This window comes from Mesorhizobium sp. M1403, assembly GCF_040317695.1.
Lineage (GTDB): Bacteria > Pseudomonadota > Alphaproteobacteria > Rhizobiales > Rhizobiaceae > Mesorhizobium.
This window is the reverse complement of the sequence record NZ_JAMYKY010000021.1, coordinates 54,474-99,104: the sequence shown is the minus strand read 5'-3', so window position 1 is coordinate 99,104 and position 44,631 is coordinate 54,474. Positions and strand designations below refer to the sequence as shown.

The following is a 44,631-nucleotide window of genomic DNA, read 5'->3' as shown; positions in this document are numbered from 1 at the left end:
AACGAACGCCCCAGAAAGACCTTGCTCTATCAGACCCCAGCGGAGAAGTTCGCTGAGTGTGTTGCAGCGATCGGTTGAACCCGCCACCCAAACCGGTCCTTCCTGGGACTGATGCATTGCCTGAAAGCGGACGGTGGGTGGAATCGGTGCGCCTGCCCTATAGGCGACGTTAGGGACGTCCGTTCTCCATAGTTGTTACACCGGGTGGACGGGGATGTACGTGCACGTTGGGGTCTGAGCGCGTTATCAACGCACTTGTCCGCAGCAAGCGCTTCATAATCATGCAATCGCCTCTGTTGTCCGCGACAGCAGGTCTTCCGCCAGCCGTGACGCGGCCTCCCGTGCATCCTGGCGAGCCGCATGGTCAATATCGGGTCCAAAGAGGGTCTTCTGAATGATTAGACTGCGGACATCTTCGATACCGATGAAGCGCAACCACGCTTCTATATAGGGTTTTTGAAAGTCGAAGCGCTGCGCCGGAGTGATGGATTGCGCCGCATAGTCGAGACCTCGCGCATGGACGACCACCGCGATCTTATCCCGGAGCAGTCCTCCGAACCCGTGTTCAGGATCGAACGAGAAAAGGATGTCCTTCTGCGATACCAGGTCGATGAAGTGCTTGAGCTTGTAGGGAATGCTGAAATTCCACAGGGGCGTCGACAGTAGGAGAATATCCGCCCGGTGCAGTTGTTGCGCCAATTCTTGCAATGTGGCCCATGCCTGCTGTTGAGAAGGGGTAAGCGGCGTGCCGCTGAGCCCCGCATATTTGGCCAACATCGCGTCCTCACCGAATTCGGGGAGGTCGACATCCCATAGGTCGAGCGTTGAAATCTCCATGTCGGGTCGCCGAGCACGATAGCTTTGAACAAAGGCCTCGGCGACCTCACGCGAGGCGGAACGCTCTTTGCGGGGCGAGGAAACGATATGCAGTAGCTTGGTCATGGATCATCCTTGCTCATTGTGACGAACCGCATTGCGTCATATTTTAATTTGATATAGAAATTGAGATTATCGACAGAATTCATCATGGATCAGAATATATGTTGGACCTGGTCCTGCTCAGGACGTTTGTCGCCGTGTTCGACGAAGGCGGCTTCAGTCGGGCAGCAGCGCGACTGAACCTTACGCAGTCGGCCGTCAGTGGGCACCTGCGCCGTCTCGAGGAGAAGGCCGGAAAGCCGTTACTCAACAGGACGACGCGCTCGCTGGAGATGACACCCGATGGCGAGCGCTTGCTCGCCTATGCCCGGGCGATGCTCGCCCTTAACCGGGATGCTTTGGCCGATCTGGCGCAGGCACCCTTTCACGGCAGGGTTCGCGTCGGCCTCTCGGAAGACTTCGCACAGGTCCCCATCCTTCGCGCCTTGCAGGCATTCGGCGCTGATCGCCCTGGATTGCAGGTCGAGGTGCAAGTCGGGATTCCGGGTGCGCTCCTCTCGAAGATGAACGAGGGCAACATCGAACTGGTGCTCGGATCACAGTGTGAGGGTGAGGAGATGGGGTGCCTCCTGTGGCGCGAGCCTCTTGTCTGGGCATGGGCGGATCATACCGGCGTGGATCTTCCGGACCCGCTGCCGTTGGCCGTGTTACCGGAACCTTGCCCTTACAGGGGAGTTGCTCTTGAACGGCTTGCCAAGGCCGGGATCAGCCAGCGCACGGTGATGATCTGCGCCAGCAACGCCAGCCTGAGGGCGGCTGCCATCTCAGGCTTTGCTGTAGCGCCGATGATCGCCAGTCAACTGAGAAACGGCCTGGTCAGGGTACCCAAAAGCTACGGTCTGCCAGAGTTACCAGAAGCGGAGTTCAGGCTATTTGCCGCATCGAACGGCGATACCTCCGTCCTCGAAGAACTGGCGGAGGCCATCATGAACGCCGTTCCTCGAAGGCACGCTGGCGAGGAGTGATCCTGAACTCGCACCAACGTCTGCTTTATGGCTAGTTCCGAATGTCCAGAAATGGCGCTTGGCGGGCGTTTCGTGGGCCGATCTGAACGCGCCGTTTAATTATCCACAATGTTCGGAGATGACGGCCACCGGGCGAACCGGCGGCCATCTGTTTCAATGACCAAACGCCAGAGGCGGCGCTATACGATCGCGCCGCAGCCAGCGCACCAGCAGGAGTGCAGCAACCACCGCCAGTCCCGACGATAGGCCGATCCAGATGCCGACGCCGTTGAAACCGAAATGGAAGGCGAGCAGCACGCCGAGCGGCAGGCCGATGCCCCAATAGCCGATCGCGGCATAGATCATCGGTACCTTGGTGTCGTGCAGACCGCGCAGCATGCCGCTGGCGACCGCCTGCGCACCGTCAAAAACCTGGAACAGCGCGGCAAAGGCGAGGAACGACACGGCAAACGCCACCACCTCGGCATTAGCCGGATTGCCCAGATCGATGAAGGCGCCGATCAAGAGATGCGGCCACAGGATCATCACTAGCCCCATTAGCGCCATGAAGGAGACACCGACGACATACGCGGTCCAGCCGGCCCGGCTGACACCTTCCGGATTGCCGGCGCCGTGGGCAAGTCCGACGCGCACCGTCACCGCCTGGTTGAGGCCGAGCGGCACCATGAAGGTGATCGAGGCGATCTGGATGGCGATCGCATGGGCGGCAAGCGAAGCCGCATCGATCAGGCCCATGAGAAAGGCTGCCGCGTTGAAAATCGTCACCTCAAACGCCAGCAGGCCGGCGATCGGCAGGCCGAGCCGCAGCAGGCCCTTGAAGCGCGGCCAATCGGCCCGCCAGAAGCGTCCGAACAGACGATAGCGCCGGAATTTCTTCTCAAGCATCACCACCGCCGCCATGCCGGCGAACATTAACGTGCTGGACAGCGTGGTGGCGAGGCCGGAGCCGGCGATGCCCATCGATTGGATGCCGAGATTGCCGAACATGAACAGCCAGTTGAAAAAGGCGTTGCAGGCGACGGCAACGAAAACGATGATCAGTGCCCAGCCCGGCCGCTCCAGCGCCGAAATAAACGAGCGCAGGACGATGTAGCCGAAAAAGGGCAGCACCGCCCATTCGAGCCAGCGCAGATAGATGCCGGCCTGATGCGCCAGTGCCGGTTCCTGACCCATGGCCAGCAACACGGCCTCGCCGTGCCAGAGAAAGACCCAGATCGGAATGCAAATGAGGATCGCCAGCCACAGACCCTGGCGCACGGTGCGGCGCAGGTCGCGCACCGAGTGGCGGCGACGGCCGAGCTCGGTCGCCATCATCGGCGAGGTCGCCAGCATCAGGCCAAGTCCAAAGATCAGCGGCATGAAGTAAAGGTTGGCACCAAGCGCACCGCTGGCCAGCGTGTCCGGCCCCAGCCGCCCCATCATCATGACGTCGGTAGCGGTCATCGCGGTCTGACCGAGATTGGTCAGCACCATCGGCCAGGCGAGCGCCAGCATCGCCCTGATTTCTCGACGCCAAAGGTTTTCCGGCGCGCGAGCGTCGGCTTCGATCGCAAACATTTTTTCCGCCTATCCGATTGCGGCACGTCGGCAAGAGCCGGAAGCCGCGTCTCAGCGCGGAAAATGGCCAAGATCGGCCGGATTCCGCATTACGACGGGTTTGTCTATGAAGTGGGCACCGGTGGCAAGAGGCTGACTTGCGGAAGGGTTAAGCCAGTCGGCTCAATGCAGGCTATTGGAGAGGCCATGGAAGCCGCTATGGTCACGGTGGATTCCTTTGAAAGGCAGCCTGATGAGCGCGTTTCCCGAAATCTATCTGGTTCGGCATGGCGAGACGGAATGGAGTGCGTCCGGAAAACATACCGGCCGGACCGACATACCGCTGACGCCGGCCGGCGAGGACGCGGCAAGGCGGGTCACTGAGCGGCTAAAGGGTCTATCCTTCTCGGCGGTGTGGTCGAGCCCGTCGCAGCGCGCCTTCAACACCTGTGCGCTGGCCGGCTTCGGCTCGTCAGGCGTGAAGAAGGACGATCTGGCGGAGTGGGATTATGGTGCCTATGAGGGATTGACCACCAAGCAAATCCTCGCCGAGCGTCCCGGTTGGCGGCTCTTTCGCGACGGCTGCCCGCGCGGCGAGTCCGCCACGGATGTAGGCTCGAGGGCGGACCGGATCGTCAGCCAGTTGCTCGAGGCCAGCGGCAATGTCCTGGTCTTCTCAAGTTCGCATTTCCTGAGGGTGCTAGCCGCACGCTGGCTCGGCCTGCCACCGCAAGACGGCGCGCTTTTCGTGCTGGATACCGCCAGTGTAAGCGTGATCGGTTATGAGCACGGCCTTGACGAACCGGTCGTCCGGCGCTGGAACCAGAGATAGCCGCCTATCCCGATCTATCGGATCGCGTCCAGCGCCTGCCTTTGCCGATGCATCTCGAGAAACACGCGGTAGTCGCGATCGAACCGGCCGGCGGCAGCCGGATTGGGCTCGCGCGTCCTGCCGCCTTGCTGCATAGCGACGCAAGCGGCGTTCAAATCGGGAAAAAGCCTGGCAGCGGTGGCGGCAATCATGCCGGTGCCGAGCAGCACCGCCTCGTCCGCCAGCGGCTCGACCACCGTGCATCCGGTGGCGTCGGCATAGAGCTCCATCAGCAAGGGGTTCTTGGTGTGGCCGCCGGTGACATGCAGCGTGTCGATCAGATAGCCGTTCTCGTTCAGCGCCTCCAGCACATGGCGGACGCCAAGCGCGATGCTGACGGCGGTGCGCCAATAGAGCTTGCACAGACTGTCGAAGGACGAATCCAGCGTCAGCCCGCTGATGACGCCTACGGCATGCGGGTCGGCGAGCGGCGAGCGGTTACCGTGAAAATCGGGCAGCACATGCAGCCTGGCGGCGAGGTTGTCTCCTTCAGCGGCGCGCAGCTCGGCGACGCGGCGGGCGATCCTGGCATGCATGGCGGCATCCGGCTCGCCGCCGGCGCCATGCCAGCGGATGATGTGATCGAGCAGCGCGCCGGTGGCTGACTGGCCACCTTCCGACAGCCACAGGCCGGGAAGGGCGGCGCCATAGTAAGGACCCCAAACACCGGCGAAAGGCTGCGGATCGGGCGACATCGCCATGACGCAACTCGACGTGCCGGCGATCAGAGCCAGATGGCGGCCGATGTTGGTCGCGTCACCGGCGAAGCCGCCGAGCACGCCAAGCGCGCCGGCATAGGCATCGATGACGCCGGCGCCAACCCGGCATTTTTCGGTGAGGCCAAGCTCCGCCGCGGCTTGCGTGTTGAGCGCACCGATATCTGCGCCGACCGGGCTTGCCTTTCCCGGCAGATTGCCGTGCTCGAAAACGTCGCCGAGCCCGACCGCTTCGAAGAAGTCGCGCCGCCAGCCGGTCTCTTCATGGGCCAGATAGGTCCATTTGGCGGTCAGCGTGCATTGCGAACGGGCGAGCGAGCCGGTCGCCTTCCAGGTGAGGAAGTCGGTGAGGTCGAATAGGTAGCCGGCTTCGTTCCATGCTCCGGGTAGGTTGCGCTTCAGCCACATCAGCTTGGGCGTCTCCATTTCCGGCGACATGACGCCGCCGATATAGTCGAGCACGGCATGGCCGCTTTCGGTGCATTCGTCGGCCTCGGCAATGGCGCGATGGTCGAGCCAGACGATGGTGTCCCAGCGTCTTTCGCCAGTGACGGACACGCTGAGCTGGCCGCCATGCCGGTCCCGCACCACCAGCGAGCAGGTGGCGTCAAAGGAGATGCCGACGATATCCTCAGCCTTCACGCGCGCCTTTTCGCGGGCAGCGCGGACGGCCATGCACACCGCCGACCATATATCCTGCGAATCGTGCTCGGCGTGGTCGGCCTTCGGCTGTTGCATGGCGATCGGGTGCTCGGCGCGGCCGAGCAAGGCGCCACCGGTGTCGAGAATGCCGGCACGGGCGCTTCCGGTGCCGACATCGACCGCGCAAACGAAACTGTTGGTCAAGGTGTTCTTGCTCTCGCTCCCAGGCCTGCAATCAGATCGGGCAATTGCAGCATGTCAGCGAATATAAAGTCCGGCTCACTCGACGCAAGCCGCGCTTTCAGTGCCGGGTTGCCGGTGTGCGAGCCGCCGGTGAAGGCGAGAACGCGCATGCCGGCCGCCCGCGCCGCCTCGATGCCGGCCGGGCTGTCCTCGACGACGAGGCAGTTTCGCGGGGCCGCTCCCATTTTATCTGCTGCATGGAGAAAGAGATCGGGCGCCGGTTTGCCCCGCGCCACCATGGCGGCGCTGAACAGATGCGGCTCCAGCAGCCCAAGCAACCCCGTAACCTGGAGCGCATAGCGGATGCGCTCCAGCGTGCCGGAGGAGGCGACGCAGCACGGCACGTCGAGTTTCGGCAGGACCTGTGCGATGCCTGGCATCGGTTTCAGCTCCTGGCGGAACTTGCGCATCAGTTCGGAACGCATCTCGATCAGATGCTGGTCGGTGAGATCGAGCCCGAAGTCGCTTGCGAGGATTTCGCGGACGCTCTTCATGCTCTTGCCGAGGAAGTGCTCGTAGGCAATGTCCTCGCTGACGTTGCCGCCGGCAAGCGCGATCATCTCCAGCAATGCCGAGACGGACAGCATCTCGCTATCCACCAGCACGCCGTCACAGTCGAAAATGACCAGTTCAGGCGTCATCGCGCCGGGTCGGCTTCAGAGTTCGCCGGCGAGATAGCGCGTCAGCGTCGCGCGCGCGCCGTCCGCCCACAGCGATTTGAGCGCATGGGCGAACGCTTCGGCGAACAGCGGCGAGCGGCCGACATCACCATAGATGTCGTCCATGGCAAGCCAGGCGGCAGGCATGCCCCTGGCCGCCTTGGCCGTCGCCTGCAACCGGTCCCAGTTCGGGTCGTTGGGCTCGGTGACGGCACCGGAATCCGTCGTGCCGAAGCAATAGCGGCACCAGAGTGCCGATTCCAGCGCCAGACCGGTGACGCCCTTGCCGGCCTTCAGCCGGTCGGCGATGGTCGGAATGATGAATTTCGGCTGGCGGTTGGAGCCGTCGAGGCAAAGCCGGCGTATGGTGTCGCCGATCTTCGGGTTGGAGAATCGGTGCTCGATGAGCTGGTAGTAGTCCTCCAGCACAGTGTCCGGCACCGGCGGCACCGTCGGGATGATCTCGTCATGCTCTAGCTTGTCGAGGAAGCCGCGTACCAGCGGCTCCTGCATCGCCTCATGGACGAAATGGATGTCCATCAGCCCGGCCGGATAAGCGATGGTCGCATGGCCGCCATTGAGGATGCGGATCTTCATCAGCTCATATGGCGCGACATCGCTGACGAACTGCACGCCGACCTGTTCCAGCGGCGGGCGGCCGTCGATGAAACGATCCTCCAGCACCCACTGCTTGAACGGCTCGCAAAACACCGGCCAATTGTCGTCGAGGCCGAACTCGCTGGAGAGAATGCCGCGCTCGCGGTCGGTGGTGGCCGGCGTGATGCGGTCGACCATGCCGTTGGGAAAGGCGACGTTTTCGCTCACCCAGTTTGCCAAACCTTCGTCGATCAGCCGCGCCAGGCCGACGACGCCATCCGAGGTGACGTGGCCGTTATGGGGGATGTTGTCGCAGGACATGACGGTGAAGGGCACGATGCCGTCGGCGCGGCGGCGCAGCAGCCCGGCGAGGATGAGGCCGAAGACGGTCTTCGGCGTCGCCCCCGGGTCAGCGTCGGCAACGATGTCGGGATGTGTCGGATTGAAGACGCCGGAAGCCGGATCGATGAAATAGCCACCCTCGGTAATGGTCAGGGAAACGATCTTGATCGCCGGATCGGCAAGCCGCTCGACGATTGCGGGCGCGTCGCCCGGCATCAGGAAATCGATCATAACGCCGGTGACGCGCGCGCTCATATGGCCGCTGTCCTGCTCGACCACCGTGGTCAGCCAGTCCTGCTCCTGCAACTTGTCGCGGCCGACCTTCTCGCCCTCGAACACCCCGGCGCCAACAATTGCCCAGTCATGGCCGACACCCGAATTGAACAGGTCGTCGAGATAGACGGCCTGGTGCGACCGATGGAAATTGCCGACGCCGAAATGCACGATGCCGGCCTTGAGCGAGGCGCGATCGTAGTTCGGGCCGGCGACTTTGGGAGGCAGGTTTGCGAGGATTGAGGACGAGAGTTTCACGGTCATCTGTTTTTATCCTTTGGCGGGACGGCTCTTCTCCCCGCGGAGGAGACGGGGAGAAGAGCGCCTTCGCCCCCCTCAACTCATCCACTGGCCGCCATCGACATTGTAGGTCTGGGCGACGATGTATTCGGCATCCTCGCTGGCCAGGAACACCGCCATGCCGGTGAGGTCTTGCGCCGTGCCCATGCGGCCGTAAGGCACCGCTTCCCCGACCAGCCTCTTTTTTTCGCCCTTCGGCCGGTTCTCGTATTTGGCGAACAGGGCATCGACATGATCCCAATGCTCGCCGTCGACGACCCCCGGTGCGATCGCGTTGACATTGATGCTGTGCTTGATCAGGTCGAGCCCTGCCGACTGGGTGAGCGAGATGACCGCCGCCTTGGTGGCGCAATAGACGGCAACCAGCGCCTCGCCGCGGCGCCCGGCCTGGCTCGCCATATTGATGATCTTGCCGCCTTTGCCGCGGGCGATCATCGAACGGGCGGCTGCCTGCAGCATAAACAGCGTGCCGGCGACGTTGACCGAAAACAATTTGTCGTAGCTTGCCTTGGTGATCTCGACGATCGGCGCCAGGTCGAACAGCGCAGCGTTGTTGATCAATATATCGAGGCCGCCGGTCCTAGCTTCGACCGCCTTGACCGCCGCATCGATCGACGCGAGGTCGGTGACATCCAGCTTCACCGCGTAAGCGTTGCGGCCGATTTCCGAAGCCGTCTTCTCGGCAGCCTCGAGATTGATGTCGCCGATCGCGACCGTCGCCCCCTCGCGCACATAGGCTTCGGCGAACGCCCTGCCGATGCCGCGCGCCGATCCGGTGATCAGCGCCGATTTACTCTTCAGCCTCATTGCACCATCGCCTTTCCGTCGGCGCCGAAGCGATGCAGCTTGGCCTGATCCGGCGTCAGATAGATCGTGTCGCCGTGATGGACGGCCAGTTCGCCGTCGGCGCGCACCGTCAGCGGACCGACGCCGTCGGCTTGCACATGCAAAAATGTGTCGGAGCCAAGATGCTCGGCGACGCCGACCGTCGCCTTCCAGTCGCCTGATGTCTTTGAGATATTCATGTGCTCGGGACGGATGCCGACGGTTTTGGCGCCATATTTGGCTGCCGGCGCGCCTTCGAGCAGATTCATCTTCGGCGAGCCGATGAAACCGGCGACGAACAGGTTCTTCGGCGTCTTGTAGAGCTCCATCGGCGAGCCGACCTGCTCGATATTGCCGGCGTTGAGCACGACGATCTTGTCGGCCATGGTCATCGCCTCGATCTGGTCGTGGGTGACGTAGACCATGGTCGTCTTGAGCTGGTGATGCAGCTCGCTGATCTCCAGCCGCATGGTGCCGCGCAGCGCCGCGTCGAGATTGGACAACGGTTCGTCGAACAGGAAGGCCGATGGCTGGCGCACGATGGCGCGGCCGATGGCGACGCGCTGTCGCTGGCCGCCGGAAAGCTGGCCGGGGCGGCGATCGAGATAGTTGGTGAGGTTCAAGATCCGCGCGGCGTCCTTCACCTTCTTGTCGATGGTCGCCTTGTCCTCGCCCGCCATCTTCAGCGGGAAAGCGATGTTCTTGGCCACCGTCATGTGCGGGTAGAGCGCATAGGACTGGAACACCATGGCCAGCTTGCGCTTGGCCGGCGCCTCACCGGTGACGTCGCGGCCATCGATGTTGATGGTGCCGCCGCTAGTGTCCTCGAGGCCGGCAATCAGACGCAACAGCGTGGACTTGCCGCAGCCCGACGGGCCGACAAAGACGACGAACTCGCCATTCTCGATGACCAAATCGAGGCCGGGGATGATGGACGTTGCCCCGAAGGATTTGGAGACGTTCTTGAGCGTAATGTTTCCCATGGTTTCCTCCCCTGAAGGGCTATTTCGTCGTTTGCGTCATGTCCGTTATTTCGCGGCACCGCCCATTATTTTACGGCACCAAATGTCAAGCCGCGCACCAGCTGCTTCTGGCTGAACCAGCCCATGATCAGGATCGGCGCGATCGCCAGGGTCGAGGCGGCCGAAAGCTTGGCCCAGAACAGCCCCTGCGGGCTGGAGAAGGAGCTGATGAAAGCGGTGAGTGGGGCGGCCTCGGTGGTGGTCAGCCGGATCGTCCAGAACGCCTCGTTCCAGGCAAGAATGATGTTGAGCAGCATGGTCGAGGCGATGCCCGGCACAGCCATCGGCGTCAGCACATAGATGATCTCGTTCCAGAGCGATGCGCCATCCATGCGGGCGGCTTCCAGGATCTCGCCCGGGATCTCGCGGAAGTAGGTGTAGAGCATCCACACCACGATCGGCAGGTTGATCAGCATCAGCATGACCATCAGGCCGATGCGGCTGTCGAGCAGTCCGGTGTCGCGGAAGATCAGGTAGATCGGGAACAGCACGGCAACCGCCGGCATCATCTTGGTCGAGAGCATCCACATCAGGATGTCCTTGGTCCACTTGCCCGGCGAGAAAGCCATCGACCATGCGGCCGGAACCGCGACGATCAGGGCCAGAATGGTCGAGCCGACCGACAGGACCACCGAGTTGAGGAAGAACTTGAAGTAGCCGCTCTGCGCCTCGACCTCGGTATAGCTCTCGAACGTCCCCGACGGGATCAGGGCGAAGCCCTGGATGGCCTCCTGCTCCGACTTGAACGAGGTGATGATCGTATAGAGGATCGGGAAGAAGATCAGCAGCGCAACGATCCAGGCGGCCGCGGTCGCAATCGTCTTGTGCTGGGTGGTGATTGCACGTGCCATCGTTTCCTCCCTTATTTGTCCAGGTTCTTGCCGACCGCGCGCATGGCGAAGAAGGCGACGATGTTGGCGAGAATGACGGCAATGACACCGCCGGCGGACGCTTGGCCGATTTTGAACTCCAGCAACGCCTTCTGGTAGACGAGGAAGGGCAGGTTGGTGGAGGCATAACCCGGACCGCCATTGGTGGTGACCAGGATTTCGGCATAGACCGACAACAGGAAGATCGTCTGGATCAGGATGACCACGGTTATAGCGCGCGACATGTGCGGCAGCGTCAAATAGATGAAGCGGCTGACGAAGCCGGCACCGTCCATCTCGGCGGCTTCCTTCTGCTCGCCGTCAAGCGATTGCAGGGAGGTAAGCAGGATCAGCGTTGCAAACGGCAGCCATTGCCAGGCGACGATGATAATGATCGCCAGCATCGGATGCTGCCCGAACCAATCGATCGGCTGCATGCCGAAGAAGCGCGCAATATCGGCGAAGACGCCGTATTGCGGATGCATGATCATGTTCTTCCAGACCAGTGCCGCCACCGGCGGCATGACGAAGAACGGCGAGATGACGAGGATGCGGACGATGCCTTGTCCCCACATCGGCTGATCGATCAGCAGCGCCAGCATGGTGCCGCCGATCACCGTGATCAACAGAACGCTGCCTACGAGGACAAGTGTGTTGAGGATCGACTGCAGGAAGGCCGGGTTGGAATAGAAAAGCGCGTAGTTCGAGAAGCCGACGAACCCATCGCGGATGGGGTTGAGTGGGTTGTACTGCTGGAAGGAGAACCAAATGGTGATGACCAGCGGCACAATCATCCAGACGAACAGCAGCACCACGGATGGCGCCATCATGAAGCGGGCAAGCGAACGGGTCTGCTGAGTAGCCATGACGGTCACCCTTCGAGGTCAGCCAAGTTTTCAGCGGTGTGAAGCTGGCCGCCCGAACTGGGATTCGGGCGGCCGTTGCCGGTCGCTATGGGCAACCGGCGCCGGGAGGAGCCTTACTTGATATAACCGCCCTCGGTCATCGTCGCAGTGGCGGCATCCTGGGCCTGCTTCAGGGCATCATCGACGCTCGACTGGCCGGCAAGGGCGGCCGAGAAGAGCTGGCCGACGGTGGTGCCGAGACCCTGGAACTCAGGAATGGCGACGAACTGGACGCCGACATAGGGCACCGGCTTGACGGTCGGGTGCGTCGGATCGGCGGAGTTGATCGAGTCCAGCGTCATCTTGGCGAACGGAGCCGCCTTCTGGTACTCGGTATTGGCGTAGAGCGAGGTGCGCGTGCCCGGAGGAGCGCTGGCCCAGCCTAGCTTGGAGGCGACGAGTTCGGAGTAGTGCTTGCTGGTTGCCCAGGCGACGAACTTCTCGGCCGCGTCGGTCTTCTGCGTACCGGCCGGAATGGCCAGCGACCAGGCCCACAGCCAGTTGCCGCGCTTGCCGAGACCGTTGTCAGGCGCCAGCGCATAGCCAACCTTGTCGGCGACCTTCGAGCTCTTCGGGTCGGAGACCATGGATGCGGCGACCGTGGCATCGATCCACATGCCGCACTTGCCCTGCTGGAACAGCGCCAGGTTTTCGTTGAAGCCGTTGGACGAGGCGCCCTCGGGGCCGTCGGCCTTCATCAGGTCGACATAGAACTGCAGCGTGTTCTTCCATTCGGGCTGATCGAATTGCGGCTTCCAGTTCTCATCGAACCAGCGCGCGCCGAACGAATTCGACATGGCGGTCAGGAAGGCCATGTTCTCGCCCCAGCCGGCCTTGCCGCGCAGGCAGACGCCGTTCACGCCGTTGGCGCGGTCGGTCATCTTGTCGGCGGCCTGCTTGATGAAGTCCCAGGTCGGTGCGTTGGGCATGGTGAGCCCTGCCTTCTCCATCAGATCCTTGCGGTACATGACGAAGGAGCTCTCGCCGTAGAAGGGCGCGGCATAGAGCTTGCCGTCGACCGAAAGACCGCCAGCGATGGCCGGCAGGATGTCCTTGGCGTCGTAGTCGTCGCCGAGCTTGTCGAGCGGCAGCAGCCAGCTCTGCTTGGCCCAGATCGGAACTTCATAGGTGCCGATGGTCATCACGTCATACTGGCCGCCCTTGGTGGCGATGTCGGTGGTGACGCGCTCGCGCAGCACGTTCTCTTCGAGCGTGACCCAGTTGAGGGTGATGTCGGGGTTCGCCTTGGTGAAGTCGTCGGTCAGCGTCTGCATGCGGACCATATCGGCATTGTTGACGGTGGCGATGGTGATGGATTCGGCATGAGCGGCGAACGCAAGGGCGCTGGCCGACAACAGGCCGAGGGTGAGCGTGCGAAGTTTCATCAAATTCCTCCCATAAACCAAGATGAGCATTTGCCTTGGCTGCGGGCAATTACTCACTTGCTTTGAGTTATGTCAAGCCGGATTCGTTGCTGCAGCGCAGCACGCCGGCCTCATGCAGCGGCAGCCGGGGACGCTCGCACAGTATCTGGGAGAAGGGTTCGGTTGGCCTCATCGGCCCGCCAAAAGCCAGAGCTTCGCTGCCCGGCTGGCGTGGATTCAGCCTACTGGCAAGCGATCTCGCTCAGGATCCAATCGCGGAAGGCGCGTATCTTAGGCACGTTGCGCCGCGCCGTCGGATAGACCAGCCAATAGGCATGGCCGTCGTCACCAACCAGATCGAAGGGCTGGATCAGGCGGCCGTCGGCAAGTTCGGTCTTGAACAGCGCCTTGGTGACGATCGCCACGCCATGGCCAGCAATCGCGGCATTGGCCTCGTAGGCTTGCGCGCCCATGCTGGTGCCGGTGCGTTTGGCCAATTCCGCGACCGGCAGGCCGGCGGCGGCAAACCAGTCCCGCCACCAGATGTCGCCCGGGTCGAGGATCGGCAGCCGCAGCAGGTCGGCCGGTTCGTTGACGCCGCCGATGCTGGCCGCGAGTTTTGGGCTGAGAACCGGCGTGAAATCGGCCCTGAAAAGCATATGGGTCTCGACGCCCGGCCAGTTGCCGCCGCCGGAGCGGATGGCGATGTCGATATCCTCTCTGGCAAAGTCGACAACCCTGTTCGAAGTATCGACGCGCACCGCCAGCGACGGATGCGCGACCTGGAACGAGCCGAGATGCTGCGCCAGCCAATTGGAGGCAAAGGTCAGCAGCGTCGAAACGCAAAGCACGCCGTCGGCGCCGGTGCGCGCGGCGGCATAGGCGCCGCTCAACAGCGCGAACGCTTCGCTGACTGCGGGCGCCAGGCGTTGGCCAGGTTCGGTCAGCACGATCTGTTTTGGCTGGCGCAGGAACAAGGGCGCGCCGATGCGCTCCTCCAGAAGCTTGATCTGATAGCTTGCCGCCGCCTGCGTCATGCCAAGCTCCTGGGCAGCCTTGGTGAACGAGAGATGCCGCGCCACCGCCTCGAACACCCGGATCGCCTGAAGCGGAGGAAGCTGCGAAACCAGCTGTCGTGAATTGAGCTCCGGCATAAGCCCTCCTTATGGGCAGTGATCGACGTTTGATTGGCGGCACCGGCAGGTCCTACCGATATTCCGTGGTGAAGATCAATTACGCCTAGAGATAGCGAAGGCTGACGATCATGACCACGATACAGGAAAAGCTGCTTCTTGCTCCAGCCCACGGCTGGTTTTCACGGCTGGCGCGGGGATTGGCAAGGCACGCGGCGCGGAAACGGGCCTATCTCGACGTCCGGGAACTGCCGCCGCATCTGCAGCGCGACATGGGCTTCCTCGACGGCAACGATCCTTGCGGCCGGCACCAGTAATGTCGCTCGTTTTATCGGGGGTTCAGATGCGTTTCGATTTCACATGATCGTTTCCGACCGCCAGCGGCCTGGAGATCATGCGCCCGCCAGCAAGGCGGCGGCGGTCCGCTCATCGGTGATCAGGCCGTTGACCAGCCGCCGGTTGACGGCGGCGAAGATGCCCGGCAGCTTGCGGTCGCCCATGGCAAGCGCGATCACCAGCGACTTTTCGCGCGACGGCAGCGGCGCCGACGAGACCCGATCATTGGTGATGCCCTCGATCATGCGGCCGTCGCGATCGAACACCCAGCCGACGATCTCGGCGACGCCGCCGGCCTTCTGCAGCGCCTTCAATTCACCCTCCGAAATGAAGCCATCCTCGTAAAGCGGCGCCTTCGGGCCGAGATCGCCGATGCCGACAAAGGTAACGTCGGCCTCGGCCGCAAGCGCCAGCGTCGGCTGGATCATCGGCTGGCTGAGCAGCATCTCGCGCTCCTCGGGCGAGGAGGCGATGACCGGCAAAGGCATCGGAAACGAGCGCGCCTTGACCCTGTCGGCCATGGTGAAGATCACGTTGTAGAAGGCGGCCGAGCCGTCCGGCGAGATGTTGCCGGTCAGCGACACCACCTTGTGCTGCGGGCATTCCATCGGCGGCAGCTGCTCGATCGCCGCCTTCAGCGTGCGGCCGGTGCCGATCGCCATGACGATCGGCGTCGGCGACCGCAGCCGCCGCTCGATCTCGGCCGCCGCCGCCTCGGCGACGCCGATGACGGTGGAGGACGAAGACGGGTCGCTCGGCACCACCTCGACCAGATCAAGCGCAAAGCGCGATTTCAGCCGTGCCGCAAGGTCGAGGCAATTGGCGATCGGATGGTCGACGCGCACCTTGATCAACCCTTCGGAGACCGCAAGCGACACCAGCCGCTGCGCCGTCTGCCGGGAGATGCCAAGCGTGGCGGCGATCTGGTCCTGGGTGTTGCCGGCAACGTAATAGAGCCAGCCGGCGCGCGCCGCGTCGTCCAGCCTGTTGCCGCCGCTATCCTGCCGCGAATTCAAGGTCCTGCCTCCCAGCCCGCCGAGCATAAGAGGCGGAGCACCATAGTTTCGCAGGGAATGAGGTTGTGCGCAATTGCCTATTGTAAGAGCAATTGCTTAAGGTCCGGACTTGGTGGTTCGAACGAAGTGACGGGGTCGACCTAGTCTCGTCGCAACAGCAAGGCTGTCGAGGTCGCACCAATCTCGGTTCCAAAGCGCGACGTGTTCGATCGGCCTCATGCGACGCGCTTCTTTTTTATGTATGTCGATATCGCAAAACCGCTGCACACTTTTGCGCGACATGCATTAGCGGGGACGCGGCGGTTTATCTCCGGAGCTAAACGCTTTAAGGGATTTTGGAGAATGGAGCCTTGCATGACGCCGAAAGCGGTTTTCTGGGATATGGACGGCACGCTGGTCGACAGCGAACCGCTGCACGAGGCGGCGCTGATTGCGGCGCTGCACAGCGTTGGCATCGCCCCGCCAACCGACCTGCATGAGCGCGTGCTCGGCATCGCCGCATGGCCGGTCTACGAGATGCTGCGCGACGAATTCGGCCTCGATCTGCCTTTCGACGACTGGATCGTGCGCAAATACGATCACTATCTGCCGATGGCGCAAACGCTGAGGCCACGCAGCGGCGCGATCGAGATTTTCAACGAGCTGCGCAAGCTTGGCGTGGAGCAGGCGGTGGTGTCCAATTCCGACCGGCTGATCGTCGACGCCAATCTGCGCGCGGTCGGCCTTTTCTACCCCGGCATGAAGACCATCAGCCGCAACGACGTGCGCGAAGGCAAGCCGCATCCCGAGCCATTCCTGCGCGCCGCCTGGCTGGCTGGCGTCGATCCCGCCGAGGCCGTAGCGGTCGACGACAGCATGACCGGCGCCACGGCGGGGCTGGCGGCGGGAATGAAGACGGTCTTCTGGCCGGAGGCGCCGATGGAAGAGCCGCCGGGCGCGATTGTCATCAACAGCGCCGAGGAATTGCGAGCCCATCTGGGACTTTAAAGCTTTAACGGGCGCTCAGTTCCGGTAGGCAGGCTCCTGCTCGTCGAGGATCGCCTTCAGTTCGGAGAGGTGGCGTTCGGCCTGGCCCGGATAATCTTCCTGTTCCCTTGCCGCTTTCTCGGCGATCTCGTCCGACAATACCCGCAGCGGCCGGCCGGTCCACAGCGCCTTGATGTAGGTTTCGGCGGCGCGCTCGAAATAGAACATGCGGTTGAAGGTGTCGGCAACGCTGTCGCCGATGACCAGCACGCCATGGTTGCCCATCACCATGACCTTGACCTTCGGGTCGACAAGAAGCTGCGAGCAGCGCTCGCCTTCTTCCTCGAAGGCCAGCCCGCCGTAATGCCCGTCGACGACATGGCGGTTGAAGAAGATCGCTGAGTTCTGGTCAACCGGCGGCAACGTCGAGTCGGCGAGCGAGGCAAGCACGGTGGCGTGGATCGAGTGGACATGCATGACGCAGCGTGCATGACGCACATTGCGATGGATGGCGCCATGCAGGCCCCATGCCGTCGGGTCAGGTGCATTCGGGCCGGAGAGCGTGTCGGGATCGTTGGCGTCGATCAGCAGCAGGTCGCTCGCTTTGATGCGCGAGAAATGCACCTGATTGGGATTCATCAGGAATTGCGAGCCATCGTCGTTGACCGCCAGCGAGAAATGATTGGCCACCGCCTCGTGCATGTTGAGCCGCGCCGTCCAGCGGAAGGCGCAAGCGAGATCGACACGTTCTTCATAGAACGGCAGGTTGGTCAGCACTTCCTTCTGCAGGCGCGTGATGCTCATCGTAGACCTCCGTGAAAGAGGCGAGGATGCCGCGCGGCGGGAAGACGCGCAACCGGTTTCGTTTGGTGCAGGCGAACGCGATTGCTATGCTGCCGTACTGGCGGCGGCGCCGACCCTTAGGCCGCCATGCTCGACGATAAAATCGATGACCTCCTGCAGCCCCTTGCCGCGCGACAGATCGGTGAAACCGAACGGCCGCTTGCCGCGCATGCGGGCAGCGTCGCGTTCCATGACATCGAGATTGACGTTCACATAGGGCGCAAGGTCGCTCTTGTTGATGACCAGGAAATCGGACCGGGTGATCGCCGGTCCGCCCTTGCGCGGAATCTCCTCGCCCTGGCAAACCGAGATGACATAGAGCGTCAGGTCGGCAAGGTCCGGCGAGAAGGTGGCGGCGAGGTTGTCGCCGCCCGATTCGATGAAGATGATGTCGAGATCCGGGAATTTTTTGGTCATTTCGGCAATCGCCTGCAGATTGATCGAGGCGTCCTCGCGGATGGCGGTGTGCGGGCAGCCGCCGGTCTCGACGCCGATGATGCGATCTTCGGGCAGCGCCTGGAGGCGCGCCAGCATCATGGCGTCCTCCTTGGTGTAGATGTCGTTGGTGACGACGGCGATCGAGAACTCGTCGCGCAGCGCCTTGCAGAGCTTTTCGGTGAGCGTCGTCTTGCCGGAGCCGACCGGACCGCCGATGCCGATGCGAAGAGGGCCGTTCGGGGATATCATGCGGGGAACTCCGTGAAGGCAAGGATGGCGAAGCCGAGGCCGATCAGCAGGCACAGCGGCGAATAATAACGCAGATCGAGCCGCGCGAAAGGTTGCTCGGGCGTCAGCCGGCGCCACCACGGCGTGAAGCCGGCAATGCCGCGCGCCAGGAAAACCAGCGCGATGAGCAGCGACGTGGCGGCAAGCCCGGCCTTGGGAAAGGGCGTGGCAAAGATGCCCTCGAGCGCCATCGGCCACAGTGTCGCCAGGCCGAGGCAGGCGGCAACGGCGAAGCTGGCGAAGGGTGCCGGCATTTCGTCGACGCCATGAAAGCCGATGACGGCGCGGGCGCAGGAGGCAGCATCCATGCCCGGCCAGATGCCGCCAATAGCCCAATAGACATGCAGCGCGGTGATCAGCAGCAGGACCAGCGAGAGGGCGAAAGCGAGGACGATCATGAGCGGAACAGCCGCGAGTACTGGGTCTCGTGCTTCATCGCCGTGATGTCTGAGATAAAAGCGCAGCCGCCGAGATCGTCGAGGGTCGAGTCGGCAGCGCGGGCTGCAGTCGCCAAGGCCAGCGGCTCGAAGCCGGCGAGCAACGCGGTCGCTCCGGTCTGGCCAACGACACCAAGCCGGATCGCGGCCTGGACGAGGTTGGAAAAGAAGGCCTGCAGGAAGCCGGCCAGCGCATCCCGCAGCATAAATCCGTGGCCGCCGGCGACGGCACCGACGGCGACGCAATAGGCACATTCGGCCGGCAGGCGGTCCAGCACCTGGCACGGCCAGGCCGAGGCCGCCTTCAGGAAGGCGGCGCCCTGCAGCATGGTTTCGGCATGACGCTCGCGCGAGCCGGCTAAGGCCTCGGCGAGCGCAGCGACCTCGACCAGATCGCCGGCTTCGCGCGCCCGGCGCCAGCTTTCGGCAAACAGCACCGCATCGTTCCAGCCGGAACCCATCTCGACCAGCGTTTCCAGCCACGCGGCGAGGTCTTTGCTGTCGGCAACCAGCCCGGCATGCACGGCTTGTTCCAGGCCATGGCTGTAGGAAAAGCCGCCGACCGGGAAGGAAGGCGACAGCCACGCCATCAGCCGCAACAATGCAATGTTGGAAGGCTGGTCAGTCATGGTCATGGTCGTGCGAATGGCTGTGGGAATGCGATTCGCTATGGCTATGAGAATGCGCTTCGGCGTGGCTGTGCGTATGCGCCTCGGCATGAGCATGGCCGTGCCCGCCATGGCCGGAATAAGCGCCGCGCACCGGCTTGAACGGCTCGGAGACGTCGCTCACAATGGCGCCCAATCCCTCCAGCATCGCCTTGATGACATGGTCGCGCAGGATGAGGATGCGCCCAGCTTCGATTGCGGCGGCGAGATGGCGGTTGCCGATGTGCCAGGCAAGCTCGGCCAGATGGACAGGATCGCTGGCCCTGATGTCGTAGAGCGGCTCCTCGGCCGCGATGATCTCGATTTGGCGGCCATCCTCCAGCACCAGCCGGTCACCATGGTTCAACGTCACCGGTTCGGGCAGGTCGACCAGCACCTTGTCGCTACGGGCCGTTTCGATGGCGCGACGGCGCAGATGCCGCTCGTCATGAGCAAGCACTGCGCTGTCATATGGCGTAGTGGTTCCGGCTTCGCCTGCGGCCAGGACGGAGACGGCGCGCGGGAATTTGGTGAAGTCGGTGCGAATATCGAGCTTCATGTAAGACTGCCTTTCGCAAAAAGCCTAGACTATCCGGTCCGCCGCCCCAATGGGGCTCAGACGATCGTGTCGAAGAGCCGCAGGATGAACGATATCTGATAGACGAGCGCGCCGGCGACAAAGGCGATGTGAAAGCGGCGGTCGCGCAGCAGGATCGCAATGACGCAAAGCGCGACGAAAACCGGCGTGCGGATCAGATATTCGATGCCGAAATGGGCGAAATGCTCCGGCCCTTTCAGCAGCGTGTCGATCACGTCGAGCAGATAGGTCGCCGCCAGCAGGCCGAAGAACCAGGCCCGGCGCGAATAGAAGAAATCCTCATAGCTGGTGTAGTCCAGCATCGAATCCGGGAACAGCAGCGCGCAGAGCAGGAACAGCGTGACGGCGTAGAAGATGATGAACAGGTATTTGCCGAAGGTCCAATTCTCGATCTGGAACAGGCCGAACTCCCACCACCAGAAATGCACCAGCATCAGAAGCACCGACGCAACCCAGGCGAGGTGCACGGGATAGAGCCGGTACTGGCCGGGATGCTGGACGATGCGGGCGAGCCCCGACAGCAGCCGTGTGACGCCAAGGCCGATCACCATGCCCAGGACAATGCGGATATGCGGGAAAATGTCGTGGGCGTAAGGGAGTTGCTGGTCCATAGGCCTGGCGCGGCATGTTCTACATCGGTCGTTCTAACGCCTATGGTTCAGAACAGGAAGTAGCGTTGCGCCATCGGCAGCACGGTGGCCGGCTCGCAGGTGAGCAACTCGCCGTCGGCGCGGACCTCGTAGGTTTCGGGGTCGACCTCGACATGCGGCGTGGCGTCGTTGAGCACCATCGAATGCTTGCCGATGCCGCCGCGGGTATTCTCGACCGCCACCATCTGCTTGTCGACGCCGAGCCTGCCGCGCAGGCCGGCGTCGAGCGCGGCTTTCGAAACGAATGTCACCGACGAATTGGTCATCGCCTTGCCATAGGCGCCGAACATCGGCCGATAGTGCATCGGCTGCGGCGTCGGGATCGAGGCGTTGGGATCGCCCATCGGGGCGGCGGCGATCATGCCGCCGATCAGCACCATGTCCGGCTTGACGCCGAAGAACGCCGGATTCCACAGCACGAGATCGGCGCGTTTTCCCACCGCCACCGAGCCAATGTCCTTCGACAGGCCATGCGCGATGGCCGGATTGATGGTGTATTTGGCGATGTAGCGGCGGACGCGGAAATTGTCGTTGTCGCCGGTCTCCTGCGGCAGCGAACCGCGCTGGCGCTTCATCTTGTCGGCGGTCTGCCAGGTGCGGATCGCGACTTCGCCGACGCGGCCCATGGCCTGGCTGTCCGACGAGATGATCGAGAAGGCGCCGATGTCGTGCAGAATGTCTTCGGCGGCGATGGTTTCCTTGCGGATGCGGCTTTCGGCAAAGGCGATATCTTCGGGGATCGACGGCGACAGATGGTGACAGACCATCAGCATGTCGAGGTGTTCGGCCAGCGTGTTGACCGTGTAGGGGCGGGTCGGATTGGTCGAGGACGGAATGACGTTGGGCAGGCCGCAGACCTTGATGATATCAGGTGCGTGGCCGCCGCCGGCGCCTTCGGTGTGGAAGGCATGGATGGTGCGGCCCTTGATCGCCGCCACCGTGTTTTCGACGAAGCCGGACTCGTTCAGCGTGTCGGTGTGGATCATCACCTGCACGTCGTAATCGTCGGCGACCGACAGGCAGCAGTCGATTGCAGCCGGTGTCGTGCCCCAGTCCTCATGCAGCTTCAGCGAGCAGGCGCCGGCGAGCACCATCTCCTCGAGCGCGGCAGGCAGCGACGCGTTGCCCTTGCCCGACAGGCCGATATTCATCGGGAAGGCATCGAAAGACTGGATCATGCGTGCCAGATGCCACGGCCCAGGCGTGCAGGTGGTGGCCAGCGTACCGTGCGCCGGGCCGGTGCCGCCGCCGAGCATGGTGGTGATGCCCGACATCAGCGCTTCCTCGATCTGCTGCGGGCAGATGAAGTGGACATGCGCGTCGAAGCCGCCGGCGGTCAGGATCTTGCCCTCGCCGGCGATGATCTCGGTGCCCGGGCCGATGATGATGGTGACGCCGCCTTGAGTATCCGGATTGCCGGCCTTGCCGATCGCGGCGATACGGCCGTCCCTGAGGCCGATATCTGCCTTGACGATACCGGCGGTGGCATCGACGACCAGCGCATTGGTGATGACGGTGTCGACCGCGCCTTGCTCGCGCGAAACCTGGCTCTGGCCCATGCCATCGCGGATGACCTTGCCGCCGCCGAATTTCACCTCCTCACCGTAAAGGGTGAGATCCTTTTCGACCTCGATGAACAGTTCGGTGTCGGCGAGCCGGACCTTGTCGCCAACGGTCGGGCCGTACATCTGCGCATAGGCGGCGCGGGTGATTTTAGCCATCAGCAATTGCTCCCGAAATACAGCCCGAAAATACCGCTTGTCGAAGCCGGGACCCACATTGCCGCCATCCTATGGTCACGCAATGACCCGCTGAGCGACACTTTCCGATCCCATTTGGCGGTTGAGGTGGGCGGGCCACCCCAAAACGACCATTTGCCAATCGATGGAAAGGAACATCCATGCGCAAAACGACCCTTCTGGCAGCCGCCGCCACGCTGGTGCTCGCAACCGCCGCCAGCGCCCAGCAACAGCCTGCGCAGCAGCCCAGTCCGGCGCCGGCCGCTCCTGCTCCTGCCGCGCCCGGGGCGCAGCCGCAGGCGCCCACCATTCAGGCGATCAATGTCGTCGATATCAAGGATCTGCCGGCGGACACTCAAGCCAAGGTCAACGAGGTGATCGCTAAGCGCAGCGATGCCGATTTGCAGAAGCTGCGCGGCTCGATCGACGCGACACCGGAGGTCAAGTCCGCGCTCGAAGCGAAAGGACTCACCTCGGCGCAGGTGATCGCCGCCAGCATGAGCACCAATGGCGCGCTGACGCTGATCACCAAGAAAGCCAGCTGACGAGGCGAGGCGGCGGGCCGGCGCCCGGTCAGCCCGCCGCATCGCAAAGGGAACCTTCACAGGGGAAGTTACGTTTCGGTCCTGTCGCCCTGACACAAGCCTCGAAAAGGAGCCTGAGAACGAGCGATGGCGATCACCACCTTCTCCGACACCAGATGGCTGCATGGGATTGCTGCGACCGCGTTTCTGGCAGCCAGCATTCCGCACGCCGCGCTGAACGCGCAGAGCCTCGATAGCGCCGAGACCGTCAACCGGATCGTCGGCTCGGAGGTCGGCCAGGAAGAGACCAAGACAAATGCGGAAGCCGGCAAGGTCAGCTCGGCGATCGACCGCACGCGTGAAAACATCGCTGTCGTGCGCAAGACGTCCAAGCTCGACAAGGTCGATATCGTGTTTCTTACCGACGCCGCGCGCACCGAAGGCGGCCCGCCGCCGGCGATCGAAAACAAGGTCAGGCAACATCGGGACGACATTGCCGAGCTGCGCAAGGAGATCGAGGCGAACGCATTGCTGTTCAACGCCATCGACTCGCGGAGAGTGCAAACCGAGGACGTTCTGGCGGTGGAATTCGACGATCCGGGAAAGGTCGTCATCTATGCGGCGGCCAAGCCGCCCGGCTGAGCCGAAACTGCTCGACGCCTTCGATCTCACAGCTTGCCCATGATCTTCTGCTGAAATCCGTAGACCTCGCGCTTGCCGCCGAACGGCACCAGGGTAACGTCACGCTCCTGCCCCGGCTCGAAGCGCATGGCGGTGCCGGCAGCGATGTCGAGGCGCATGCCGCGGGCCTGGTCGCGATCGAATCTCAGCCCTTCATTGGTCTCGAAGAAATGATAATGGCTGCCGACCTGGATCGGCCGATCGCCGCTGTTGGCTACCTTCAAGGTGACGGTCGCCAGACCCTTGTTCAGCTCTATCTCGCCGCTTGCCGTGATGATTTCACCTGGGATCATTGCGGCCCTCACAGGACGCCGAAAGCAAGGCCGGCGCCAATCGTGGCACAGGCGGCCCCGGCGACGCGGGCAAGTCCGCGGAAGCGCCAGCCGAGGTTGAAACCGGCAGTGATGCCGACGGCGTGGAGCAGCGCGGTGGCGGCGGCAAAGCCCGCCATGTAGCCGAGCCCACCCGCATTTTCGGGCACCTCGGTGCCGTGGGCATAGCCGTGGAACAACGCGAACAGGCCGATGACGGCGACGCCGGCCGAGACCGGAAGGTCGACGGCGAGCGCAACCAGCAGCCCGAGCACCACGACGGACGCCAATATGGCCGGCTCGACGAAAGCCATCGGCACATGCAGGATGCCGAGCGCGCCGCCGGCCAGCATGATGCCGACGAAAGCCAGCGGCCATGCCCAGATCGCTTTGCCGCCCTTGAGCGCTGCCCACAGGCCGACGGCAATCATCACCGTCATGTGATCGAGGCCGGAGAGCGGGTGGGTGAAGCCGGCGGTGAAGGACGAAACCGTGCCGTCGCCGACATGGGCATAGGCTGGCCCAGCTGCCGCCAGCAGCAGGACCGCCGAAAGCGTTGTGCGTTTCATCGTAGCGGGGATCATCGGCGTACCTTCCATCTTCGAGATCATCATGCCTCTCACGCGGCCTTGCGGGCCGGGCCGCAGCCCTCTGCCTTGAGAATGCGCTGGGTCGAGGCCGGATATTTCTTCAGCATCGCTGCCGGACGGATCGGGCGGGCCGAGAAGTTGCCGCCACAATTCGGACAGGCGCCGCCGAGCACGTTTTGGGCGCAGTCCGCGCAGAAGGTGCATTCGAAGGTGCAGATCACCGCATCTGTCGCATCGGGCGGCAGATCCTTGTCGCAGCATTCGCAGTTGGGACGCAGCTCAAGCATTTTCCTCTCCTCGCCTTTGGTGATTATCTGATCGGTTCGTGCACGGTCACCAGCTTGGTGCCGTCGGGAAACGTCGCCTCGACCTGCACATCGTGGATCATTTCGGCAATGCCTTCCATCACCTGCGCCCGGGTCACGACATGGGCGCCGGCCTCCATCAGCTCGGCGACCGCGCGCCCGTCGCGGGCACCCTCGACGACGAAATCGGTGATCAGCGCGATCGCTTCCGGGTGGTTGAGCTTGACGCCGCGTTCGAGCCGCTTGCGGGCCACGATCGCCGCCATGGCGATCAGCAGCTTGTCTTTCTCCCTCGGCGTCAGATTCATGCTTTTTCCTGCAGTGGCATAATCGAAATCAGAGTGACCATAATTTGGGCAGGCCCGCCCGCCCGTTGAGCAATTCGACAAGCGGCACCAGCCGCTTGCGGAGCTGGTAGCCGTCCTCGGCGAACAGCCTCGCAAGAAGCTTGCCAGATTTCCGCACACTCCAGAAACTGACGCCGCCCTGGCCGCCGACCATGCCCCGGGCCGGCTCGAGCAAAGCCTCTGCCCGCGGCGACACCATCAGCAGCGTCGCCACGGCGATGCCGCCACCGGCCACAGCCGTACGGTTCAAGGTGGCCGCAATGTCGGGCCCGATGCGGAACTCCTCGGCATGGACCAGCGCTCCGTCCTGGCGGACGCGCCAGCGGTCGTGGAAATAGCCTTGCGCTGCCCGTTCGCCCATGGCCAGGCGGCCGAAGACAGTAGCCTCCAGGATCAGCGCCTCGGCTCCGGCGGCAAGCTCCACGTCAAGCGTGCGGGCAAAGACCGAGCGGTCGAAGACGATGGTTTCCTGCGGCAGCCAGGCAATGTGGCCGCCTTCGCCGACGGTCAGTTGCACCCGCACTTCGGCGCGATCGGATGCGGCGCGGTAGATTTTCTCGCAGGCCTGCGTTGTTATGGTTGCGGAGGCGCCGGCACCGACATCGACCTGCCAGGCGAGACGGTCGCCACCGGTCAGCCCACCGGCAGTGTTGATCAGGACAGCTTCGAGCGGATCGGCCGAGACTGCCGGCATGCGGATCTTGGCCGAGCCGTCCTGGTACAAGCGCCGAAGACGCGTGCGGCCTCCGTTCCAGTCGCAGCCAAGCCGCGCGACGCCGGCAACGCGCTGGGCCGGCGGCACTGAGCTCAAGCTATATGCGATCGTGTCCACGACACCAACGTTAAGCACTGCGGCGGCTTTGTCGATATATAGCTTGTTGCTTGACAGCGTTTCGGTTTCTATAGAGGGAGCCACCTTGGTACGGTCATCGGCGCCTGGCGGGGGTAAAAGGCGACGATGACGACGTAATCGAGGACAAAAGGGGCGCTGATCAGTTGGCGTCGGGAAACGACAGAGTTGGGGAAGAAACCGAATGGCTGACCAGCTGGCAAACGATATCATCGCCAAGATCAAGGCTCATGCCGAGCCGGGCGGCGAGGAAATCACCACCAGTACCGAACTGACCGCCCTTGGCATCCATTCGCTGGAACTGACGGAAATCATCTTCGATCTCGAGGAAGAGTATGGCATCGAAATCGAGATGAACACGGTCGATGCCTGGAGCAATCTGAAGAATGTCGGCGACATGGTCGAGGCGGTTCGCGCGCTGATCGCGAAAAAAGCCTGACTGAATGCACAAGCGCATCGTCATCACGGGCATCGGCGGGTTATGCGGGCTCGGCACCAATGCACCAGCAATATGGAATGAGATGCGCACCGGCCGTTCGGCAATCGGTGCGATCGTCAATTCCGAGCTGTATGACCTCAAGGTCAGGGTCGGTTGCGAAATCAAAACGCTTCCCGAGCACGGCATCGACCGCAAGCAGGTCGTGTCGATGGACCGCTTCAGCCTTCTGGCGACGATCGCCGCGCGGGAGGCGGCACAGCAGGCGGGATTGAACCCGCACGCGGCCAACACCTATCGGATGGGCACCATCGTCGGCGTCGGCGTCTGCGGCTGGGAGGCAATCGAAGAGAGCTATCGCGCCATCCTGCTCGAAGGCAAGAACCGCGCCGGCATCTTCACCGTGCCGAAAGTAATGCCGGGCGCTGCCGCCGGCCACGTCAGCATGAATCTTGGTCTGCGCGGGCCGGTCTTCGGCATCACCTCTGCCTGCTCGTCATCCAACCACGCCATTGCCTCGGCGGTCGACCAGATCAGGCTCGGCCGTGCCGACGTCATGGTCGCCGGCGGCACCGATGCGCCGCTGGTCTGGGGCATCCTCAAGGGCTGGGAGGCCCTGCGGGTATTGTCGCCGGACACCTGCCGGCCGTTTTCGGCCGATCGCCAAGGCCTTGTGCTCGGCGAGGGTGCGGGCATGGTGGTGCTGGAAACCTATGAGCATGCCATGGCGCGCGGCGCCGCCATCCTTGCCGAAATGGCCGGCGTCGGCCTTTCCGCCGACGCCTCCGACATCGTTGCGCCGACCATCGAAGGGCCGGAGGCGGCGATGCGCTTCTGCCTCGTCGATGCCGGGCTCAATCCGGAAGACGTCGACTATCTCAACGCGCATGGCACCGGCACCAAGGCCAACGACCAGATCGAGACGGCGGCGATCAAGCGTGTCTTCGGCGGCCATGCCTACAAGCTTTCTATCTCCTCGACCAAATCGATGCACGCCCACTGTCTCGGCGCGTCCGGCGCGCTGGAAATGATCGCCTGCGTGATGGCGATCCGCGACGGCATCGTGCCGCCGACCGCCAACTATCGGGAAGCCGACGCCGACTGCGATCTCGACATCACGCCGAACGTGGCGCGCGAGCGCGCGGTGCGCACCGCGATCAGCAACAGCTTCGCCTTCGGCGGCACCAATGCGGTGCTGGCGGTCAAAGCCGTCTGAACCGCACCCCTTGCCGGGTTTCGTCGGGGCCGGTGAAACTTTCCATGCGCATATTGATCGCGCCAGGCGTCGCGCCTAACTCTCTGCGACCCGCCGTGACCGCGCCGTTCGGGGCGCCCCCCGACCAGGAGTTTCGATGACCGATCTGTCCGCGTTTCCGATTGCCACGCGCTGGCCGGCAAACCATCCCGACCGCATCCAGCTTTATTCGTTTCCGACGCCGAACGGGGTGAAGATATCGATCGCGCTGGAGGAACTTGGCCTGCAGTACGAGCCGCATGCTGTCGACATCGGCAAGAACGAAAGTTGGACACCGGAATTCCTGTCTTTGAACCCGAACGGCAAGATACCGGCGATGATCGATCCGGACGGCCCGGGCGGCAAACCGATCGGCCTGTTCGAATCCGGCGCCATCCTGCTCTACCTCAGCGACAAGACCGGCAAGCTGGTCCCGGCAGACGCAACGCTGCGTTACGAGACGATCCAGTGGGTGTTCTTCCAGATGGCTTCGATCGGGCCGATGTTCGGCCAAGTCGGTTTCTTCCACAAATTCGCCGGGCGCGAAATCGCCGACAAGCGCCCCCTGGAACGTTATCGCGACGAGTCGCGACGGCTGATCGGCGTCCTCGAAACGAGGCTCAAGGGCCGCAGCTGGATCATGGGCGACGATTACACCATCGCCGACATTTCGATGCTTGGATGGGTGCGCAATCTGATCGGCTTTTATGAGGCACGGGAACTCGTCGGTTTCGACGATTTCCCCAGCGTCGGCGCATGGCTGGAGCGCGGCCTTGCCCGGCCGGCGGTGCAGAGGGGCCTCACCATTCCGGCCAGAGCCTGATCGAAAGCCAGACTGGCCCGGCTATTTTGCCTTGGTCCGGGGTTTCGAGCCCTTGCCGACTACGGAAGCGGCAAGCGAGGCCGCACCTTTGGCGGTCGCAAGCACGGCACCGGCGGCGACGTTGGCCGTCGTTTTGACGGTGCGCATTGCGCTGCCTGCGATCGATCCTCTGCTGCTTGCCGGCTTTTTGGGCTTGGGTGCAGCGGCTTTGGCCGCGGCAGGCACCACCTTCTTCGGCGCCGCCTTGCCAAAGCTGGGCTTTGCCGCGTCCTTGGAGCGGGCCGCCCCTGCCGGGCCGGCGCTGGTTTTCGCTCGCGTTGCTTTTGATCGTGTTGCCCTGCCCTTGGCGGGCGCAGGCTTTCTTGCCATGGTTTCCATCGAACTGTTCCCTCATGCGGCACGATTGCCGTGTCCGGGATAACGGCCTGAAAGTGTTAAGGTTCCGGCCGAACAGTCCTTACAGATCAGGCCTGTTCACCAACCACCAGGTCGGCGGGCCGCCGACGGGCAAGCACGCGATCGATGTTCGGCATGTCGTTGGAAGCAATCCAGGCGCGCGCGTCCTCGTCGGACCGGCCGTGCTCGTGCCATCGCTCCAGCAGTCGGCGCTCGAGGTCGGCGCGCGGCACATCGACAAAGATCGAGAAGTCGAACAGCGGCGCCAGCCGCGTCCATGGCTCTTCGTCGAGCAGCAGATAATTGCCTTCGACCAGGATGAATTTGGTGTCGGCGGCGATGATCGCAGCGGCGGCGCGCGACAGCTCCATGCTGCGGTCGAAGACCGGGATCGCGATATCCGGCTCGCCGGCGCGGATGCGCTTGAGCAGCGTTTCGAAGCCGGCAAAATCAAAGGTTTCCGGGGCACCTTTTCGTTGGCGAAGGCCGCGTCGCTCGAGCACGACATCATCGTAATGGAAGCCATCCATCGGCACGACTTCCGCCGTGCCTTCCGGCAGCAGGTCGTGCAAGCCTGCCGACAATGTCGATTTGCCGGCGCCGGGCGGACCGGCAATGGCAACGATGAAGCGCGGCGCCTTGCCGGCGCGCTTGAAGATGGCAGCAGCAATATGGGCGATCTCTGACATTGGAGCCTTTCTGGCTGAGTGTTTTCGATCTTGGCGACAATTCGCGGGAATTTCAAACCCGAGATTAGTTTCCTCGCTCAGGGATTTTGACCGTCCGTCGGCAAATCGCAAAGCTTTGAGATTGCCCGAAACGATCGTCCCTTTCGTCATCCTGGGGCGGAGCAAGGAGCGAAGCGACGCAGCGCAGACCCCGGGATCCATGCCGTGACATCAGGGCGCCTCAGCGGCGCAGAATTCTGTTCCGCCGCATTCCTCGACGACGGTCGCGGCATGGATCCCAGGGTCTCCGCGACGTCGCTTCGCTCCTGCTCCGCCCTGGGATGACGAAGGTGGGGAGGCGAGCTCTCAAGCTGGGGCCGACCTGCCGATCCGCAGGAAGTCGCTGTCGAAGCCAATGTCGCGCACGGCGCCGTCGGCGGCCAGGATGCGCATGCGGCCCGGTAAGCTCGCGACGTCGCGCGGCGGCTCGCCGGACGGCCACGGCAGTGCGCCGATGACATGGCGGAACGAAAAGCTGCGCCCTTCAGAAAGCGCAAAGGCGGTCGCCACGCCTTCGCGCTTCAGCCAGTTGTCGCCGAGCGATGCGGCGTGGCCGACAGCGGTGCGGCCATCCTCGATGCCGAGCACGCCGCGATGGCGGCCGCTCCATGGCGCATAATCGCGCCCGCCATTGCTGACCCACAGCATGGTGACCGGCAGTTCGGCCGGGTTCTTCAGCACCAGCACGAGATCGGCTTCCGCCTGGCGCGCCAGCGCGGTCCAGCCCGGCCCGCCATGATCGGCCTCGACCAGCGTGACAAAGTCCTCACGCTGCTGGTCCATGCGATAGGCGGTCAGGTCGATCATGCCGCCGTCGGCGGCGGGAAAGCGCGTCAGGTCGGCGGTCCGTGCCGGGTAGGCGAGCAAAGAGCGGCCGCGGGCCGGATCGGGCTCCGGCGCCTCGCTCGGCGTCGCGGCAAGGCGCTTCGGCGAGAAGGCCAGCCTGCCGCCGGCCTTCATCCCCGTCATTGGGTGATGGGCGACGGGAATGGCGCCGGCGCCGCCGGAAAAGACGTGCTCCTGATAGAGAAACGGATGATCGTCGCGCAAGGTCAGGATCTTGTCGACGGTCGCGCCCATGACCGGACGCTGCAGACGGAAGACGGCGCGCCAGCCATCGGCCGTTGCTGCGCTGTCGACGACGTCCCAGCGACTATTGGCCGGCCAGCCATGCAAAGGTGCCGCTTCGACGTCGCTGGTCGAGAACGGCGCGCAGAGGAAATCGCCGGACAGGTGGACCGTCCCTTCAGGCAGATCTTTCGGCAGCGTCTCGCGCGGCTCTTCGACCCAGGGTGCGCGATGCAGCGGCTTCAGCCGACGGCCGTCGATCTCGATCGCCATGTCGGCGAGATGGCCGACGGCAAGATCAACCGATACCGAAATCCCCTTTGCCGTAATCGTGACCGTATCCATGTGCGCACCTACCGATTCTGCCAGCCCGATTCTGGCGGCCCGATTCTGCCGGCGCCAGCAAAGCCCACTCGCCGCCCCTTGCGCAAGCGCGGCGGCCGGCAATTCGCATCGGACGGCTTGGCACAGCCGCCACGTCTGCCTGTGGACAGGGCACCATTCCAGGGCGCGACGATATTAACCAAATGGACTGTGCCTTTGCGTTAAGATAGCTTCGCCTCGTCTCAGAAACAGCCTGCCTTCGGAACCGACTTGTCCGCCTTCCGCTTCTTTTCGCTCATCCACAATTACGTCGCGGTGCTGATGCTGCTGCTGTTTGCGGCCGGCTGTACGACGGTGACGCCCCCTGACAGCGTGCTGGCGGTGCCGGCGCCGCCGCAGAAATATGCCGCGATGGTCATCGATGCCGGCACCGGCAAGACGCTGTTCGAGGTCAATTCGACGGCGCCGCGTTATCCGGCGTCGCTGACCAAGATGATGACGCTGTACCTTCTGTTCGAGGCGCTGGACCAGGGCCGTATCAGCAAGGAGACGCAAATTCCGGTGTCGGACAACGCCGCCCGGCAGCCGCCGACCAAGCTGCGGTTCAGGCGCGGCGAGACCATCGACGTCGATTCGGCGATCCGCGCCATCGTCGTCAAATCGGCCAATGACGTGGCGGTCGCCGTTGCCGAATATCTCGGCGGCAGCGAAGAGGCGTTCGCCGGCATGATGACCGCCAAGGCGCGCCAGATCGGCATGAGCAGCACGGTATTCCGCAACGCCTCGGGCCTGCCGGACGGCGACCAGCACACGAGCGCGCGCGACATGGCGGTGCTCGGCATGGCGCTGCACGCCCGCTTCCCGCAGCATTTCCACTATTTCTCCGAAAGCGACTTCATGTTTCGCGGCAGGCTGGTGCGCGGCCACAACGACATGCTCGGCCGGGTGCGCGGCGTCGACGGCATCAAGACCGGCTACATCCGCGCTTCCGGCTTCAACATCGTCACCTCCTATAATGCGGACGGGCACCGGCTGATCATCGTGGTGATGGGCGCCGACAGCGCGCGCCAGCGCAACGACCATGTCGAGGCGCTGATCCAGCGCAGCCTGTCGACGGGGACGGCGAATGCGACGACGCGGCTGTTGTACGCCGAGCAGCAGTGAGGGGTGACGTCCGGCGGGCGGCGAATCAGGGCGCTCATCGGGCGACAAACGCAGAACCGCCGTTTTGCGCGACACTGCTGAGATACTTTGCCGGCGGCTTGCCAAGCGCTTTCTTGAACATGGTGATGAAGGCGGTGACCGATTCGTAACCGAGATCGGCCGAAACCTGCTGCACGCTCGCGCCGGAGGCCAGCTCGCTCAATGCGACGATCAAATGCATTTGCTGGCGCCAGCGCCCGAAGGTCAGCCCTGTCTCTTTCACCACGAGACGTGCCAGACTGCTCTCGCTGAGTGCGACGCGATTGGCCCATTCCGCCAGGGTGCTGCGATCGGCAGGATCTTGCGCCAACGCCGCGGCGATGCGCCTCAAGCGCGGCTCGGACGAGATCGGCAAATGCAGCTGCTGGACAGGCATGCGCGGCAGTTCGGTGAGCAGAGCCCTGGTCAGGAGCTCGCCCCTCGCGTCATCGTCCTCAACGCGATCCGCCAGCTCTATGATGAGCTCGCGCAGCAACGGCGTGATCGAAAGCGTGCAGCACCGGTCCGGCAGGTCGGTAGCACCCGGTTCGATATAGACGAAGAAAATCCGGGCATTGGCGGTCGCGATATTGCTGTGCTCCATGCGGCCCGGAATCCACACCGCGCAATGCGGCGGCACCATCCACAGGCCGCTGGGGACGCGGCATGTGACGCCACCGCCCAGCGCGAAGACGAGTTGGCCTTTGCGGTGGCGGTGGTCCGGCACCTCCGCCCTGGTTTCGGTAACGTCAACGCGCACGGCGATTGCCGGCGCAAGGACGTCATCCGGATCGAAATTCGGCCAGGGGTAGCGGAGAGGCTGTTTCATATTGACTGATTTTAGCGATCAAGTGCCAAGATATCTAAATTACTCAAACAGGAAAGTCGATAGTTTAGGGCCTTGAGTAACTCAGAAGACGACAGGGCGGGCTTCCAGATAGTCATACCCTGCTTGCGTTCTGAACGTCGGACCAACAAGCCCGGCGCACGAAAACAGACTGGCGTCCCCCATGCAGCAAGAAAGGACGATACCAATGCTCGCCTTGGTCACATCTTCCGATAGCGCCACCGGGCTGAAGCTCGCCGAGCTTGGCGAGCCCGAGCCCGCCCCGCACCAGGCGCTGGTCTCAGTCCGGGCAGTCTCGCTGAATCGCGGCGAACTGCGCCTGCTCAAGATCCGCCCTGACGGCTGGGTGCCTGGCCAGGACGTCGCCGGAATTGTCGAGCGCGCCGCGGGCGATGGCTCCGGGCCGGCCGTCGGCGCCCGGGTAGCGGCTCTGGTCGACGAGGCCGGGTGGGCCGAGCGCGTCGCCGTTCCAACGGACCACCTCGCCCTGCTGCCGGACGATGTCAGCTTCGTCTCCGCCGCCACTGTTCCGGTTGCAGGCACGACCGCGCTGCGGACCCTGCGCCACGGCGGCGACCTGGCCGGCCAGCGGGTCCTGATTACCGGCGCAAGCGGCGCAGTCGGCCGTTTCCAGATCCAGATCGCCCGCCAGCAGGGCGCGTCGGTGACGGCGGTCGCCGCTGCCCGGCATGCCGAAGATCTCCGCGGCCTCGGAGCCGAGCGGGTCGTCGAAACGATCGAGCTCGCCGAAGGACTGTTCTCGCTGATTACCGAGTCGGTCGGCGGCGACAGCCTCGCCCACGCGATCGAACGGGTGGCGCCCGGCGGGACCGTCGTCATGTTCGGCTCGAGCAGCGGCGAACTCACGCCCATCGGGTTCCGCCAGTTCGTCCCGGGTCACGAAGGCGCGCGGCTGCAGACCTTCGCCTACTACGCTTCCGGTCCGGAGGTCGGCGCCGACATCGCCTCGTTGCTCGCGCTGATCGCAGCCGGCCGGCTCGAAACGCGCGTGGTCCTGACCGTGCCGTGGCGGGACGTCGGCCAGGCCCTCGACGCGCTGCGGCAGCGCAGCATCAGCGGCAAGGCAGTGCTCACCATGACGGAATGAGCAGGCGCGGCCGCCGGACGGGACACCGTCTGGGCTGCTACGGCAATCTGAGCCCGTCCGCGATTGCCCGTTGAAGCCGGCGCCTGCTTCCGCTAAGAAGCCGTGGCTGGCCGGTTTACCGGCTGGTTCGTTTTTGGGATCACCGATCCTGAAGGCACCCGTAGCTCAGCTGGATAGAGCGCTGCCCTCCGAAGGCAGAGGTCACAGGTTCGAATCCTGTCGGGTGCGCCAACTCCCAAGTGCACGGCCCGGACACATAGGTTACGGTTTATACCGGAGACATGGTGGACCGCACCCCTGGGTGAGACACCAATTAGGGACAGTTCCCCAGATATTGGATTGCGCACGGCCTCATAACGCGACTGTTAAGTAGGCGACCGCGGGAAGTCCGCAGGGGGTCTAGCTTGTGTAAAAACGCCGGGCCTGGCTCCAACCAGATCCGTGGATCGTGTACTGTGATGAGACGTCGGGACCGAGGATCAGCGGATATGGACGAGGAGGGCTTGGCCGAGATCTCAGCCCGATACATTCGCTTTGCCGATACGGAAGCTCGCGGTCGCTCGCCGCTCTACGAGGAGTTGGCTCGGGCAGTCGCTGGGAACCGGGAGACGCTCGGTTTCCTGTCGACCCTCCCGGACGTAAAGCGGCAACCGAACCTTCTACTTGCCGCGGTGCGTCACCTGTTCGGCACGCCGACAGGGTGGACCGAGTTTCGCCAGGCGCTTCAGGCTAATCCCGACGCTATCCGCTCGCTCATGCTCGAGCGCTCAACGCAAACCAACGAGCCGGGAAGGTGCGCCACCCTGCTCCCCGTCCTGGCGCGTTTGCCGCAGCCGCTGGCCCTCATCGAGGTCGGGACCTCCGCAGGGCTCTGCCTCATGCCCGACCTCTATGGCTATGACTACGGACGCAAGGTGATCCGCGCACCCGCGATGGCTTTGGAGCCGCCTGTCTTCCGATGCCTCGCCAGCGAAACAACGCCATTGCCGACGGCCTTGCCGCAAGTCGTCTGGCGGGCGGGATTGGACCTGAGCCCGATAGATGCTTCGGACGACTCGCAAGTCGCATGGCTTGAGACACTGGTCTGGCCGGAACAGACAGAACGGCTTGCCAATCTGCGGGCGGCCCTAAAGATCGCTGCCACAGTCAAGCCTCGGGTGGTGAAGGGTGACCTGCGCGGGAGCGACCTCGTGCAACTCTGCAACGAAGCGCCAAACGACGCTACACTCGTCATCTTTCACACAGCCGTCCTCGACTATGTTTCCGACCTTGGTGACAGAGAAGCTTTCGCCGAGCAGGCGATGCGTCTTTCTCCTTATTGGGTATCGAACGAGTTCCCTCGCGTCTTCCCGTCCATCGCCACACGCGCCGGAGCAAGCTGGCCGCCCGGCCGCTTCCTCCTATCTGCGAACGGCTCCCCTGTAGCTTGGACTGACCCGCATGGCGCCTCGCTCGAATGGATCGCGGACGAGGCGTAGGCTATAGGTGGTGGATTGCCGTCCTTGGCCAGAGACGCCATCAGTTCTCAGTTTCATCTATGCTCGTTTGCCACTGCTTGCGTCTTGAATTCGCGGCAAGCGCCCTTCGGACTTGCTACCGGGCGGTTGAAAAAAGGAACGGCGCGCTGGGCGCGCGAAGGACCGCATTCCGCAATCGGGAACCAGAGCTCTCGGCAAGCCGTTTACGCTGCAAACCCGCCTGTCGATCCTCAGAGGCCGGGGCGAGTTCTCCGAGACCCACCGATTGGAGATTGATCATGACAACCGCCACCGACCGCGATCCGCGCCACCACACGCAGAAAATGCAGAAGAAATTGGAGGAGGTTAAACAGCACCTTCGCCAGGACATCGAGAAGGTCGATGAGCCGCAGCTGAAGGCGATGTTCGAGACGTCCGCCGAGGTGATCGGCGGTCTCCAGAAGGCGTTCCAGGACTATGAACAGAAGAATGAACCCGCTTGGCGTTGAACGACTTCTTCGCGGGTAGGTTTCAAAGGAGCGCCGCCGTGCCTGCACCGCCCGAAATGGATGTTGTCCTCGAACAGCTGCCTTTGAGGATCGGCGCCTATATCCCCGATGACTTGCTGGAGGACTGGTTTGCGCCGGGAACCGGCATGAACCCGGTCAGCAAGGAGGCGCTTGCCGCCGCGAAGAACTACGGTTGGCGCTTCGAATGCGAGTTCAAGCACTATCCGGAACGCAAGGAGGGCGTGTTCTGGAAGTGGGTGCCGGCGATCTGATCCGCGCTGGACCGGTTCATCGTTTCACGGAACCGCAGAACCGGTTTATCTTTGTTTTGACGCAATTCCGGACGGAAAACCGTTTCAAACTTTTCCTGGAATTGCTTAGCCTCCGCCGATCGGCATCGTCACCTTGCCGGTTCCGCCGCATTCGGGGCAGGTCCGGCCGTCGATCATGCCTGACCCCGCACAGCGGCGGCAAATGTTCTCGCCAGCGCCGGGGACGCCTGCCGGAACCTCGTCTATGTTGGTTTGAGCGGCTTGCCGGGGCTTGCCCTGCAGCTTGTTTCTCAACCGGGCGACCCAGCCTTCGTCGACCTCGAGCGGCCTGCTGCTATCGTCCGGCAGGCCTTCGCCGGATTGGCCGATGGTTTCATTGCGCGGCCGGTCATTCATGCCTGTCGTGATCTTCTGAGCCATTGCCGTTGCCTTTACGCCTTGCAATTTTTCGAACGCCTCAGCTCCGCGGAGGTTCCGGTTGCGGCCAACCGCCTTCAGCCGGGTTTTGCCCGCGCCGGCCGGCGGCCGCGGCTGGCGAGGATGGCGGGAAGCGTGACCGGACGAAAATCCCAGCTGTCGACGCCGACGTCATACTGGCGCGTGACCGGGGTGAGCCTGCCGTGCGAATGGCCATGCAGGTCGATCGATTTCCTGCCGATCTGGTTCCAGGTGCGAAAAGGGTAGTGGCAAAGGATCAGCAGGCTGCCGTCGAGCGCCAGCTCCTTGTAGTGTTGCGTGCTCGCCCAACCTGTGGCCTCGATGGTGGCCGCAGCATCGTTGTTGCCGATGATCAAATGCTTGCTGCCATGAAGAGACGCCAGAAGCGACGACACGAACGCGGCCGATCCCCTGGCAAAATCGCCGAGGTGCCAGACCTCGTCGTCCGGGCCGACAGTCTCGTTCCAGAACGCAATGAGCGCCCGATCATGCTCCGCCAGCGAGCCGAACGGGCGGCGGTCGATGCGCAAAATGCGCGGGTCGCTGAAATGCGTGTCGGCGGTGAAGTAGATCATGCGCGCTCGCTGGGGCCCGTTGTCGAACTGCCGCGCATGTAGGCGCGTGGCGCACCGAGTCCATCTTGCTCTCCCGATGCTTGCTCAACCCGCTCGATCGCCGGTTGTTCCTGTAAGCAGGCCTAGGCGGTTTCCGCTCGTTGGAACTTTAAGAAGGGGGAACTTTGAAACGGGGGAACTTTGAAATGAGACGCAGGTTAGAATGCTTGAGGCCGATGTTCTGAAAGGACCTCGATGATGACCGACGCAGCACCTTTTGGGCGAAGCCCACCGCGAGTGCGGGGCGATATCGACGCCGGGCGCGAAGGGGATAAGACACCGGGGATCGACCCAGCCGCGGCTCACATGGAGACGGACGCGGAATCCGCCGGCAACGCTCCGGAGAAAGATCCGGCTCCGCGCCATGAAACGCCGAAGTTCACCAACCAGGCGAGCTATGCCAATGCGATGCGCCCGCTGAAGGACGAGCCCGCCGTCCAACCGCGCAGATACGGGCCAGTCCTGGTGATTGCCGCCATCGTCGTGCTGGCCGCGGCAGTTTTTGTCGGCGCAGCCATGCTGCGCTGAATACCGTCCATCCGAGTGCAGTGGCTGGACATTTTGCTTCCGGTCCGGGACCTTGTTGTCGCGCCAGGTTCAGGCGTGAACGAGTCTGCTGCACATTGACCACCAACCATCAATTCTTTGCCCGTGACGCCACCATCGTCGCGCGCGACATGATTGGCGCCACGCTGCTCTTGCATGGCGTTGGCGGCATCATCGTCGAGACCGAGGCCTATCGCCCGGATGACCCGGCTTCGCACGCTTTCGGTGGCAGGACGGTGCGCAACGGCGCAATGTTCGGCGCCCCAGGCAGCGCCTATGTCTATCGCTCCTATGGCCTGCATTGGTGCCTCAATGCCGTCTGCCTGCCCGGCAGTGCCGTGCTCATCCGCGCAATCGAGCCGCAATCCGGGCTGGACGTGATGCGGGCCAATCGCGGCCTTGACGATCCCCGGCTGCTTTGTTCGGGACCGGGTCGCCTTTGCCAGGCGCTGGCAATCGACAAATCCCATGACGGGCTGCCGCTGGACGCGCCGCCATTCGAATTCAGGCTGCCCGGCGACGCCAGCGCCATTCTTACAGGCCGCCGGATCGGCATTTCCAAGGCTGTCGATGCGGCGTGGCGGTTCGGCCTGCGCGGCTCGAAATATTTGAGCCGCAAGTTCTGACGCCCGCGGCAGGGGCAGAGTAGCTGCCTGGCATCACTCGTCGGGTTTGCCGAGATGCATAGGCGTTCTCTGTTGGCGAGCTTCGCTGGTCACCTCGTCGGCTCCGGCAGGTGAAATCCCTCGCAACGCCTTCGCGGCTTCGATCAGGCGCCCGCGATCATTGCCGAAGCTCTTGATCAGCTGGCGAACCTGGTCGGCGGTGATGCCGTTCTGTTGGGCAAAATACTCGACTTCACGTTCATCTTCCGCGGAAACGCGATCGCGGTCGCGGAAATCTCGCTTGCTCTTATCGTCAGCCATTTTTTCCTCCTGGTGGAGCTTCGCATCAATGGCAACGTGGGCAAGCCGCTTTCGTTGCCGCGATCGGGCGGACTTTTGTGCGGCCGTGCCGACTGCCCAGGAACCATGAGGCGAGCAGCCGGTTTGGCTTGGATGCAGACCACGTTCGGCCACCAATTCATACCGATGGAGGTTACGATGACGCTCGCAAGCAAAACCACTGTAATTGCAGCCGCGCTGGCCATATTGACCGCGCCGGCATTCGGCCAGACGAGCCCGCCCGCGGCGCCGGCGCCGGATCGTGGCGCCGAACAGTCGCCCGGAGTGAGCGGGCAGGATGCCATGCGCGATATGATGCGCCAGATGATGACTGAGATGCTGGAGGAGAGAATGCAAGAGGATCGCGCGCCCCGGACAGAACGGCGAGGTCGCGACCACTGGCATCGTGACTACAGGATGGGCCCGCCTGACCGAGGTTGGGAGATGGGAGGCCGCGGTGGTATTGGACGCGGGATGCATGGCGCGAGGATGCGCATGATGTTCGCCATAGTGGATGCGGATGGCGATGGCGCGCTTTCTCAGAGCGAAGTCCAGGATTTCGTCGGGCGGATATTCAACGCCGTCGATGAGGACGGTGACGGCAGCGTCGACATGCAGGAAATCCGGTCCTTCTTCCACGGAGCAGGCGCCGAGGATCAGGAGTAAGTCTCCTACCGGTCGGCAAGGAGGCCCTAGCTGAGGCGGCGCCCCCTATGACGACCGGGGAGGGCGAAAACCGTCGCTGGCAGATGCATCGCTTGGCTGGCCTTGCCAAGCCGAATGCCGGGTCGCAACGATTCGAGACAGCAGGATTCAATGGCCATGACAGAGAAAACTCCAACCATCGCTCGTATCTGGCGCGGCAGAACCTTGCCTGAGAAGGCAGACGCCTATGAAAGCTACAATTATGAAGCCGGCATCAAGCCGCTGATCGAGAAGGCGCTGGGCGTGCAGACCTTTCGCGAGGACACGCCGACCCATGCAGAGTTCGTGACGATTTCCTATTGGGAAAATGTCGAGGCGATGGCGGCGTTCACCGGCGGCGATCCGACAAAAATCCACCATCTCGAGCGGGACGAAGAGTTCCTGATCGAGCTGCCGTCGCGGGTGCAGGTGTTGCGCATCCGCTCCAGTCACGGCCGCCTGCAATAGCCCTGAGGAGCGCCGCCCTGTTCGGCCCGACCTAATAAATCGCCGTCAGGTCGATTTCGGTAATGTGCCAGCGGCCGAGATTTGAGGTGTAAAGCCTGTCGCCCTTGAAGGCGATGTTGGTGGGATGGGCGAGCGTCGTTGCCGCCGGATCCTCGACCAGCACCTCGAGCCCGCGATCTTTTCGCCAGCGATAGATACGGCTGGGCTCGTAGCATGAGATGAACAGCGAACCGTCCGGCGCGAAGGCGACGCCATCGGGAACATTGTTCACGCCCTCCACAACGAGCTGGCGAGACCCTGCCGTGCCGTCGGCAAGGATCGGTACATAGCTGACGCAGGCTGCATGGCTTTCCACCACATAAAGCCCGCTCCCATCCGGCGCCATCGCCATGCCGTTGGCGAAGGCCATGGCCTCGCTACACCACAGGCCGCCTTCGCCCATCTGCAAATCATAGCGGAAGATGCCGGAGCGGTTGTCTTCGCCGAGGCTGTCGGAAACGTAGAGCCAGCCTCGTGTCTCGTCGACGATCGGATAGTTCGGCACGCGGATGCCAGCCGAGGCGAAGCGCTCCATATGACCCGTTCCGGCATTCCAGCGAAAGATCGCCGAATGTCTCAAATCGCAGGCAAAACAGTTTCCCGCGCTATCGAAGGCGATGCCGAGCAGAAAGCCGTCCGTGCCGCCCATGTGCTCGACGGAGCCGCCATCAGCGGCGAGGCGCAGCAGGTCGCCGGTTTCGGTGCCGCACCAGATCGAGCCGTCGCGATGGATAGCCACGCCTTCCGGATGGGCGACGCGCGGGCTGGTGAAGATGCCGTCGAAGAAGACCTTCGCGGCCGACATTTCGAGCAACGGCTTTGCCATGCGCCACCCCTCTTCAGCCTGTTGCGGTATGCGACCGCTGCACGGCAATACAGCGCTCGACCATCAGCCGGTCGGCCGCCAGGATCTCGGCGATAAGCGCGCCACGCTCCTTGGCGCTGACGAATTCGAGACGCCGCAGGCCAAGCGGGTCGATGCGGTTTCGCAGGATGTCGAGCGTCTCGTTCGAGGGCAGCGGAACCTCGCGGCAATCGGCATCGAATGTCAGGGCGAAGCCGGTGGCATCCTGGACCTGCTGGCGCGTCACGCCCGGCATGGTCTCGACGATGACCAATTGCCGGCTCTCCCGGTCGAGCCGAAAGATGCAAAGATCGGTGAACACCAGCGCCGCGCCGGTCCGATAGCCCATCGGCTCGCGTTCGGCCTCTGTCAGCAAGCCGCGCGCCGAGCTGGCGATCTCGACGGTGTCGACCAGCGACTGCGGGGAGTGGCGCGGGACGTAGAGCAGATAATCGCGATGCATGTTGGCGACATCAGCCATGCCGCCCTGCCCGGGCAGCCGGATGAGGCTGCCGTCGCGCTTGCGCAGCGCAATGGTGTTGACGCGCCCGCGTCGGTCGACCTGGGCGGCACCGACGATCTCATGCGTCACGGCGCCGGCCTGGTAATAGGTCGAATAGGTGTCGTCGCCGCCGGCATGGGCCACCGCTGTCTCGCAATCGAGGCTCTCGATCAACGACAGGATCATCGGGCTCGGCGCTATGTCGAGATGACCGCAACTCATCGTCGCGATGATCATGTCCGGCGCGTGCGTCGCCTTGGCCAGCCGGTAGGCGACATTGGCGAGCGGCGACACCGCGCCGGCGCTGGCAAAGCTCTCATTGTCGAGCTCGGCGGCGATGCGGGCAGCGATGATCTCGTCGATGGATGCCTTCTTTTCGCCGTGCACGAGCCCGGGCATTGCGAGGACTGTTTCAGCGCGGACTTTCGCAGCGTCTTGAACCCGCTCCGGCACACCTTCCGAAGGCACGCTCAGGCTGTCCGCCAAAGGTATCTCCTTGGCCGCCAACGCTTCCGCCAACGCTTGATAATCCGTCACATAGAATGGCAGGCAGGAGGCGGGATAGGCGCCGCCTGGCGCCAGCGCTATGGCCGACACCTGGTTGCGGGTCAAAATGTTTTGGCGACCAGCATGGCGCAGCGCTCCGACCGGGACGATTTCCTCGACCGTGACCAGCACCTGGCGCGCCGCGCCGGCCATGGCGAAGTCCAGCGCCCGTGGTCCGATGATCTGGACATTGCCGCTCTCGTCGGCACGCTGGGCATGGACGACGAACGTATCGAGCCGCAAGGCCGGGATGACCCCGGTCGTGATTCCGTCGACCGGATCGGGCGCGGCGATCGCGCCGGGCACGCGCGCCGGCATGTCCGAACCCTGCGGAAGCTGAAACGGCATCGACGGCAGGTTCTGCTGTGCCGCCCGCAACGCCTGGATCATGGCCAGCGCGGTCCAGTCGCGGACCGGCACGGCACTGGTCTCGGCAGTCGCGCGGAAACGGGGCGGCAAGCCAAAAATATCGAGGCTGGAAAAGCAGAGGTCGATTTCCGCCACGGCATTCGCTTCGAGAAGCAGCTCGAGCGGCAGGCCGCCGGCCCAGCAGACGTAGCGCAAATCCCTTACGCCCGACCGCGCGATGGCGCGCAGCAGGGCGATCGGCAGCCTGGCGAAATGATGGCCCCCGACACCGAAGACGCCGCCGCCGCCGACCATCGCGGCCAGGCCCTCGACATCGGTGAAGCGCGGCCGGTTTTGCTTGACCAGAGACGTCATTTCGCAGCCTTGGCCCGTGCCGCGCTCTTTTCAGCAAATTCCCTGACGCGCCGCTGGCCGATCTCGCTGCGGTAGAGGCTGCCCAGTATGTCGCGCTCCATGGCAAGGCCGCCGGCCAGATTGCCCGACACGGCATGCGCTGTCAGCGCTTTCAGCCCCTCGATCGCTGCGGCCGGTTCGGCGGCGATCATCTCGGCGAGTTCCAGCGCCCGCGGCATCAGCCTTTCGGCATCGACGATCTCGTTGACCAGCCCGGCGCCGACGAACTCGGAAGCCGGCACGATGGCGCCGGTCATCAGCAGAAAATTGGCGCGGTTGCGGCCGAGCTTCTGGACGCTGCGCTGCGTGCCGCCGCCGCCGGGGACCAGCCCGAGCTTGATCTCGGGCAGGCCGAGCTTCGCGAACTGGTTGGCGATCACGAGGTCGCAGCACAGCACCAGCTCCATGCCGCCGCCGAGCGCAAAACCGTTGACCGCGGCGATGACCGGCTTGCGGTTCTGCTCGACCGCCGCATACATGCGTGTGCCGGCGGCCTGGAAGGCGTCGAACTCTGCAGCTGTCTGGGCAGCATATTCTTTGATGTCGGCGCCGGCCATAAAGCCGCGCCCCTCGCCGGTCACCACGATCGCGCCGACGCCGTCATTCTTCGACAACGCCTCGAAAACTTCGGTGAACTCGCTTTGCATCAGCCGGTTCATCGCGTTGAGCTGATCGGCGCGCCGGAAGGTGACGACCGCGACGCGCCCGGATATTTCCAAACTGAGTGTCTGGTAAACGCTCATCGTCAGGCAGCATCCACGGTCATGTCGCCGGACGCCTCAAGCGCTGCAATCTCATCGCTGGAGAGGCCGAACTCGGCCAGTATCTCGCGGCCATGCTGGCCGACCAGCGGCGCCGGCCGTTCTATGGTAGCCGGCGTCTCGCTCATCTTGACCGCCGGCGCGACCACCCTGACCTTGCCACCGCGCGGATGATCGTAGCTGGTGATCATGCCCAGGTGCTTGACCTGCGGGTCCTCGGCCGCGCGCCTTATGTCCTTCACCTCGGCACACCAGATGTCGACCGCCAACAGCCGCGCCAGCAGGTCCTGCGTGGCAAACTTCCTGGTTTCGGCGTTGACTTTGTCGAACACCTCGTCGCGCTTGTCGAACAGCGTCTTCAGATCGTCGTAGACAGCAAGCTGCGGCGCCTCCAGCACTTCATACAGCGTCTTGAACGGGCTCATGGCGATCGACACATAGCCGCCGTCCTTCGCTTCGTAGATACCGAACGGCGCCTGCATGCCGGGGTGGCCGATGCCTGAATTCGGGCGCACGAAATCCTCGCCGAGATTGAGCACGGCGACATATTCCTGATTGAGATGCGCCAGCATGCCGGCCAGCAGATTGACCTCGATCTTCTGGCCCTTGCCGGTCTTCTCGCGATAGTAGAGCGCCGACAGGATGCCGTAGACCATGTTCATGGCGCCGATCTGGTCGGCCAGGCCGGCGCCGGCAGGAACAGGAGCCTGATCGCCGCGGCCGGTGTTGGAAATCAGCCCGGACAGTCCCTGGATCAGCATGTCCTGGCCGGGGCGCTCGACATAGGGGCCTTCCTCGCCATAGCCGGAGCCCGAGCAATAGATAATGGCGCGATTGACCGCCCTGAAATCCTCGTAACCATAGCCGAGCCTGGCGAGCACGCCGGGGCGGAAATTCTGCACCACCACATCCGCCTTCTTCGCCATATCCATGATGATGGCATGTACCTTGCGGCTCTTCAGGTTGAGCGCGATGGAGCGCTTGTTGCGGTTCCAGGCGAGAAAGTTCGGGCTTTCGGAGCCGCCGACCCATTTGGCGAAGAAGGTCATGCCGCGGAACATGTCGCCGGCGCCGGCACGCTCGATCTTGATGACGTCGGCGCCCATGTCGCCGAGCAGCTGCGTGGCGAACGGCCCTTGCAGCAGATGGCTGAAATCGAGAATGCGGACGCCTTCGAGGGCTTTGTTCATTTTTGTCTCGTTGGTTGTCAAAGCAGGTCGGGTACGTAGCGGGGTGCTGCGGTGAGGCCGCCGTCGACGCGCAGGTCGGTACCGGTGGTGAAGCCAGCGGCGTCGGAGGCGAGATAGACGGCGGCTTCGGCCACTTCGGACG

Annotated in this window: 55 protein-coding genes and 1 tRNA gene (1 of these 56 cut by a window edge); 20 read left to right on the top strand and 36 right to left on the bottom strand. The window is 63.5% G+C overall.

Annotation, left to right across the window (positions count from 1 at the left end; all coding sequences use genetic code 11):
• Positions 1-279: 279 nt before the first annotated feature.
• The gene (locus NKH01_RS26685) at positions 280-942 is read right to left on the bottom strand and encodes an FMN-dependent NADH-azoreductase (protein ID WP_353023229.1); all 663 of its coding nucleotides are present in this window, start codon (positions 940-942) and stop codon (positions 280-282) included.
• Between the two features lie 98 nt (positions 943-1,040).
• On the opposite strand from NKH01_RS26685, the gene NKH01_RS26680 reads away from it, so the two are divergent.
• Complete coding sequence (locus NKH01_RS26680; RefSeq protein ID WP_353023227.1) at positions 1,041-1,904, top strand: LysR family transcriptional regulator; 864 nt, start codon at positions 1,041-1,043, stop codon at positions 1,902-1,904.
• 153 nt (positions 1,905-2,057) lie between these two features.
• Here NKH01_RS26680 and NKH01_RS26675 read toward each other — a convergent pair whose 3' ends face one another.
• Positions 2,058-3,461 (bottom strand): MATE family efflux transporter, encoded by a 1,404-nt coding sequence (locus tag NKH01_RS26675; protein WP_353023225.1) that lies wholly within the window; start codon positions 3,459-3,461, stop codon positions 2,058-2,060.
• Between the two features lie 229 nt (positions 3,462-3,690).
• On the opposite strand from NKH01_RS26675, the gene NKH01_RS26670 reads away from it, so the two are divergent.
• On the top strand, positions 3,691-4,272 hold the full coding sequence (locus NKH01_RS26670) for a histidine phosphatase family protein (protein ID WP_031195179.1): 582 nt from the start codon (positions 3,691-3,693) through the stop codon (positions 4,270-4,272).
• Positions 4,273-4,286: 14 nt separating this feature from the next.
• On the opposite strand, the gene NKH01_RS26665 is transcribed toward NKH01_RS26670, so the two are convergent.
• The 9 genes from NKH01_RS26665 to gcvA form a co-directional block, all read right to left on the bottom strand.
• The gene (locus NKH01_RS26665; RefSeq protein ID WP_023722523.1) at positions 4,287-5,873 is read right to left on the bottom strand and encodes an FGGY-family carbohydrate kinase; all 1,587 of its coding nucleotides are present in this window, start codon (positions 5,871-5,873) and stop codon (positions 4,287-4,289) included.
• A complete protein-coding gene (locus NKH01_RS26660; protein WP_353023223.1) occupies positions 5,870-6,553 on the bottom strand; it encodes an HAD family hydrolase in 684 nt (227 codons plus the stop codon). Before NKH01_RS26660 ends, NKH01_RS26665 begins: the two co-directional genes overlap by 4 nt.
• A gap of 15 nt (positions 6,554-6,568) precedes the next feature.
• Positions 6,569-8,047, bottom strand: a complete 1,479-nt coding sequence (locus NKH01_RS26655) for a mannitol dehydrogenase family protein (protein WP_353023221.1) — start codon at positions 8,045-8,047, stop codon at positions 6,569-6,571.
• Between the two features lie 72 nt (positions 8,048-8,119).
• Positions 8,120-8,890 carry an L-iditol 2-dehydrogenase gene (locus NKH01_RS26650; protein WP_353023219.1) on the bottom strand — a complete coding sequence of 257 codons (771 nt, stop codon included), beginning with the start codon at positions 8,888-8,890 and terminating at the stop codon, positions 8,120-8,122.
• Positions 8,887-9,891 (bottom strand): ABC transporter ATP-binding protein, encoded by a 1,005-nt coding sequence (locus NKH01_RS26645; protein ID WP_352525832.1) that lies wholly within the window; start codon positions 9,889-9,891, stop codon positions 8,887-8,889. Before NKH01_RS26645 ends, NKH01_RS26650 begins: the two co-directional genes overlap by 4 nt.
• A gap of 65 nt (positions 9,892-9,956) precedes the next feature.
• Positions 9,957-10,781 (bottom strand): carbohydrate ABC transporter permease, encoded by an 825-nt coding sequence (locus tag NKH01_RS26640; protein ID WP_353023217.1) that lies wholly within the window; start codon positions 10,779-10,781, stop codon positions 9,957-9,959.
• An 11-nt stretch (positions 10,782-10,792) separates the two neighbouring features.
• Positions 10,793-11,665: a carbohydrate ABC transporter permease gene (locus tag NKH01_RS26635; RefSeq protein WP_353023215.1), complete on the bottom strand. Its 873-nt coding sequence runs from the start codon at positions 11,663-11,665 to the stop codon at positions 10,793-10,795.
• A gap of 113 nt (positions 11,666-11,778) precedes the next feature.
• The gene (locus NKH01_RS26630) at positions 11,779-13,089 is read right to left on the bottom strand and encodes an ABC transporter substrate-binding protein (RefSeq protein ID WP_353023213.1); all 1,311 of its coding nucleotides are present in this window, start codon (positions 13,087-13,089) and stop codon (positions 11,779-11,781) included.
• Between the two features lie 221 nt (positions 13,090-13,310).
• Positions 13,311-14,222 carry a transcriptional regulator GcvA gene (gcvA, locus tag NKH01_RS26625; protein ID WP_352859128.1) on the bottom strand — a complete coding sequence of 304 codons (912 nt, stop codon included), beginning with the start codon at positions 14,220-14,222 and terminating at the stop codon, positions 13,311-13,313.
• Between the two features lie 110 nt (positions 14,223-14,332).
• Here gcvA and NKH01_RS26620 point away from each other — a divergent pair, with 110 nt between their 5' ends.
• Positions 14,333-14,518 carry a hypothetical protein gene (locus tag NKH01_RS26620; protein ID WP_254815832.1) on the top strand — a complete coding sequence of 62 codons (186 nt, stop codon included), beginning with the start codon at positions 14,333-14,335 and terminating at the stop codon, positions 14,516-14,518.
• A 75-nt stretch (positions 14,519-14,593) separates the two neighbouring features.
• On the opposite strand, the gene NKH01_RS26615 is transcribed toward NKH01_RS26620, so the two are convergent.
• Positions 14,594-15,553 carry a sugar-binding transcriptional regulator gene (locus tag NKH01_RS26615; RefSeq protein ID WP_023722533.1) on the bottom strand — a complete coding sequence of 320 codons (960 nt, stop codon included), beginning with the start codon at positions 15,551-15,553 and terminating at the stop codon, positions 14,594-14,596.
• Positions 15,554-15,907: 354 nt separating this feature from the next.
• On the opposite strand from NKH01_RS26615, the gene NKH01_RS26610 reads away from it, so the two are divergent.
• A complete protein-coding gene (locus tag NKH01_RS26610) occupies positions 15,908-16,540 on the top strand; it encodes an HAD family hydrolase (RefSeq protein WP_353023211.1) in 633 nt (210 codons plus the stop codon).
• A gap of 15 nt (positions 16,541-16,555) precedes the next feature.
• On the opposite strand, the gene NKH01_RS26605 is transcribed toward NKH01_RS26610, so the two are convergent.
• The 7 genes from NKH01_RS26605 to ureC form a co-directional block, all read right to left on the bottom strand.
• Complete coding sequence (locus tag NKH01_RS26605; protein WP_352481507.1) at positions 16,556-17,323, bottom strand: class II aldolase and adducin N-terminal domain-containing protein; 768 nt, start codon at positions 17,321-17,323, stop codon at positions 16,556-16,558.
• An 84-nt stretch (positions 17,324-17,407) separates the two neighbouring features.
• The gene (ureG, locus tag NKH01_RS26600; RefSeq protein ID WP_352481506.1) at positions 17,408-18,049 is read right to left on the bottom strand and encodes an urease accessory protein UreG; all 642 of its coding nucleotides are present in this window, start codon (positions 18,047-18,049) and stop codon (positions 17,408-17,410) included.
• A complete protein-coding gene (locus NKH01_RS26595; protein WP_352481505.1) occupies positions 18,046-18,486 on the bottom strand; it encodes a DUF3995 domain-containing protein in 441 nt (146 codons plus the stop codon). The genes ureG and NKH01_RS26595 overlap by 4 nt, the downstream gene beginning before the upstream one ends.
• Entirely contained in the window at positions 18,483-19,154 is a 672-nt protein-coding gene (locus tag NKH01_RS26590) for an urease accessory protein UreF (RefSeq protein WP_352481504.1), read from the bottom strand. The genes NKH01_RS26595 and NKH01_RS26590 overlap by 4 nt, the downstream gene beginning before the upstream one ends.
• The gene (locus NKH01_RS26585) at positions 19,147-19,731 is read right to left on the bottom strand and encodes an urease accessory protein UreE (protein WP_352495056.1); all 585 of its coding nucleotides are present in this window, start codon (positions 19,729-19,731) and stop codon (positions 19,147-19,149) included. Before NKH01_RS26585 ends, NKH01_RS26590 begins: the two co-directional genes overlap by 8 nt.
• A 56-nt stretch (positions 19,732-19,787) precedes the next feature.
• A complete protein-coding gene (locus NKH01_RS26580) occupies positions 19,788-20,381 on the bottom strand; it encodes a hypothetical protein (protein WP_352481502.1) in 594 nt (197 codons plus the stop codon).
• Positions 20,382-20,428: 47 nt separating this feature from the next.
• Positions 20,429-22,141, bottom strand: a complete 1,713-nt coding sequence (ureC, locus tag NKH01_RS26575) for an urease subunit alpha (RefSeq protein WP_502912679.1) — start codon at positions 22,139-22,141, stop codon at positions 20,429-20,431.
• Positions 22,142-22,320: 179 nt separating this feature from the next.
• On the opposite strand from ureC, the gene NKH01_RS26570 reads away from it, so the two are divergent.
• Positions 22,321-22,704 carry a hypothetical protein gene (locus tag NKH01_RS26570; protein WP_023722543.1) on the top strand — a complete coding sequence of 128 codons (384 nt, stop codon included), beginning with the start codon at positions 22,321-22,323 and terminating at the stop codon, positions 22,702-22,704.
• A gap of 126 nt (positions 22,705-22,830) precedes the next feature.
• Entirely contained in the window at positions 22,831-23,325 is a 495-nt protein-coding gene (locus NKH01_RS26565; protein ID WP_023722544.1) for a hypothetical protein, read from the top strand.
• A 26-nt stretch (positions 23,326-23,351) separates the two neighbouring features.
• On the opposite strand, the gene NKH01_RS26560 is transcribed toward NKH01_RS26565, so the two are convergent.
• From NKH01_RS26560 to NKH01_RS26540, 5 genes are read right to left on the bottom strand one after another with little or no spacing between them, the layout of a single operon-like run.
• The gene (locus NKH01_RS26560) at positions 23,352-23,657 is read right to left on the bottom strand and encodes an urease subunit beta (protein WP_023722545.1); all 306 of its coding nucleotides are present in this window, start codon (positions 23,655-23,657) and stop codon (positions 23,352-23,354) included.
• Positions 23,658-23,665: 8 nt separating this feature from the next.
• A complete protein-coding gene (locus NKH01_RS26555) occupies positions 23,666-24,259 on the bottom strand; it encodes a HupE/UreJ family protein (RefSeq protein ID WP_352999300.1) in 594 nt (197 codons plus the stop codon).
• 35 nt (positions 24,260-24,294) lie between these two features.
• Positions 24,295-24,552: a DUF1272 domain-containing protein gene (locus NKH01_RS26550; RefSeq protein ID WP_023722547.1), complete on the bottom strand. Its 258-nt coding sequence runs from the start codon at positions 24,550-24,552 to the stop codon at positions 24,295-24,297.
• A gap of 23 nt (positions 24,553-24,575) precedes the next feature.
• On the bottom strand, positions 24,576-24,878 hold the full coding sequence (locus NKH01_RS26545) for an urease subunit gamma (protein WP_023677011.1): 303 nt from the start codon (positions 24,876-24,878) through the stop codon (positions 24,576-24,578).
• A 28-nt stretch (positions 24,879-24,906) separates the two neighbouring features.
• On the bottom strand, positions 24,907-25,728 hold the full coding sequence (locus NKH01_RS26540) for an urease accessory protein UreD (protein ID WP_502896922.1): 822 nt from the start codon (positions 25,726-25,728) through the stop codon (positions 24,907-24,909).
• A gap of 223 nt (positions 25,729-25,951) precedes the next feature.
• On the opposite strand from NKH01_RS26540, the gene NKH01_RS26535 reads away from it, so the two are divergent.
• From NKH01_RS26535 to NKH01_RS26525, 3 genes are all read left to right on the top strand, one after another.
• On the top strand, positions 25,952-26,206 hold the full coding sequence (locus NKH01_RS26535) for an acyl carrier protein (protein ID WP_023677013.1): 255 nt from the start codon (positions 25,952-25,954) through the stop codon (positions 26,204-26,206).
• Between the two features lie 4 nt (positions 26,207-26,210).
• Positions 26,211-27,419, top strand: coding sequence for a beta-ketoacyl-[acyl-carrier-protein] synthase family protein (locus NKH01_RS26530; RefSeq protein WP_353023207.1), 1,209 nt, complete (start codon positions 26,211-26,213; stop codon positions 27,417-27,419).
• 136 nt (positions 27,420-27,555) lie between these two features.
• Positions 27,556-28,260, top strand: coding sequence for a glutathione S-transferase family protein (locus NKH01_RS26525; protein WP_352548054.1), 705 nt, complete (start codon positions 27,556-27,558; stop codon positions 28,258-28,260).
• A gap of 21 nt (positions 28,261-28,281) precedes the next feature.
• On the opposite strand, the gene NKH01_RS26520 is transcribed toward NKH01_RS26525, so the two are convergent.
• The gene (locus NKH01_RS26520; RefSeq protein ID WP_352481498.1) at positions 28,282-28,407 is read right to left on the bottom strand and encodes a hypothetical protein; all 126 of its coding nucleotides are present in this window, start codon (positions 28,405-28,407) and stop codon (positions 28,282-28,284) included.
• Here NKH01_RS26520 and NKH01_RS26515 point away from each other — a divergent pair.
• A complete protein-coding gene (locus tag NKH01_RS26515; protein ID WP_353023205.1) occupies positions 28,400-28,681 on the top strand; it encodes a hypothetical protein in 282 nt (93 codons plus the stop codon). The genes NKH01_RS26520 and NKH01_RS26515 overlap by 8 nt on opposite strands.
• Before the next feature lie 43 nt (positions 28,682-28,724).
• Here NKH01_RS26515 and NKH01_RS26510 read toward each other — a convergent pair whose 3' ends face one another.
• Positions 28,725-29,345: a nucleoside triphosphate hydrolase gene (locus NKH01_RS26510; protein ID WP_352495059.1), complete on the bottom strand. Its 621-nt coding sequence runs from the start codon at positions 29,343-29,345 to the stop codon at positions 28,725-28,727.
• A 345-nt stretch (positions 29,346-29,690) separates the two neighbouring features.
• Positions 29,691-30,797, bottom strand: coding sequence for a hypothetical protein (locus tag NKH01_RS26505; protein ID WP_352791071.1), 1,107 nt, complete (start codon positions 30,795-30,797; stop codon positions 29,691-29,693).
• A gap of 249 nt (positions 30,798-31,046) precedes the next feature.
• On the opposite strand from NKH01_RS26505, the gene NKH01_RS26500 reads away from it, so the two are divergent.
• On the top strand, positions 31,047-31,940 hold the full coding sequence (locus tag NKH01_RS26500) for a D-alanyl-D-alanine carboxypeptidase family protein (RefSeq protein ID WP_502912678.1): 894 nt from the start codon (positions 31,047-31,049) through the stop codon (positions 31,938-31,940).
• A gap of 34 nt (positions 31,941-31,974) precedes the next feature.
• Here the strand turns inward: NKH01_RS26500 and NKH01_RS26495 are convergent, their stop codons facing one another.
• Positions 31,975-32,787, bottom strand: coding sequence for an AraC family transcriptional regulator (locus NKH01_RS26495; protein ID WP_353023203.1), 813 nt, complete (start codon positions 32,785-32,787; stop codon positions 31,975-31,977).
• Between the two features lie 205 nt (positions 32,788-32,992).
• On the opposite strand from NKH01_RS26495, the gene NKH01_RS26490 reads away from it, so the two are divergent.
• The 5 genes from NKH01_RS26490 to NKH01_RS26470 all read left to right on the top strand — a co-directional run bounded on the left by NKH01_RS26490 (position 32,993) and on the right by NKH01_RS26470 (position 36,151).
• Entirely contained in the window at positions 32,993-33,913 is a 921-nt protein-coding gene (locus NKH01_RS26490) for a zinc-binding dehydrogenase (RefSeq protein ID WP_353023201.1), read from the top strand.
• A gap of 154 nt (positions 33,914-34,067) precedes the next feature.
• Positions 34,068-34,144: transfer RNA gene (locus tag NKH01_RS26485), tRNA-Arg, on the top strand.
• A 257-nt stretch (positions 34,145-34,401) separates the two neighbouring features.
• Complete coding sequence (locus NKH01_RS26480; protein ID WP_353023199.1) at positions 34,402-35,391, top strand: DUF2332 domain-containing protein; 990 nt, start codon at positions 34,402-34,404, stop codon at positions 35,389-35,391.
• A 278-nt stretch (positions 35,392-35,669) separates the two neighbouring features.
• Complete coding sequence (locus NKH01_RS26475) at positions 35,670-35,879, top strand: hypothetical protein (protein WP_353023197.1); 210 nt, start codon at positions 35,670-35,672, stop codon at positions 35,877-35,879.
• 38 nt (positions 35,880-35,917) lie between these two features.
• A complete protein-coding gene (locus NKH01_RS26470) occupies positions 35,918-36,151 on the top strand; it encodes a hypothetical protein (RefSeq protein WP_292659223.1) in 234 nt (77 codons plus the stop codon).
• Positions 36,152-36,256: 105 nt separating this feature from the next.
• Here NKH01_RS26470 and NKH01_RS26465 read toward each other — a convergent pair whose 3' ends face one another.
• Both NKH01_RS26465 and NKH01_RS26460 read right to left on the bottom strand, forming a co-directional pair.
• Positions 36,257-36,571, bottom strand: a complete 315-nt coding sequence (locus NKH01_RS26465) for a hypothetical protein (protein WP_353023235.1) — start codon at positions 36,569-36,571, stop codon at positions 36,257-36,259.
• A gap of 74 nt (positions 36,572-36,645) precedes the next feature.
• The gene (locus NKH01_RS26460; protein WP_353023195.1) at positions 36,646-37,164 is read right to left on the bottom strand and encodes a metallophosphoesterase; all 519 of its coding nucleotides are present in this window, start codon (positions 37,162-37,164) and stop codon (positions 36,646-36,648) included.
• A 237-nt stretch (positions 37,165-37,401) separates the two neighbouring features.
• On the opposite strand from NKH01_RS26460, the gene NKH01_RS26455 reads away from it, so the two are divergent.
• Both NKH01_RS26455 and NKH01_RS26450 read left to right on the top strand, forming a co-directional pair.
• Entirely contained in the window at positions 37,402-37,731 is a 330-nt protein-coding gene (locus NKH01_RS26455; protein WP_353023193.1) for a hypothetical protein, read from the top strand.
• Between the two features lie 95 nt (positions 37,732-37,826).
• Entirely contained in the window at positions 37,827-38,375 is a 549-nt protein-coding gene (locus tag NKH01_RS26450; RefSeq protein ID WP_353023191.1) for a DNA-3-methyladenine glycosylase, read from the top strand.
• A gap of 33 nt (positions 38,376-38,408) precedes the next feature.
• On the opposite strand, the gene NKH01_RS26445 is transcribed toward NKH01_RS26450, so the two are convergent.
• A complete protein-coding gene (locus tag NKH01_RS26445) occupies positions 38,409-38,675 on the bottom strand; it encodes a DUF3606 domain-containing protein (RefSeq protein WP_023720478.1) in 267 nt (88 codons plus the stop codon).
• A gap of 105 nt (positions 38,676-38,780) precedes the next feature.
• Between NKH01_RS26445 and NKH01_RS26440 the strand changes: the two genes are divergently transcribed.
• Both NKH01_RS26440 and NKH01_RS26435 read left to right on the top strand, forming a co-directional pair.
• A complete protein-coding gene (locus tag NKH01_RS26440; protein ID WP_353023189.1) occupies positions 38,781-39,359 on the top strand; it encodes an EF-hand domain-containing protein in 579 nt (192 codons plus the stop codon).
• 156 nt (positions 39,360-39,515) lie between these two features.
• Positions 39,516-39,845, top strand: coding sequence for an antibiotic biosynthesis monooxygenase family protein (locus NKH01_RS26435; protein ID WP_352640318.1), 330 nt, complete (start codon positions 39,516-39,518; stop codon positions 39,843-39,845).
• Positions 39,846-39,876: 31 nt separating this feature from the next.
• Here the strand turns inward: NKH01_RS26435 and NKH01_RS26430 are convergent, their stop codons facing one another.
• The 5 genes in view from NKH01_RS26430 to NKH01_RS26410 are tightly spaced (at most 17 nt apart) and all read right to left on the bottom strand, a layout consistent with a single transcriptional unit that may run on beyond the window.
• Positions 39,877-40,710, bottom strand: coding sequence for an SMP-30/gluconolactonase/LRE family protein (locus NKH01_RS26430; RefSeq protein ID WP_352640319.1), 834 nt, complete (start codon positions 40,708-40,710; stop codon positions 39,877-39,879).
• Between the two features lie 13 nt (positions 40,711-40,723).
• On the bottom strand, positions 40,724-42,499 hold the full coding sequence (locus NKH01_RS26425) for a CoA-transferase (RefSeq protein WP_353023187.1): 1,776 nt from the start codon (positions 42,497-42,499) through the stop codon (positions 40,724-40,726).
• Positions 42,496-43,281, bottom strand: a complete 786-nt coding sequence (locus tag NKH01_RS26420; protein ID WP_353023185.1) for an enoyl-CoA hydratase/isomerase family protein — start codon at positions 43,279-43,281, stop codon at positions 42,496-42,498. Before NKH01_RS26420 ends, NKH01_RS26425 begins: the two co-directional genes overlap by 4 nt.
• Before the next feature lie 2 nt (positions 43,282-43,283).
• Positions 43,284-44,489: a CaiB/BaiF CoA transferase family protein gene (locus NKH01_RS26415; protein WP_353023183.1), complete on the bottom strand. Its 1,206-nt coding sequence runs from the start codon at positions 44,487-44,489 to the stop codon at positions 43,284-43,286.
• Positions 44,490-44,506: 17 nt separating this feature from the next.
• Positions 44,507-44,631, bottom strand: the end of a protein-coding gene (locus NKH01_RS26410) for an SDR family NAD(P)-dependent oxidoreductase (protein WP_353005778.1). Its footprint extends 661 nt past the window's final position; 125 of the gene's 786 nt are visible here — the last part of the coding sequence; the start codon falls outside the window, past its right edge; its stop codon occupies positions 44,507-44,509.

Coding starts and splice junctions, on each gene's coding strand:
- NKH01_RS26685 (WP_353023229.1), bottom strand. CDS start 942: ATGACCAAGCTACTGCATATCGTTTCCTCGCCCCGCAAAGAGCGTTCC.
- NKH01_RS26680 (WP_353023227.1), top strand. CDS start 1,041: ATGTTGGACCTGGTCCTGCTCAGGACGTTTGTCGCCGTGTTCGACGAA.
- NKH01_RS26675 (WP_353023225.1), bottom strand. CDS start 3,461: ATGTTTGCGATCGAAGCCGACGCTCGCGCGCCGGAAAACCTTTGGCGT.
- NKH01_RS26660 (WP_353023223.1), bottom strand. CDS start 6,553: ATGACGCCTGAACTGGTCATTTTCGACTGTGACGGCGTGCTGGTGGAT.
- NKH01_RS26655 (WP_353023221.1), bottom strand. CDS start 8,047: ATGACCGTGAAACTCTCGTCCTCAATCCTCGCAAACCTGCCTCCCAAA.
- NKH01_RS26650 (WP_353023219.1), bottom strand. CDS start 8,890: ATGAGGCTGAAGAGTAAATCGGCGCTGATCACCGGATCGGCGCGCGGC.
- NKH01_RS26645 (WP_352525832.1), bottom strand. CDS start 9,891: ATGGGAAACATTACGCTCAAGAACGTCTCCAAATCCTTCGGGGCAACG.
- NKH01_RS26640 (WP_353023217.1), bottom strand. CDS start 10,781: ATGGCACGTGCAATCACCACCCAGCACAAGACGATTGCGACCGCGGCC.
- NKH01_RS26635 (WP_353023215.1), bottom strand. CDS start 11,665: ATGGCTACTCAGCAGACCCGTTCGCTTGCCCGCTTCATGATGGCGCCA.
- NKH01_RS26630 (WP_353023213.1), bottom strand. CDS start 13,089: ATGAAACTTCGCACGCTCACCCTCGGCCTGTTGTCGGCCAGCGCCCTT.
- gcvA (WP_352859128.1), bottom strand. CDS start 14,222: ATGCCGGAGCTCAATTCACGACAGCTGGTTTCGCAGCTTCCTCCGCTT.
- NKH01_RS26620 (WP_254815832.1), top strand. CDS start 14,333: ATGACCACGATACAGGAAAAGCTGCTTCTTGCTCCAGCCCACGGCTGG.
- NKH01_RS26610 (WP_353023211.1), top strand. CDS start 15,908: ATGACGCCGAAAGCGGTTTTCTGGGATATGGACGGCACGCTGGTCGAC.
- NKH01_RS26605 (WP_352481507.1), bottom strand. CDS start 17,323: ATGAGCATCACGCGCCTGCAGAAGGAAGTGCTGACCAACCTGCCGTTC.
- ureG (WP_352481506.1), bottom strand. CDS start 18,049: ATGATATCCCCGAACGGCCCTCTTCGCATCGGCATCGGCGGTCCGGTC.
- NKH01_RS26595 (WP_352481505.1), bottom strand. CDS start 18,486: ATGATCGTCCTCGCTTTCGCCCTCTCGCTGGTCCTGCTGCTGATCACC.
- NKH01_RS26590 (WP_352481504.1), bottom strand. CDS start 19,154: ATGACTGACCAGCCTTCCAACATTGCATTGTTGCGGCTGATGGCGTGG.
- NKH01_RS26585 (WP_352495056.1), bottom strand. CDS start 19,731: ATGAAGCTCGATATTCGCACCGACTTCACCAAATTCCCGCGCGCCGTC.
- NKH01_RS26580 (WP_352481502.1), bottom strand. CDS start 20,381: ATGGACCAGCAACTCCCTTACGCCCACGACATTTTCCCGCATATCCGC.
- ureC (WP_502912679.1), bottom strand. CDS start 22,141: ATGGCTAAAATCACCCGCGCCGCCTATGCGCAGATGTACGGCCCGACC.
- NKH01_RS26570 (WP_023722543.1), top strand. CDS start 22,321: ATGCGCAAAACGACCCTTCTGGCAGCCGCCGCCACGCTGGTGCTCGCA.
- NKH01_RS26565 (WP_023722544.1), top strand. CDS start 22,831: ATGGCGATCACCACCTTCTCCGACACCAGATGGCTGCATGGGATTGCT.
- NKH01_RS26560 (WP_023722545.1), bottom strand. CDS start 23,657: ATGATCCCAGGTGAAATCATCACGGCAAGCGGCGAGATAGAGCTGAAC.
- NKH01_RS26555 (WP_352999300.1), bottom strand. CDS start 24,259: ATGATCCCCGCTACGATGAAACGCACAACGCTTTCGGCGGTCCTGCTG.
- NKH01_RS26550 (WP_023722547.1), bottom strand. CDS start 24,552: ATGCTTGAGCTGCGTCCCAACTGCGAATGCTGCGACAAGGATCTGCCG.
- NKH01_RS26545 (WP_023677011.1), bottom strand. CDS start 24,878: ATGAATCTGACGCCGAGGGAGAAAGACAAGCTGCTGATCGCCATGGCG.
- NKH01_RS26535 (WP_023677013.1), top strand. CDS start 25,952: ATGGCTGACCAGCTGGCAAACGATATCATCGCCAAGATCAAGGCTCAT.
- NKH01_RS26530 (WP_353023207.1), top strand. CDS start 26,211: ATGCACAAGCGCATCGTCATCACGGGCATCGGCGGGTTATGCGGGCTC.
- NKH01_RS26525 (WP_352548054.1), top strand. CDS start 27,556: ATGACCGATCTGTCCGCGTTTCCGATTGCCACGCGCTGGCCGGCAAAC.
- NKH01_RS26520 (WP_352481498.1), bottom strand. CDS start 28,407: ATGCGCACCGTCAAAACGACGGCCAACGTCGCCGCCGGTGCCGTGCTT.
- NKH01_RS26510 (WP_352495059.1), bottom strand. CDS start 29,345: ATGTCAGAGATCGCCCATATTGCTGCTGCCATCTTCAAGCGCGCCGGC.
- NKH01_RS26505 (WP_352791071.1), bottom strand. CDS start 30,797: ATGGATACGGTCACGATTACGGCAAAGGGGATTTCGGTATCGGTTGAT.
- NKH01_RS26495 (WP_353023203.1), bottom strand. CDS start 32,787: ATGAAACAGCCTCTCCGCTACCCCTGGCCGAATTTCGATCCGGATGAC.
- NKH01_RS26490 (WP_353023201.1), top strand. CDS start 32,993: ATGCTCGCCTTGGTCACATCTTCCGATAGCGCCACCGGGCTGAAGCTC.
- NKH01_RS26480 (WP_353023199.1), top strand. CDS start 34,402: ATGGACGAGGAGGGCTTGGCCGAGATCTCAGCCCGATACATTCGCTTT.
- NKH01_RS26475 (WP_353023197.1), top strand. CDS start 35,670: ATGACAACCGCCACCGACCGCGATCCGCGCCACCACACGCAGAAAATG.
- NKH01_RS26465 (WP_353023235.1), bottom strand. CDS start 36,571: ATGGCTCAGAAGATCACGACAGGCATGAATGACCGGCCGCGCAATGAA.
- NKH01_RS26460 (WP_353023195.1), bottom strand. CDS start 37,164: ATGATCTACTTCACCGCCGACACGCATTTCAGCGACCCGCGCATTTTG.
- NKH01_RS26455 (WP_353023193.1), top strand. CDS start 37,402: ATGACCGACGCAGCACCTTTTGGGCGAAGCCCACCGCGAGTGCGGGGC.
- NKH01_RS26445 (WP_023720478.1), bottom strand. CDS start 38,675: ATGGCTGACGATAAGAGCAAGCGAGATTTCCGCGACCGCGATCGCGTT.
- NKH01_RS26440 (WP_353023189.1), top strand. CDS start 38,781: ATGAGGCGAGCAGCCGGTTTGGCTTGGATGCAGACCACGTTCGGCCAC.
- NKH01_RS26435 (WP_352640318.1), top strand. CDS start 39,516: ATGACAGAGAAAACTCCAACCATCGCTCGTATCTGGCGCGGCAGAACC.
- NKH01_RS26430 (WP_352640319.1), bottom strand. CDS start 40,710: ATGGCAAAGCCGTTGCTCGAAATGTCGGCCGCGAAGGTCTTCTTCGAC.
- NKH01_RS26425 (WP_353023187.1), bottom strand. CDS start 42,499: ATGACGTCTCTGGTCAAGCAAAACCGGCCGCGCTTCACCGATGTCGAG.
- NKH01_RS26420 (WP_353023185.1), bottom strand. CDS start 43,281: ATGAGCGTTTACCAGACACTCAGTTTGGAAATATCCGGGCGCGTCGCG.
- NKH01_RS26415 (WP_353023183.1), bottom strand. CDS start 44,489: ATGAACAAAGCCCTCGAAGGCGTCCGCATTCTCGATTTCAGCCATCTG.